Source organism: Acinetobacter sp. YH01019 (assembly GCF_013420285.1).
Classification (GTDB): Bacteria; Pseudomonadota; Gammaproteobacteria; order Pseudomonadales; family Moraxellaceae; genus Acinetobacter; species Acinetobacter gandensis.
In genome coordinates this window covers 1-42,815 of the sequence record NZ_VOYM01000025.1, presented here as the reverse complement: position 1 = coordinate 42,815, position 42,815 = coordinate 1, and the positions used below count along the sequence as shown (strand labels likewise).

General features: G+C 40.1%; 32 protein-coding genes and 2 pseudogenes. 14 read left to right on the top strand and 20 right to left on the bottom strand.

The annotated features are described in order from the left end of the window. From FTT84_RS08160 to FTT84_RS08115, 10 genes and pseudogenes are all read right to left on the bottom strand, one after another. Positions 1-192: pseudogene (locus FTT84_RS08160) on the bottom strand (IS1 family transposase); the annotation flags it as partial. 64 nt (positions 193-256) lie between these two features. Then, positions 257-883, bottom strand: coding sequence for an RdgB/HAM1 family non-canonical purine NTP pyrophosphatase (gene rdgB, locus FTT84_RS08155; protein ID WP_180057005.1), 627 nt, complete (start codon positions 881-883; stop codon positions 257-259). Positions 884-986: 103 nt separating this feature from the next. Next, positions 987-1,577 carry a tetratricopeptide repeat protein gene (locus FTT84_RS08150; protein ID WP_218949687.1) on the bottom strand — a complete coding sequence of 197 codons (591 nt, stop codon included), beginning with the start codon at positions 1,575-1,577 and terminating at the stop codon, positions 987-989. Continuing rightward, entirely contained in the window at positions 1,574-2,167 is a 594-nt protein-coding gene (metW, locus tag FTT84_RS08145; RefSeq protein ID WP_180057003.1) for a methionine biosynthesis protein MetW, read from the bottom strand. Before metW ends, FTT84_RS08150 begins: the two co-directional genes overlap by 4 nt. Next, positions 2,167-3,327, bottom strand: coding sequence for a homoserine O-acetyltransferase (locus tag FTT84_RS08140; protein WP_067763680.1), 1,161 nt, complete (start codon positions 3,325-3,327; stop codon positions 2,167-2,169). The genes metW and FTT84_RS08140 overlap by 1 nt, the downstream gene beginning before the upstream one ends. 100 nt (positions 3,328-3,427) lie before the next feature. Continuing rightward, positions 3,428-5,125, bottom strand: a complete 1,698-nt coding sequence (leuA, locus tag FTT84_RS08135; protein WP_067763677.1) for a 2-isopropylmalate synthase — start codon at positions 5,123-5,125, stop codon at positions 3,428-3,430. 268 nt (positions 5,126-5,393) lie between these two features. After that, positions 5,394-6,497, bottom strand: coding sequence for an alpha-hydroxy acid oxidase (locus FTT84_RS08130; protein WP_180080745.1), 1,104 nt, complete (start codon positions 6,495-6,497; stop codon positions 5,394-5,396). A 74-nt stretch (positions 6,498-6,571) separates the two neighbouring features. Beyond that, positions 6,572-7,255 carry a Fe2+-dependent dioxygenase gene (locus FTT84_RS08125; protein ID WP_067763671.1) on the bottom strand — a complete coding sequence of 228 codons (684 nt, stop codon included), beginning with the start codon at positions 7,253-7,255 and terminating at the stop codon, positions 6,572-6,574. 130 nt (positions 7,256-7,385) lie between these two features. Further along, on the bottom strand, positions 7,386-9,698 hold the full coding sequence (locus FTT84_RS08120) for a TonB-dependent siderophore receptor (RefSeq protein ID WP_180080747.1): 2,313 nt from the start codon (positions 9,696-9,698) through the stop codon (positions 7,386-7,388). A 312-nt stretch (positions 9,699-10,010) separates the two neighbouring features. Then, complete coding sequence (locus tag FTT84_RS08115) at positions 10,011-12,332, bottom strand: TonB-dependent receptor domain-containing protein (protein WP_180080749.1); 2,322 nt, start codon at positions 12,330-12,332, stop codon at positions 10,011-10,013. A gap of 267 nt (positions 12,333-12,599) precedes the next feature. Between FTT84_RS08115 and tig the strand changes: the two genes are divergently transcribed. The 4 genes from tig (at position 12,600) to FTT84_RS08095 (ending at position 16,950) form a co-directional block, all read left to right on the top strand. Beyond that, positions 12,600-13,931, top strand: a complete 1,332-nt coding sequence (gene tig / locus FTT84_RS08110) for a trigger factor (RefSeq protein WP_067763665.1) — start codon at positions 12,600-12,602, stop codon at positions 13,929-13,931. A gap of 195 nt (positions 13,932-14,126) precedes the next feature. After that, positions 14,127-14,732, top strand: coding sequence for an ATP-dependent Clp endopeptidase proteolytic subunit ClpP (gene clpP, locus FTT84_RS08105; RefSeq protein ID WP_067763662.1), 606 nt, complete (start codon positions 14,127-14,129; stop codon positions 14,730-14,732). 29 nt (positions 14,733-14,761) lie between these two features. Further along, positions 14,762-16,072: an ATP-dependent protease ATP-binding subunit ClpX gene (gene clpX / locus FTT84_RS08100; RefSeq protein ID WP_180080752.1), complete on the top strand. Its 1,311-nt coding sequence runs from the start codon at positions 14,762-14,764 to the stop codon at positions 16,070-16,072. Between the two features lie 161 nt (positions 16,073-16,233). Then, a complete protein-coding gene (locus FTT84_RS08095) occupies positions 16,234-16,950 on the top strand; it encodes a DUF2846 domain-containing protein (protein ID WP_180080754.1) in 717 nt (238 codons plus the stop codon). A 106-nt stretch (positions 16,951-17,056) separates the two neighbouring features. Here FTT84_RS08095 and FTT84_RS08090 read toward each other — a convergent pair whose 3' ends face one another. Continuing rightward, positions 17,057-18,583 carry a fumarate hydratase gene (locus tag FTT84_RS08090; RefSeq protein WP_180080757.1) on the bottom strand — a complete coding sequence of 509 codons (1,527 nt, stop codon included), beginning with the start codon at positions 18,581-18,583 and terminating at the stop codon, positions 17,057-17,059. Positions 18,584-19,263: 680 nt separating this feature from the next. Between FTT84_RS08090 and FTT84_RS08085 the strand changes: the two are divergent. After that, positions 19,264-19,873, top strand: a pseudogene (locus FTT84_RS08085) (LysE family translocator). A gap of 110 nt (positions 19,874-19,983) precedes the next feature. Here the strand turns inward: FTT84_RS08085 and pta are convergent. The 3 genes from pta to FTT84_RS08070 all read right to left on the bottom strand — a co-directional run bounded on the left by pta (position 19,984) and on the right by FTT84_RS08070 (position 25,255). Then, positions 19,984-22,125, bottom strand: a complete 2,142-nt coding sequence (gene pta / locus FTT84_RS08080; protein WP_180080758.1) for a phosphate acetyltransferase — start codon at positions 22,123-22,125, stop codon at positions 19,984-19,986. A 60-nt stretch (positions 22,126-22,185) separates the two neighbouring features. Further along, positions 22,186-23,400, bottom strand: a complete 1,215-nt coding sequence (locus FTT84_RS08075) for an acetate kinase (protein WP_180080760.1) — start codon at positions 23,398-23,400, stop codon at positions 22,186-22,188. Between the two features lie 589 nt (positions 23,401-23,989). After that, entirely contained in the window at positions 23,990-25,255 is a 1,266-nt protein-coding gene (locus tag FTT84_RS08070) for a glutamate-5-semialdehyde dehydrogenase (protein WP_067764134.1), read from the bottom strand. A 304-nt stretch (positions 25,256-25,559) separates the two neighbouring features. Here FTT84_RS08070 and FTT84_RS08065 point away from each other — a divergent pair, with 304 nt between their 5' ends. Next, a complete protein-coding gene (locus tag FTT84_RS08065) occupies positions 25,560-26,888 on the top strand; it encodes an alpha/beta fold hydrolase (protein ID WP_067763634.1) in 1,329 nt (442 codons plus the stop codon). 30 nt (positions 26,889-26,918) lie between these two features. On the opposite strand, the gene FTT84_RS08060 is transcribed toward FTT84_RS08065, so the two are convergent. After that, complete coding sequence (locus FTT84_RS08060) at positions 26,919-27,788, bottom strand: class I SAM-dependent methyltransferase (protein ID WP_067763631.1); 870 nt, start codon at positions 27,786-27,788, stop codon at positions 26,919-26,921. A 140-nt stretch (positions 27,789-27,928) separates the two neighbouring features. After that, positions 27,929-28,951 carry a beta-N-acetylhexosaminidase gene (gene nagZ / locus FTT84_RS08055; RefSeq protein ID WP_180080762.1) on the bottom strand — a complete coding sequence of 341 codons (1,023 nt, stop codon included), beginning with the start codon at positions 28,949-28,951 and terminating at the stop codon, positions 27,929-27,931. A 201-nt stretch (positions 28,952-29,152) separates the two neighbouring features. On the opposite strand from nagZ, the gene FTT84_RS08050 reads away from it, so the two are divergent. The 7 genes from FTT84_RS08050 (at position 29,153) to FTT84_RS08020 (ending at position 39,491) form a co-directional block, all read left to right on the top strand. After that, positions 29,153-31,360, top strand: coding sequence for a carboxy terminal-processing peptidase (locus tag FTT84_RS08050; RefSeq protein WP_180080764.1), 2,208 nt, complete (start codon positions 29,153-29,155; stop codon positions 31,358-31,360). Positions 31,361-31,805: 445 nt separating this feature from the next. Next, positions 31,806-33,872 carry an EAL domain-containing protein gene (locus tag FTT84_RS08045; RefSeq protein WP_180080766.1) on the top strand — a complete coding sequence of 689 codons (2,067 nt, stop codon included), beginning with the start codon at positions 31,806-31,808 and terminating at the stop codon, positions 33,870-33,872. 285 nt (positions 33,873-34,157) lie between these two features. Then, the gene (locus FTT84_RS08040; protein ID WP_067763619.1) at positions 34,158-35,750 is read left to right on the top strand and encodes a peptide chain release factor 3; all 1,593 of its coding nucleotides are present in this window, start codon (positions 34,158-34,160) and stop codon (positions 35,748-35,750) included. Positions 35,751-35,853: 103 nt separating this feature from the next. Continuing rightward, positions 35,854-36,681, top strand: a complete 828-nt coding sequence (locus tag FTT84_RS08035; RefSeq protein WP_180080768.1) for a hypothetical protein — start codon at positions 35,854-35,856, stop codon at positions 36,679-36,681. A gap of 78 nt (positions 36,682-36,759) precedes the next feature. Next, positions 36,760-37,713 (top strand): RsiV family protein, encoded by a 954-nt coding sequence (locus FTT84_RS08030; protein WP_180056979.1) that lies wholly within the window; start codon positions 36,760-36,762, stop codon positions 37,711-37,713. A gap of 6 nt (positions 37,714-37,719) precedes the next feature. Next, positions 37,720-38,541: a TatD family hydrolase gene (locus tag FTT84_RS08025; protein WP_180080770.1), complete on the top strand. Its 822-nt coding sequence runs from the start codon at positions 37,720-37,722 to the stop codon at positions 38,539-38,541. Between the two features lie 143 nt (positions 38,542-38,684). Continuing rightward, complete coding sequence (locus tag FTT84_RS08020; protein ID WP_067763606.1) at positions 38,685-39,491, top strand: enoyl-ACP reductase; 807 nt, start codon at positions 38,685-38,687, stop codon at positions 39,489-39,491. A 149-nt stretch (positions 39,492-39,640) separates the two neighbouring features. On the opposite strand, the gene secB is transcribed toward FTT84_RS08020, so the two are convergent. The 4 genes from secB to rsgA all read right to left on the bottom strand — a co-directional run bounded on the left by secB (position 39,641) and on the right by rsgA (position 41,977). Beyond that, positions 39,641-40,099, bottom strand: a complete 459-nt coding sequence (gene secB, locus FTT84_RS08015; RefSeq protein ID WP_067763603.1) for a protein-export chaperone SecB — start codon at positions 40,097-40,099, stop codon at positions 39,641-39,643. 40 nt (positions 40,100-40,139) lie between these two features. After that, positions 40,140-40,394, bottom strand: a complete 255-nt coding sequence (grxC, locus tag FTT84_RS08010; protein WP_067763600.1) for a glutaredoxin 3 — start codon at positions 40,392-40,394, stop codon at positions 40,140-40,142. Between the two features lie 22 nt (positions 40,395-40,416). Beyond that, positions 40,417-40,824, bottom strand: coding sequence for a rhodanese-like domain-containing protein (locus FTT84_RS08005; RefSeq protein ID WP_067763597.1), 408 nt, complete (start codon positions 40,822-40,824; stop codon positions 40,417-40,419). A 94-nt stretch (positions 40,825-40,918) separates the two neighbouring features. Further along, a complete protein-coding gene (gene rsgA, locus FTT84_RS08000) occupies positions 40,919-41,977 on the bottom strand; it encodes a ribosome small subunit-dependent GTPase A (protein ID WP_180080772.1) in 1,059 nt (352 codons plus the stop codon). Between the two features lie 124 nt (positions 41,978-42,101). On the opposite strand from rsgA, the gene orn reads away from it, so the two are divergent. After that, positions 42,102-42,659, top strand: coding sequence for an oligoribonuclease (gene orn / locus FTT84_RS07995; protein ID WP_067763591.1), 558 nt, complete (start codon positions 42,102-42,104; stop codon positions 42,657-42,659). The last annotated feature ends 156 nt before the right edge of the window (positions 42,660-42,815 follow it).

Genomic DNA, 42,815 nt, shown 5'->3' with positions numbered 1-42,815 from the left:
TCGCACCATGAGGTGTAATATTTTGGTTTTGATACCTGAGTGACAGCCTTGATAACTGAGAGCATGATCACCAATAAATTGACGTCTGCATATTTTACATTGGTAATTTTGCTTACCATCTACTTTTATGCCATTTTTCTTTATACTGTCACTTAGGCAGGCTGGACACTTGATTTCTAGAGTTATTCGCATTTCTCTATTTTATCAAAATCCAACCTGCTTTTTTTCAGCATACTTTTTGAAACACCACCAGTTTTTATTGTTCTAAACTGGCTTTAAACAGTTGCATCGCCTGACCACGATGGCTGATTTTATTTTTTTCTTCTTTACTCATTTCTGCACTTGAAAGCCCTAACTCGGGTAACAAGAACAGTGGATCATAACCAAAACCATTTTCCCCACGAGCAGCCTCTAGTACTTCACCTTTCCAAATGCCTTGGAAAATTTGTGGGAGTGGGTCTTCTGCATGTTGTACCAATGCTAAAACACAAACGAACATGCCTTCGATGACTTCGCTTTCTTTACGAAGTGGTTTGAGGTCTGCGAGTAATTTACTGTTATTGGCTGCATCATTGCCATGTTCACCTGCATAGCGTGCAGAGTATATGCCTGGTGCACCGCCCAATACTGGTACGCAAATCCCTGAATCATCAGCAATCGCAGGTTTACCCGAAATTTTAGAAGCATGACGGGCTTTAATAATGGCATTTTCGACAAAGCTTAAACCGTCTTCAATGGCATCTTCAATATTAAGTTTGCCTTGAGCAATCACTTCAACAGGTAAGTTGAGCTCTGCAAATAATTTTTCAAATTCCGCAATTTTACCTTTGTTATTGCTTGCGAGGACTAATGTGCCTTGAGATAACCAATCAGTTGATGCCATGTGAAGGATCCGTGCTTTAAAAATTATGCGGTTATTTTAACAAGTCCGACTCATGGATAGGCAATAAAAAAGCACCCGAAGGTGCTTTTTATAGATTCAAAACTTATTGAGCTTGAATCCATCTGTCGGCACGGTCACGTGCTTGACGAATTTGGTCTTGGCTTAAGTTGGCAGCCAAAGCGGTTTTCTTACCTTCCGATAAGCTAATTACTTTGTTGTCGAGCATGCCATCACGGGTAGATAGCTCATACCATTGGTACGCACCCATATAGTTTTTCTTTTGCTCTTCCATCATGGCTAAGTTGAAGCTCGCACGGTTATCACCACGGCTAGCAGCTTTTTCAAAGTATTGACGCGCCAAAGTTTCATCTTTTTTTGTGCCAATACCATCCGCCAACATACGGCCAACATTTAATTGAGCCGCAGAAAGGCCTTGGTCCGCAGCAGCTTTGTACCAAGCAAATGCTTGGCGCTCATCTTTGCTAACGTCTTTACCTTGTTGGTACTTGGTGCCTAAGTAAAACTGTGCACCTGCTTGGCCTGATTTCGCAGCTTTAGTTAGGCTATTGATATCCATAATTGAATATTGTGCAGCTTGGCTAGAAACTGAAGATGATGGAGCAACATAATCCGCATGGGCTTGTATGCTAAAAAGTCCAATCAGTAGTGTCGTGCTTAATAATAATTTTTTCATAGAGCGCTCACTCGATAAATTGCGACTTCACCAAATAGATTTGGGAGACGTTTACTCAGTAAACTGTCTTGTTGATCCCCATTCACGGCAAGTCGGTTAATAATCCGGATGTTATTTTCAGCACACAGCGCTTCAAAATCGCGGAAAGTACATAAATGAATGTTGGGCGTGTTATACCACATATAAGGTAACGCGTCCGAAACCGGCATCATTCCTTTCAAAGCAAGGAAAGATCGCGTCTTCCAATGCGCAAAGTTAGGAAAAGTAATGATCGCTTGTTTCCCCACACGCACCATATCACGTAAAAGAACGTCAGGTGCATCTACAGCTTGCAAGGCTTGTGCCATAACCACATAGTCGAAAGACTGGTCGGCAAAACGACTTAAACCTAAATTTAAGTCCTGCTGGATGATATTTAACCCGCGACTGACTGCAATTGCAATCTTTTCTTGATCAATTTCTAATCCATATGCACGAATATTGTGCTTTTTACTCATATGAGAAAGCAGTTCACCATCACCACAACCCAAGTCGAGGACGCTTGAATCCGGCTTAATCCAACGTTCAGCAAGTTGATGATCAATACGCATTAGTTGCTCTCCTTCGCAGTTGTTTTGAGATGTTCTTCACCGCCCAGGAAGGCACGTAAAGTTTTCACATACAAAGGAATAGGGAATAAGAAAGAGTCATGACCTTGTTCCGCTTCAATATCCACATAACTAACAGGTTTATGATTGCTAATTAATGCATCCACAATTTCTTGCGAACGTTGTGGGGTAAAACGCCAGTCTGTTGTAAATGACACCAAAAGGAATTTACATTTGGTATTGGCCATGGCCTTTTTCAAAGACTGTTCGTATTCACGAGATGGATCAAAGTAATCCAATGCTTTGGTCATAATGAGATAGGTATTGGCATCAAAGTTACGGCTAAATTGTTCACCTTGATAACGCAAATAGCTTTCAACTTGGAACTCAACATCGAAACCATACATAAATTTGCCCGACTTTAAGTCACGACCAAATTTTTGTTTCATCGCTTCTTCAGACAGGTAGGTGATATGACCGACCATACGTGCCAAAATCAACCCACGTTTTGGATAGCTATCATTTTCTAAATAGCGACCATCATGGAAATCTGGATCAGATAAAATTGACTGACGCGCCACTTCGTTGAAGGCAATGTTCTGTGCAGATAATTTTGGGGCACTGGCAATGATTACACATTTATGCAAGCGCTCTGGGTAGTCCACAGACCATTGTAACGCTTGCATGCCACCCAGTGAGCCACCAATAATCGAATACCAAACATCAATTCCTAAACGGTCAGACAACATGGCTTGGGTTTTGACCCAGTCACGAACTGTCACCAGTGGAAAATCAGGGCCATAAGGGCGGTTGTCATTTTCAGGGTTTGGTGATGTTGGACCTGTAGAACCGCTACAGCCACCAATATTATTTAGCGCAACCACAAAGAATTTTGAAGTATCAATGGCTTTGCCTGGGCCAATACATGAATCCCACCAACCTGGTTTTTTATCATCTTCATGATGATAACCTGCGGCATGGTGATGGCCTGAAAGCGCATGACAAATCAAAATCGCGTTGGATTTATCTGCATTGAGTTCGCCATAAGTTTCAACCATGAGTTCAAAACGCGGGAGAATGCGATCACATTCGAGCTCTAACGGCTCTTCGAAAATGAACTTTTGTGGGGTAACTAAGCCCACTGAGTCGTTTGGAAAAGACACAGGAAATATTCGCCTTAAATCTTTAGTATGAATAATAAAAGGATACCACTTGAGGGTATCCTTCTAAAGTCATTTTAGTGCTATTTATTATTGCTATTGCTTATACCGCAGCAGCCATCACTTGCTCAGTGCTCAAAACACCTTGCTCGATCAAACGGTTAGTACTAGCAATAATTGCTTCAATCGATGCAGTGACAATGTTGTCATGTACCCCAGCACCAAATGCTGATTTACCCGTGCCTTTCACTTGAATCTCAACCAATGCCAATGCTTTTGCATGTGCACCAGAGCTAATGCTACGTTCTTCATAGCTTAAAACATCAATTGGTAACTGAAGTGCATTTAAAATGGCAGAGATTGGGCCGTTGCCTTCACCGCGCAATTGTTGCGTTTCACCATTTACTTCAATATCAAGTTCAATGACTTGTTTGCCATTTTCATCGTGTAAACGATAATTTTTCGCTGCGTAATGTGAGTCTTTTGCAGCAACATAAGTTTCTTTGAATAAAGACCAAATTGCTTGCGCTGAAATCTCAGTACCTTGTTCATCCGTTTTTTGTTGCACAATTTGCGAGAATTCAATTTGAATACGGCGTGGCAACACAACGTTGTAATTCGATTCTAACAAATACGCAATACCACCTTTACCAGATTGTGAATTGACACGAATTACAGCGTCATAATCGCGGCCCAAGTCTTTAGGGTCGATTGGTAAGTAAGGCATATCCCACATTTCTTCGTTCTTTTGGAACTCGAAACCTTTTTTGATGGCATCTTGATGCGAACCAGAGAATGCGGTGAAGACCAAGTCACCAGCATATGGGTGGCGAGGGTGTACAGGCAAACCTGTGCATTCTTCAATTGTTGAGATAATTTCGTTAATGTTAGAAAAATCTAAGTTAGGTGCAACGCCTTGGGTATACATGTTTAATGCAATTGCTGCGACGTCTACGTTACCTGTACGCTCACCGTTACCGAAGACACAACCTTCAACACGGTCAGCACCTGCCATGATCGCCAATTCAGATGCTGCAATACCACAGCCTCGGTCATTATGACAGTGCACAGAAATAATTACCCCGTCACGACGTTGTAAATTACGGTGCATCCATTCGACTTGGTCGGCATAGACATTTGGACCTGACACTTCAACGGTTGCTGGTAAATTCAAGATCACTTTGTTCTCAGGAGATGCTTCCCAAATTTCAGTGACAGCATCACAGACATCTTTCGCAACTTCTAATTCTGTTGCAGTAAAACACTCTGGACTGTATTGGAATACAAATTCAGTTTCAGGCTGTTTTGCTGCATATTCTTTGACTTTAGTTGCAGCATTGATCGCCAATTGTTTAGCGCCCTCAACGTCCACATTCAACACTTTATTGCGGAATGTTGGCGAGTTTGAGTTATATATATGCACGATTGCACGTTTTGCACCTTGTAGCGATTCAAAAGTACGTTGAATCAAATGATCACGTGCTTGAACCAATACTTCGATGTAAACATCATCAGGAATATGACCACCTTCAATCAACAAACGGGTAAAATCGAAGTCGATTTGAGATGCAGAAGGGAAGCCGATTTCAATATGTTTGAAACCAATTTTCACAAGCATTTGGAACATTTTGAACTTTTGTTCAATGTTCATTGGCTCAAAGATCGCTTGATTACCGTCACGTAGGTCGGTACTCATCCAGATCGGCGCTTTATTGATTTCGTTGTTTGGCCATTGACGGTCTGGTAAGTCAACACGTTGGTACATGCGACGGTATTTTTTGCTTGGATCTGCCAACATCATGTGAAAACTCCTTAGATAGTACCGTGAGCAAAATGTCGTGGATAAACGGCAGGTATTACTTATATAGATTGTGTCTATTCTAGCAATTTACAAGTTTAATTTCGGAGTCATTAGTCGAAAGTCTGAAAAATCCTTTAGGATTCGCATGACTTAGCTTTACCGCAGAGCTTGTAAATGTATAACTAAATATTAGTCTATATATTCCGGAAATAATTTCCTAAATTTGCGTCAGTCACGCATAACGGGAAAATATTTTTCTATAAAAACACTATTTTTGAAAAATATAATCTTCATTGATCTCATCGATGGTAGCTGTTCCCATCAACGCCATGGTAATTTCAAGTTCTTCTTTTAATATTTTCAGCACATGCGCCACGCCTAAAGCACCGGCCGTAGCCAAACCGTAAATGCATGGGCGCCCCACCAATACTGCAGCTGCACCTAAAGCAATGGCTTTAAATACATCAGAACCACGGCGAATCCCGCCATCATATAAAACTGGAAAATCGGCAGGCACGACTTTCTTTATGAGTTGTAAGGCCGTGAGTGGAGCAACACAGCCATCTAAAACGCGACCACCATGATTCGACACAATAATCCCTTGCACGCCATGTTGTAGTGCTAACTTGGCATCGTGAGGACTAACAATGCCTTTTAAAATAATTGGTAATGAGGTGTTTTGACTGAGCCAAAGGATATCCGCCCATGTTGGTGCGATTTTCATCAAGCCATTAAAAACGGGATGATCACCGTCTTTTAATTCGGGTAGGGGAATATGGGCAGGCGTATGCGGATGCTGCATACCTTCAGGCAAATGGAAAAAAACGCGGCGTTCACGGTCGCGAATACCGGTATGTGGAGAGTCTACCGTCACCACGATGGCTTTAAACTGCTGAGCTTCAGCCATTTTAACGAGGACTAAGGATTTTTCACGTTCACCTTGCCAATACAACTGAAACCATTTGTACGGATTGTCTTGTTTTAAAGTCCGCATATCAGTATTGGTGAAAGTACTGAGAATCATATTGCTCCCCAAAACCTCTGCGGCGAGTGCAGTTGCTGCCTCTGCTTCCGGGTGGAATTGTTGCTGGTGTCCGATGGGTGCGACAAAAATTGGATGCGGAAACTGTTGCCCTAAAATTTCACACGCTGTATGGCCTTGGGTTAAGTCCTTAAGCATGCGCGGCAGTAGTTGAATGTGTTCAAATTGAGACAAATTTCCAAGCACACTATGTTCATCCATCGAACCGCCTTGCAAGTACTGCCACACCATGTTGGAAAGGTGTTTTTCAGCCTCGACTTCATAATCTGCAATAGTTTGCAAATGCGCTGGAATTTGAGTCAATGGAGCTAGAACGGTTTCAGTGTGCATAGTTTTTCTATTCTTAATAGCAAAATGTCTTAAAAGTTAAGAAGTCTTAAAGGTAAATTTATGAAAATGCTAATTTAAATTTCAGCCCATTTACGAAGTAGGTTGTGATACAGACTGGTTAGTTTGACCACTTCTGCATGTGCATCTCCCAACTCCATACGCAAATTTTGAATGCTTTGGTCAAGATTGAACAGCATATGGCGATCTGCATCATCTCGAATCATACTTTGTAGCCAAAAAAATGAAGCGATGCGGCAACCCGCAGTCACAGGTGTCACTTCATGCACACTGGTCGATGGATATAAAATCATATCGCCTGCAGGCAGTTTAACTTCGTGATAACCATAGGTATCCTCAACGACGAGTTCACCGCCTTCATATTCCTCAGGTTCACTTAAAAAAATCGTGCAAGATAGATCAGTGCGAATGCGTTTATTGCTGCCGTGTATCCAGCGAATTGCGTTATCGACATGAAAACCAAAAGTCTCGCCATTTTCATAACGATTAAAATAGGGAGATAAAATGTTTAAAGGGAGGGCCGCCGAAGTGAACAGGGCATGGTGTGATAGTTCATGCAAAATGATATCGCCCAAATGCTGGGTGAGCGGATGTTCAACATCGAGTTGCTGATTATTTTTTACATTTTTTGAGAGCGAACCGGTGGTATTTTGCCCATCAATCCATTCCACCTTTGCCATTTCAGTGCGGAAGTATGTGACTTGTTCTTTGCTCAATACATTTGGGATATGGTGAATCACAGCCTGACCTTTTGAAAATGTAATGTTTTTATGCTTTGATCATATACAAAAATAGCCTCTATGAAGAGGCTATTTAGGATAAATCCCATAAAATATTTATGGGATTTTATTTTAAAACCAGTATTTAAACTTAGTATTTAAAGTTTAAAGAAAGTACTGCACTACGGCCTTCAGCTTCTGCAGCATAGTGAGAAGAATATGCTTTGCTGAAATAACGTTTGTCAGAAAGGTTATTTACATTCAACTGTAAGTTAACATTTTTGTCGATTTCATAGCGAGCCATAGCATCATAGCGTACATAGCCGGGTACAAACTTAGTATTAGCAGTATTGCCATAGACTTTATCAGAAGCTATAGCGCCACCACCAATCGTCAACTGTGGTAATACTTTATAAGTAGTCCACAATGTCGCACTGTTTTTAGCCATTTGCGGTAACTTATTGCCTTTATCGCTGCTGTTGTAAGCAACTTCTGTTAACTCACTATCTAAATAGCTATAGCCTGCTGCTACAGCCCATTTATCCGTAATATTACCGTTTAAGCCCAATTCAAAACCATCAACTTTACTTTCACCGACATTGGCAGAAGTATTTGCATCAATTGCAACACGTGTATTTTGTTTTTCAGTACGGAAAATTGCCGCAGTCACATTTGCACGTTTATTAAAAATGTCCCATTTTGTGCCAATCTCATAAGTACGTGCTTTTTCTGGGTCTAGATCATTGATTGATGCTGAGTTACCAGAACCAATAGAATCATTACCGTCGCCATCGCCTGCATTGATCCCGACTGGGCTTGCTGAAGTCGCATAACTTGCATAAATTGCACCATTTTCAGTTGGTTTGAAGGTCAGACCTGCATTCCAACTCCAGAAATCGGTGTTGCTTTCATATTTAGTGCCTGCAGGAATTTTAACTGCAGAAGCACCACGGCCTGAGGTGCCTTCTTTATTATACAGTAGCTCAGTATCAAATTTATCCCAACGAGCGCCAAGATCTAATAACCATTGAGGGTTAATTTCAATGTTATCTATAAAGTAAATACCTGTAGTTTTTGTCGTTTGAGTCGTTTTTGCTTTATTCGCAGCAATTGAACCTAACCAAGCATCTTTAGAGTTTGGATTGTTGGTTGAAGTGCACCAGCCGTTTGGGTTGGTAATTGTACAAGCACCTGAAGCGATACTTCCGCCAATTTGTGCGGTATTCGGATCAGTTATATCATAGCCGCCAACATCTGTTTCTTGGTTGCTATATTCTGCACCTAAATTAAAACGATGACTCAAAGATCCAGTGTTGAATTTGCCTGCCAAGTACAGTTGATCGCCCCATGTATTACTATCGGTAATACGTGAGTTCGCACGACGCCAAATGCCTTTATCTTTCAGCTGACCAGTAGTTGTATCAATGAAGTTACCTTGAGAGTCATCTGGTTGAGTCCAGAGATAATCATTTTTAGATTTCGAATACGTCGTTACATTTGAAATTGTTAGATCATCAGTTAGATCATGCTCTAGTTTAATTGTACCAATTTGGTTTTCTTGCTTTTGAAAATCGCGGTCTTTCCAACCGTAATAAACACCTTGAGGTACATCAATTGGTTTTCCATTGCCATTTAAATTAAAGTTCGGATTAGTAGATCCAAATGGATTGTTATATGGAACACCTGAGTCAGGAAGATCATCAGTTTTTAAATAGTAATAGCTTAAAGTTGCACGTGTTGGTGTATCTAGGCCAAAAGTAATACTTGGTGCGATACCTGCACGCTTATATTCTGCGCCGTCATCACCTTGCCCAGCTTTATTGTTGTGGTGACCCATTACTGCAACGCGAGCAGCAATGCCATTACCAAAATCTTTATTTCCGTCTAAAGTAATACGTTGATAATCATCAGTACCTGCACCAACAGAACCTTCTAAAGAATCACCTTTTTTAGCGACTTTAGAGATCATGTTAATGCTACCACCAACTGAACCGCCACCGCCAAGAGTAGAAGCGGAACCTTTAGTGACTTCAACTTGTTCGATTGCAAACATTTCTCGGTTCTGTGATGTTCCACCACGTACGCCATCTACGTAAATAGAGTTTTCAGAGGTATAACCACGAATAAATGGACGGTCTCCATTTGGGTTGCCACCTTCACCAGCACCTAGGGTAATACCAGGTACATTACGTAAAGCATCGCTTAAAGTTGTAACTTGAGTATCTTCCATCAATTGCTTAGAAATAACAGAAACTGATTTTGGTGTATCAAGTAGAGGAGCAACAAATTTAGTATTCGCTGATTTATCAACTTTTAAGCTCGGTGCTTTTTCAGCGACAACTTCTTGGTTAATGGTTGGAAGTTGAGTTGTTTGTTCTTGTGCAATTGCATTTGCTGCAATTACAGATAAAGAAGATGCAATTGCTGAAGAAACAATTTTCTTACGTGTTTTAATGAAGGCCATTTCGAACCCAATTTCGAATAGTGAATTTGTATGCGAATAATAATGATTCTTATTTTGTCTTACATCTTTATGTAATTGTAAATCACGATAGATAATCATATTGTGATAGTCCTACTTAATGTAATGATATAACAAGTACATATTAAGGTTATGTTTTTATTTGATATTGATAAAATAATGATTGCGTTGCTTTTTTATTGAGATTTTAAATTTTCTAAAAAAAGCGCTACTTCGTGAATTAAATATGAATAATTTGTACTTTTACATATAAATAAAAAAACCTGCCGAAGCAGGTTTTTTACTTAATGAAAATTAAAACTTCGTGTTAATACTTAACCAGTAGCTGCGTGATTTGTACTTATTATTGTAGTCATCACGATAGCTAGGGGTGTAATCACCATTGGCATCCGCAGTAAATGTAGTTTTGTATGTGGTGAAGTCTTCGTCGAATAAGTTGTTTACACGAGCATTTACAGTAAACATATCATTGATTTTATATGAACCGCCTAAATGGAAAACTGTAGAATCTTTGAAATATAAAGCTTCATTTGTGTCAGCATTAACTTGGTCAAAACGGTCTGCACGGTATTCAGAGGTTAAGAATAGATTGAATGAATCTGTTGCTTTCCAATCGAGTGTTGCATTAACCATATGCTTGGCAGTATTGCCAAGAGGTAGGCCTTTTTCAGCACCACTTTTCTGTTCGCTATCTGTATAAGTGTAGTTTGCACGTAAAGAAATTTGATCAAGCAGCTGTAATTTTCCAGCCAGCTCTAGTCCTTGAATAACAACCTCATCAATATTGACAGTACGCGTAGTAGATGAATAGCCAAGATCTTGATATTCACCTGTATTTGCGCAGATTAAACCTGTCGTGCCGCCGCATGCCTGAGAGTCAATTTTATCTTCAAATTTATTATGGAAGACAGTCGCATTAAAGTTATGGCCTGCTGGATGTTGCCAATATGCGGCTAGCTCAGAACTAATACTTGTTTCAGGCTCTAAATCAGGGTTACCAAATTGTGGAGAGGTTCCTTGACCGCCAAAACCGACAATGCCGTCATAAAGTTGAGTCGTTTTAGGTGTTTTATAACCCGTACTTACACCGCCTTTAACAGTAAATGCATCGTTAAAGTTATATACGCCGTATAAGCGAGGACTGAATTGGTCACCAAAAACTTCATGATTGTCATAACGTAAACCAGTTGTTAGGGCGAAAGGCTGTGTGATTTGCCAGGTGTCTTCAGCAAATAATGACCACATATTATGATCTTGGACTTGTGCTGGCGTACCAGACTCCATACCAAAAACACCATCGGTTAATTCACCGCGGATAATTTGAGTACCAACAATCACATTATGTTCACCAGCTAGTTCAAATGGCATAGCTAAATTTGCATCTAATGTATATTGGGCACTTTCTAAAGTGCGTGATGGACGGGGTAAGAAAGTTTCTTCTGCAATCTTTTTACGTTCCGCTTCTGATAGCCCTGCATAATTGCCTGTGCCATTCAGCATTTCAAGCAGCTGTTTTCGCTCTGAAACAGTAAATGGCAATGTACGACCTTTGTTATTGGTTTCTACGTGTGCCAAAGAAACAAAGCTTTTACCAAAATTCCATTCGCCTTCATGAGTTAAAGACCATGTATCACGCGTAAACTTTTGCTCTTTATCATAGCCTGCTCGAGGGTCAGCACGGGTGCAAGGCTTGGCTATTGAACAATTTTGACGCCAAATAGAATCAATACTATCGACAGTACCTAACTGACCTTCTGAGTTATCATATTCTTGACGTGAAGTATCAATATCAGCCCAGATTGTTTGATTGTCTGAAATATTCCAAGATAATCGGGCACCTAATGACATATTTTCATTATTTACAGTACGTCCACCACCGCCAAAACCTAAGGTACGGTCATGCACGACACCGTTTGGATCTGTAGCAGGTGCATAAGTTGGATTAGATTCGTCCCGCTCATATAAGCTGCCACGTACAGTTAGTCCTAATTTATCTTTAATCAGCGGTCCCATAAGATTGAAATCAATGGTGCTGTCTGAACCAAAATCATCATTTTCTTCAAAAGTACGACTATGAGTAACAGACCCTGACCAACTATCTGATACTTTTTTTGTAATGATATTGATGACACCGCCCATTGCATCTGCACCGTAAAGAGTAGAGGCAGGCCCACGAATAACTTCAATGCGTTCAATTGAATCTAAAGGTGGGATATGGTTGAACTGGTTGCCACCAAAACTGTTTGGATAAATGTCGCCATGGTTATTTTGGCGCTTACCATCAATGAGAATAAGTGTGTAATCACCACCCATACCACGCATAGAAATAGAGCCTTGCCCTGTTTTATCGTTGGTCTCGCCAATATCTACACCTTCAAGCTCGCGTACGGCATCCAGTAATGTCATGTATGGTTTTTTTTCTAATTCAGCTTTGGATATGACAGAAATACTGGCAGGTGCATCCTTGATTTTTTGTTCAAAGCCAGCTGCAGAAACAACAATGGTTTCCATCTGTTGAGCTTGAGATTCAGTCGTTTCAGCATGTGCGAAACTCGTAGTAGTTACAATTGCCCCAAGTAAAGCCGCTGAAATAGGATTGAGATTAAAGTTACTCATAATAGAATTCCAAAAATGGACGAGATAAAAATATGAAAATGAATATAAATCAAACATCAAGAATAATAGTGAGAAAGTTTCTCATTTTCAATAATTAATCAAAAAAACATCAATATTATTCTTTAAAAAGCTATCAGACGTACGAAAAGAAGGGAGCGCATCGATAGGGTATATAGTGCTATAATCGATTTTTGTATATATTTAAATGTTGTCATATAATGTGGCACTTTTTTTTAAACTGTTAATTAACAAAATATCGAGGAAGCCATGCAAGTAACTTCTGAAGCGGTTTCGGGCGTTGCCCGTCGTTTAACTGTATCTGTACCGACGAGCCGTGTTAACGAGCAATTTGAAGCTCGCTTGAAACGCACTGCCAAAACTGTGAAGATCAACGGCTTCCGTCCAGGTAAAGTGCCTGTAAACGTTGTACGTCGTGAATACGGTGCTGGTATCTATCAAGAAGTTGTGAACGACGTTATTCGTGACACAGTTTTTGAAGCAATCCAACAAGAAAAAATCAACGCTGTTGGTATGCCAAACATCGACAAAACTGAAATGAAAGACGACGCTTTAGTTTTTGAAGCAACTGTTGAAGTTTATCCAGAAGTTGAAGTGAAATTCGAAGGTCTTGAAGTTGAACGTAAAGCAACTGACGTAAGCGACAAAGACGTTGACACAATGCTTGAAAATCTTCAAAAGCAACGTGCTTCATGGGCTGAAACTAAAGGCATGGCTAAGAAAGACATGCAAGTAACTTTCGACTTTGAAGGTACTGTTGATGGTGAGAAGTTTGAAGGCGGCGCTGCTGAAGACTTTAAACTTGTATTGGGTTCAGGTCGTATGATCCCTGGCTTCGAAGATGGCATCGTTGGTATGAAGAAAGGCGAAGAGAAAGTTATCGACGTAACTTTCCCAGAAGATTACCAAGCTGAAAATCTTGCTGGTAAAGCTGCTCAATTCAAAATCACTGTTAAGCTTGTTGAAAAACAAAAACTTCCAGAAATTGATGCTGAATTCCTTAAAATCTTCGGTTTAACTGAAGAAGAAGGCGTTGAAAAACTTAAAGCTGACGTTCGTAAAAACATGGAACGTGAAGTGAAAAATGGTCTTCGTAACCAAGTGAAAGGTGCAACTTTTGATGCACTTGTAGCTGCGAACGAAGTTGAAATTCCAGAATCTATGCTTGCTCAAGAAATTGACCGTCAACGTCAACAAATGATCCAGCAATTCACTCAACAGTTTGGTGCTCAAGGTGCGAAAGCATTTGACTCAAGCATGCTTCCAGATGAATTGTTCAAAGAACAAGCTGAAAAAGCAGTAAAACTTGGCGTATTAGTAAGCAAAGTATTGGCTGATGCTAAACTTGAAGTAGATGCTGCACGTGTTGATGCTTATATCGAAGATATGGCTTCTTCTTATGAAGATCCTAAAGAAGTAATCGAATACTTCAACAACGATAAACAGCAACGCGCTCAAATCGAATCAGTAATTTTAGAAGACCAAGTTGTAGATTACATCTTAGCTTCTGCTAAAGTAACTGACACTAAAGTTAGCTATGAAGACTTATTGAAAGAGCAACAAGCTCGTCAACAAGGCTAATTACTAGCTCTGTAAAAAAAGGCGCATTAAGCGCCTTTTTTTATCGCTGCAAGCCCTTAAATAAGTTGTCCTAATTTCACAATGCATATGAAAAAAATATCTGTTATTTAATTGGGAATCTTTTGCAATTTCGACAAATATCCCTCATATTGTGATTTATGGGTTGAGTCAGAAAAATTTAGGAATAAATAACGTATGTATGTTCCAACAATTGAAAACGCACTAGTGCCAATGGTAGTTGAGCAATCTTCTCGTGGTGAGCGTTCTTTTGATATTTACTCACGCCTTTTGCGTGAACGTGTGATTTTTTTAACCGGTGAAGTAGAAGATAACATGGCGAACTTAATTGTTGCGCAAATGTTGTTTTTAGAAGCTGAAAACCCAGACAAAGATATTCATTTATATATCAATTCACCAGGTGGTTCGGTGACTGCAGGTATGGCAATTTACGATACTATGCAATTTATTAAACCGGATGTTGTGACTTACTGTATGGGTCAAGCTGCATCAATGGGTGCTTTCCTGCTGAATGCTGGAACCAAAGGTAAGCGTTACTGTCTTGAAAATGCCCGTGTCATGATTCACCAACCGCTCGGTGGTTTCCGTGGTCAGGCATCGGATATTGAAATTCACGCACGTGAAATTCTATTTATTAAAGAACGTTTAAATCGTTTAATGGCTGAGCACAGTGGTCAAGACTATGAAACTGTTGCTCGCGATACTGACCGTGACAACTTTATGACAGCACAAGCTGCTAAAGAATATGGTCTAGTGGATGAAGTTTTATCTAAACGTCCATAAGTTTTAAAAAATTAATTATTGGAGTGAATATGTCCGAACATCCTCAAGGACAAAAACATTGTTCATTTTGCGGTAAAACGCAGTCTGAAGTCGGGAAACTGATTGCAGGTGAGGACGCGTACATCTGTAATGAGTGTGTGGACGTATGTCTTGACCTGGTTCAAACCAGTCAACAAGTTGAAACCAATGACTGGGCGACTCGACCGCTTCCAAAGCCGCATGAAATTCGTGCTGCGCTCGATCAATATGTGATTGGTCAAGATGTTGCGAAAAAGACTTTGTCTGTTGCGGTTTATAACCACTATAAACGTCTGAAAGTCGGTACAAGTGGCAAGAAACCTGAAGATGGTGTTGAGATTTCAAAAAGTAACATCATGTTGGTTGGACCGACAGGTTCAGGGAAGACATTACTTGCTCAAACGCTTGCGCGTCTACTTGATGTTCCATTTGCTATGGCAGATGCAACAACATTAACTGAAGCAGGTTATGTGGGGGAAGATGTTGAGAACATTGTTCAAAAGCTTCTCCAAAAAGCTGATTACGATGTAGAAAAAGCCCAAAAAGGCATCATCTATATCGATGAAATCGACAAAATTACCCGTAAGTCTGAAAACCCATCGATCACACGTGATGTGTCGGGTGAGGGCGTACAACAAGCATTGCTGAAAATGATTGAAGGCACGGTTGCCTCAATTCCTCCTCAAGGTGGTCGTAAGCATCCGCAGCAAGAATTCATTCAGATTGATACCTCGAACATCTTGTTTATTTGTGGTGGTGCATTCTCAGGTCTTGAGAAAATTGTGCAACAGCGTCAAGAAAAAGGTGGTATCGGCTTTACTGCTGAAGTGCGTAAAAAAGATGAAACGAAGAAGTTATCTGATTTGTTCCGTCAAGTTGAAGCGACTGACTTGGTAAAATTTGGTTTAATTCCAGAATTTATTGGTCGTTTGCCTGTCATTGCAACTTTGGATGAGTTAGATGAAGACGCATTGATGCAAATTCTAACAGAGCCAAAAAATGCTTTAACTCGTCAATATCAATACCTATTCGACATGGAAAATGTAGATTTGGTTTTTGAGGATTCAGCACTTCGTGCTGTGGCGAAAAAAGCATTGGATCGTAATACAGGTGCACGTGGTCTACGTTCTATCTTGGAAAATTCATTGCTTGAAACCATGTATGATTTACCAAGCCGTAGTGATGTGGGCACAGTAGTTGTTAATGAAGCGGTAATTAATGGTGAGGCTGCGCCTGAATTTAAAACAGAGCGTCAACCTAAGAAAACCGAAGAAGTAGCACCGAAGTCAGATTTAAAAGTTGTAAATACTAAATCGGCTTAATCGCTATTCGTCTGAAACGTGTGTAAATCTCAGATTTGCACACGTTTTTTATTTCCAAAAATAAAAGGGCAATGTTAATCTCAGCGAGAAGGCGTGGATGCCTGACAATCAAAATTTAAAACAAGATATGTAAAATAAAAAGCACGCAGTGAGGGATAATCATGCGTAGTGTAACCATTATTCTTTTAAGCAGCCTAGCTTTGTTAGGTTGTCATGGAAAATCTGCTGTAGAACAAAACACAGCTTTAGCCTCAACCCTTAAACCTGTAAATCCAGACCAAGCAATAGGCCATATTGAGCAATATCGTCTAGGGATGTTCACGATTGGCGGTTGGGTCAATCAGAAGCAAGGTAGACATTTTCAGGACGTAAAACCACAGCATGATCAAGCTGCGGTAGTATATTTGTACCGTCCAGATACGAAGTGGAATCGTCAAGAAATTGTCGCGACAAGCTTATTTCTAAATAGCGAACGCATTCCAAGTTTATTGAATAATCATTACTACTGGGTGGAATTGCCAGCAGGAAATTATCGACTGTCTTCAAGCCGTCCTTTAGGGATTAACCATTTTCAGAAACCTAAATATTTAGATTTTACAGTGGAAGCAGGGCAATCTTATTTTATTAAATACGATGAAGAAAATTTATCTTCAAAGCGAACGGTATCAGGCCCAATTTTATTAATGCCTGAAAAAGTTGGGCGTAATGAAATTGCTTATACCGAATTAAAATCAAACAGTTTTAACTTTGTGGCTGAAGATCAAAATTCAGGAAAAGTTCGCCGTAGTGTACAAAAAATTAAAGCACCTCATTATGATCCAGCGGAAGACGTACAGTTGACAAAGCCGTTTAAAATTTGGGATCCACGTACTTGGTAGTTCTGTGATTTTAAGTGATTAAGATCAATTCGTTTTAATTAGCATGAACTAAATCCTGAGCATAAAAAAAGCACCCATTGAGGGTGCTTTTTTTTATTTTGGCAAATTAGTTTGCAGCAGCATCAACTACCGGAATTTTACCAATTTTTGCTTGCCAGATTTTTGGTGCAGTCGCATGTACAGATGTACCATTTACGTCTACAGCAACAGATACAGGCATATCTTTCACGACAAATTTGTAGATTGCTTCCATACCTAGGTCAGCAAAAGCAACAACTTCAGCTTCACGAATTGCTTTAGATACTAAGTAAGCAGCACCGCCCACAGCCATTAAGTAAGTCGCTTTGTTGTCTTTAATTGCTTCAACAGCAGCAGGACCACGGTCAGCTTTACCGATCATGCCGTACAAGCCAGTTGCTTCAAGTACTTGACGTGTAAATTTATCCATACGTGTTGCAGTTGTTGGGCCTGCAGGACCAACTACTTCATCACCAACTGGATCTACAGGACCTACGTAGTAAATGAACTTGCCTTTCAAATCAACAGGAAGTTGTTCACCATTGTTGAGCATGTCAACCATGCGTTTGTGCGCAGCATCACGACCTGTATAGATTGTACCGTTAAGAAGCAATGTATCACCTGGTTGCCAAGCGTTCATTTCTTCTTGTGTGATGTTGTCTAGGTCAACACGTTTAGATGTTGATGAATCCCAAGTTACCGCAGGGTAGTCTTCAAGGCTTGGCGCTTGAATGTGCGCAACGCCTGAGCCATCTAATTGGAAGTGTGCGTGACGAGTCGCTGCACAGTTCGGGATCATACCCACTGGTTTACCCGCAGCATGACATGGGTAATCTTTGATTTTGATATCAAGAACAGTGGTTAAACCACCAAGACCTTGCGCACCAATACCTAAAGCATTAACTTTTTCGAAGATCTCAATACGGAGTTCTTCCATTTTGTTTTGTGGACCACGACGAAGGAGTTCGTCCATGTTGATTTCTTCCATTAATGCTTCTTTTGCAAGCATCATGGCTTTTTCAGCAGTACCACCAATACCAATACCGAGCATACCAGGAGGACACCAACCTGCACCCATTGTTGGAACAGTTTTAAGTACCCAATCTACGATCGAGTCAGATGGATTCAACATCGCAAGTTTAGACTTGTTTTCTGAACCACCACCCTTCGCAGCAACAGTTATATCAACTTTGTTACCCGGAACGAGTTTGTAGTGGATCACAGCTGGAGTGTTGTCTTTGGTATTTTTACGACCGAAAGCAGGATCAGCTAAAACTGATGCACGAAGAATGTTTGAGTTTTCAAGATAACCTTGACGTACACCTTCGTTGATAGCATCGTCTAGGCTCATGGTTAAATCAAATTTAACGTCTAAGCCCACTTCAAGAAATACGTTCACAATACCCGTATCTTGACAGATAGGACGGTGGCCTTCTGCACACATACGAGAGTTAATTAAAATTTGTGCAATTGCGTCTTTAGCGGCTTTGTTTTCTTCACGGTCATATGCACGGCTCATCGCTTGGATGAAGTCTTGCGGGTGATAGTAAGAAATAAACTGAAGCGCATCTTTTACCGATGTGATCAAGTCATCTTGCTTGATAATAGTTGTCATACAAATATCTCTTGAGCGGGCTGATAGCTAGCGGGCTAAATTATAAGACAAAAAGGCGCTTTTGTGGGTATTTCGCTTAATCTTTGGGCGAAAGTTTAATAGGTTACTTGCTAGATCTTATCAGTTGTCATAATTGAGCTAAAAATAGCCAATTTAATGTCATATTGAGTGAAATAATTGTCATAAAAAGGGCATAAGTGAATATAATATTTTTATAAATGATTGATTATTATTGGTATATCTAGATTTTGTAATATTTCACATTTGTCATATAACTGTCATAAAACTTTTACATAATGACCTCATCAAACTTAGAGTGTGAAATATATGGTTACTCCAGTGTTATCTGTTATTGGTTTTTCTCTGTTTATCGCAGCAACTTGGTTCTACGGTCAACAAGAAGATCAAGCCTAAAGCTTTATCTTCTTTTTTTTTGCTTTAAATTTTAAAAAAATAAATACAAACTGATCTTCAAATCTTCAAATCTTCAAATCTTCAAATCTTCAAATCTTCAAATCTTCAAATCTTCAAATCTTCAAATCTTCAAATCTTCAAATCTTCAAATCTTCAAATCTTCAAATCTTCAAATCTTCAAATCTTTTGCTCATTTTCTATTGAATTTAAATTTTGCATGAAACGTTATATGCTTTGATTCAAAATTTATGCAGATGTGATGCATGATGCTTGAGTTTCTTCTCCCATTTTTAATCGCCATCTTTCTATTAACCGTTACTCCTGGCCTTGATACAGCATTGGTCATTCGTACGGCTGCCGTACATAAAGTGAAAGGCTTTGCAAGCGGCGCTCGGAATCACCTTTGGTTGTTTTGCTTGGGGAGTTTTGGTGGCTTGTGGCGTGGGAGCATTGCTGGCAAGCTCAGAGTTAGTATTCAATATCATGAAATGGGTGGGCGCAATCTATTTGCTGTGGTTGGGCTTTGGATTGTTGTTTAAACCTCGTCAAGTGATGGATATTTCAGTAGATAGTCCTGCTCAAGAAAATGTATTTTTAAAAGGACTTTTAACGAATATTTTAAAGCCTAAATTTGGTATCTTTTATGTGTCCTTCCTGCCGCAATTTGTTCTAAGTAGTGAGCATACAACGATGTGGTTATTTGGAATGGTCTTGGTACATGTTGTCTTAGGGTTATTGTGGTCGTTGTGTTTGATTCGCTTGATGAAACCTATTTTGAAATTGATTTTACAACCTAAAAACTTAGCGAAGATTTATCAGGTTGCAGGTGTAGTTTTTATTATATTTGCACTGAAACTCGCAGTAACACCTCGATAGTGATACTTGAATACATTTTTGAAAACTAAAAAAAGAAAATTTATAAACCTCATAAAAAAACCACCCTATCTTACGAAAGGGTGGTTTTTTTTTAAGGCTAATCTGAAAAGTTAAGCACTTTGTTGTTCAGATTGAATTGCCGTTAATGCAATGGTAAACACGATGTCATCGACCAAAGCACCACGTGACAAGTCATTGACTGGTTTATTTAAACCTTGCAGCATTGGGCCAACGCTCACCACATTCGCAGAACGTTGAACGGCTTTATAGGTAGTATTACCTGTATTTAAGTCAGGGAAAATGAACACATTGGCACGGCCAGCCACTTTAGAGTCGGGTGCTTTTGAACGTCCAACACTTTCAACCGATGCAGCATCGTATTGAAGTGGGCCATCAATTAATAAGTCAGGACGACGTTCTTTGGCAATACGTGTTGCTTCAGCGACTTTTTCCACTTCTGCACCTGCACCTGATGTTCCTGTGGAGTAGGAAATCATGGCGATGCGTGGATCAATACCAAAAGCTTTGGCTGAGTCTGCGGATTGAATTGCAATTTCAGCGAGTTGTTCTGCATCTGGATCTGGGTTAATTGCACAGTCTCCATAGACATATACTTCATCAGGTAACAACATGAAGAATACTGAAGATACCAACGAATAATCTGGTGCAGTTTTAATCAGCTGGAAAGCAGGGCGAACCGTATTGGCTGTGGTATGAACAGCACCGGACACCAAACCATCCACTTGATCCAGCGCTAACATCATGGTGCCGAGTACGACGGTATCTTGTAGTTGATCCTTTGCTTGAAGTTCGTTTAACTTACCTTTACGCAGCTCAACCATTTTCTCAACATAATTGTCGCGAATTAAATCTGGATCAATAATTTCTAAATCATGTGGCAATTCAATGTTACGTGCTTTAGCAACTTCAACGACAACTTCTGGTTTTGCCAAAAGAATACAATGCGCAATACCACGTGATTGGCAAATTGCAGCCGCTTGAATGGTACGTGGCTCATCACCTTCAGGCAGTACAATGCGCTTTTTCGCTGCAATCGATTTTTGTACCAATTCATGGCGGAATGCAGATGGAGAAAGACGAGGTTGATAAGAACCATTGAGTATTTCAGTAATCCAATCTGCATTGATGTGGCTTGAAACAAAACGTGTGACTTGCTCGCCACGTTCAACATCATCCACTGGAATTTCATTGCCTAAGTTTGAAAGCTGCTGCGCCGTTTCAAAGGTACTTAAAGGCGTATGTAAAATTGGCAGCCCTTGTTTGATTGCTGTTTGGCAGAAGTCCAAAACTTGTGGATTTGGTTGATGATGTTCAGTTAACACTAAACCAGCCAAAGGAATACCGTTGCTGCTTGCTAAGCTAGACGCCAACAATACATCAATACGATCAGATGCACTGATGATGAGCTCACCTGCGACGAATTTATGTAATTCATGTTCAATATTTGATGCAATCAGGCTGCTATGTAATACACGACGGTGAGCCGCATCGCCTTGATTAATCCAATCTGCTTGAATATGTACAGCCAAATCAGACATGCGTGGCACGCTCAGCGTATTACTGAACGGAACTAAACCAATTATAGGTAATTGTGTGCTACCAATTTGTGGATGTGTGCTTTGAATTGACGCAACAAATTTTTCTGTATCACTGATTAAACGTAAACTTGGATCAATGGTAACAGGAATCTGTGCAGAGTCTTCTGGTAGGCCACGAGTACGCATAAACAATACACCAGCGGTACGTTCAGATGCAGCACCACCAAATTGACGGACTAAGTTATCAATTTTATCGGCTGTTTTTGCAGGATTATTAATGTCTGCTGTACCAACAATAATCACTTTGGCATCGAGAGCTTTAGCGAGTGTTGCATTTAACTCTGAAGCGAAAGTATCACGGCTGCTTGGCAATAAACCTTCAACAATGATCAGGTCGTGCTTTTTGGCAATTTCACGGTGTAATCGAACAGCTTCTTCAAGCAACTCATCACTTTCACCTAAATTGAGCTGTTGAACAACAGTCGCATGATGTATTGGTTCAACCGTTTCACTGTTAAAAAGATGACGATACAGGGCAGTGGTACGATCGAGTGAGCCTGAATCGCTTTCTTGTGAAAATGGTTTGAGAAAGCCAGCTTTGACACCTTGGCATTCCAATGCATAAATTAAGCCTAAGCATGCAGATGTTAAACCTACACCTTCCCCAGTTGGCACGAGTAAAATTGTTTTCATACAGTGTCTAAATCAAATCTAAAAATGAAATATTTAAGGCATTAGGGCTGATGCGATTGCTTATGCAATCGCAGCGTCAGCATCAGACTTTTTTGCAGCGGCTTTTACCTCGTCTACAACGTGCTCAGTTTCTTTTGCGATACGACCTTCTTCATCAGTCGGTACAACCCAAATTTGTGGACCTGTACCGTGGTCGATACGACCTTCAGTACCACGTTTTAAGTTGTTGTTGAGGTCTTTACTTAAATTAAAGCCAAAATGCGGTAAGTAAGAAACCGTTTTTTCACGAATGTAAGCTGAGTTTTCGCCGATACCACCAGTGAAGAATAGACCATCAATACGTGGTAGACCACAGCTTAAACCTGCTAAAGATTTTGCTAAACGGTAGCAGAAAACTTCAATTGAAAGCGCTGCATCTTCATTGCCTTGTTCAGAGGCTTCAATCAACGTACGCATGTCATTAGACAAGTCAGATAAACCAAGTAGGCCTGATTGGCTGTTGAGCATTTTGTCGATTTTGTAGATATCCCAACCTAAGTTTGAAGCAAGGAAACTATGGATACTTGGGTCAACATCACCACTACGTGTACCCATCACGACACCTTCAAGTGGAGTTAAACCCATTGATGTATCTACAGATTGACCATTCCAAATAGCACAAGTCGAACTACCGTTACCAAGATGTGCTGTTAACCAACCACCTTGTTTGAAGCTGCCTGCCAACATTGAGCCACGTTCAGATACATAAGCATGGCTTGTACCATGGAAACCGTAACGGCGAACGTTGTGGTGTGTATATAAGAATTTTGGTAATGCATAGCGGTATGCGTGAGATGGCATAGTTTGGTGGAATGCCGTATCAAATACAGCCACTTGTGGAAGTTCTGGGAACAAACGCATTGTTGCGTCGATACCTACCAAGTGTGCTGGGTTGTGAAGCGGTGCAAGAGGGGTTGCTTCACGAATACGTTCAATAATTTCAGGTGTTAATAATTCGGCTTTAGTCAAAGTACCGCCGTGTACAACACGGTGACCAATTGCTTGAGGGTTATGGTGAGATAAACGCTCAAGAATAGTTTCAAGGGCTTTTTCATGGTCAGCATGTGGAATTGAAAGCTCAAGTGCTTCACCACCGGTAGTGACTCCTTTAATACGTGCATCAGCAGAGCCCAGATTTTCGGCAAGACCAAAAATACGATCTTCACGGCGCTCAGAAACTAACGCATATTTGATAGAAGAAGATCCGCAGTTAATTACTAATACTGATGTAGACACGATTAAATACCCGATTCTAATTGAAATACTTATCCATAATTTTGATCTGAATGCAGTGTTTTATATTGGTGCAATTTAGATCTGTGATGATGTTTTAACATGGGTTTTTTTATCGTCCTAGATAGACTTTAGGAGATTAGACTTAAGCACTATCGACCATGAAACCAATAATAATTAAAATTTATCAGTTCATAGTTTTCATTTATTAATAAAATAGTACTTAAAACGCATATCCTTTATTTCCATTCTTTTGAACATAACATGTCCAATCTATCTTGTATTGACTAATTTGTAGCTAAATTTCTAATTTTTCACTTAATTGTAGATAAATCGGTAAGGGCTTTCTACTCACCGAGCTTTTAACGGTTACTGAATCGTTTATATTTTTTATTTGAGTCCTATTGAATTTTTATCGCTATGACTTGTGAACGCAGAGTCTAGTTATTTTTAATAGCCGTTCTATATTGTTTGAACGGCTTAAATGAATGGATCCATCCCCCCCAAAAAAAAAGCTGTGCTATTTAAGTCATAGCACAGCTTTAATTTGAAGTTTAATTTGAACGTATGAATAGTTCAAGCTAGCCAAGTTTTATTGACGAATTTGACCATCACCGAAAACCACCCATTTTTGAGAGGTCAAGCCTTCAAGTCCAACTGGGCCGCGGGCATGAATTTTATCGGTTGAAATTCCAATTTCCGCACCTAGACCATATTCAAAACCATCAGCAAAACGAGTCGATGCATTAATCATAACTGAGCTTGAATCTACGCGTGCTAAGAACTGACGTGCAAGGCTGAAGTTTTCGGTAATAATGGAGTCAGTATGATGTGAACCATATTTGTTGATATGTTCAATGGCTTCATCTAGACCAGACACGACTTTCACAGCCAAAATTGGACCTAAATACTCGGTGTACCAATCTTCTTCAGTTGCAGCAATCACAGATGAACCCAAAATGCGTTGCGTTACTGCACAGCCACGTAATTCCACTTTTTTCTCTGCATAGAGTTCTGCGATGCGCGGTAAGAACTCTTCCGCGACATTGTCGTCAACCAATAAGGTTTCCATGGCATTACATACGCCATAACGATGGGTTTTCGCATTTAGTGCAATCGGTAATGCTTTTTGTAGATCTGCTTGTGCTTCAACAAAAACATGGCAATTACCATCTAAATGTTTAATCACAGGAACGCGTGCATCATTGGTAATACGTTCAATCAGGCCTTTACCACCACGCGGAACGATCACATCGACATATTCAGACATGGTAATTAACTGACCGACAGCTGCACGATCAGCCGTATTAATCACTTGTACAGCATGTTCTGGTACACCAGCAGCTTTTAAACCATGTTGAATCGCTTCAGCAATTGCTTGATTCGATTCCAAGGCTTCAGAACCGCCACGCAAAATAATCGCATTGCCTGATTTTAATGCCAACGATGCAGCTTCAAGCGTTACGTTTGGACGTGATTCGTAAATCATGCCCACGACACCTAAAGGAACACGCATTTTGCCCAGTTGAATGCCAGAAGGGCGGAATGCCATATCGGTAATTTCACCAATCGGGTCAGTGAGACCAATGACATCTTTTAGGCCTTGTAACATACCTTTAAAACGTGTGGGGGTAAGTTCTAAGCGATCAAGTAGAGCACTATCCAAGTTATTGTTATGCGCTTTTGTCATATCCACTTGGTTAGCGGCCAAAATCGCAGTCTCACTGTTCTGTAACGCAGTGTAGATTGCTGATAAGGCATTGTTTTTGGTCTGGGTAGAAGCGCCAGCAAGCACACGAGATGCTTTGCGTGCTTGTAGTCCTACCGTTTGCATATATTGTTCAATCGACTCTTGCATAGCGGTTTGATCACTTAGAAATTTCATCTTGATATTAACAGCCTGCGCCTGAACAATGAAGCACCAATACTGAGTTTAAGTAATTGATCACAGCGCGAATTAACATTTTGAAATTGTTTTATAGTTAAAAGTAGATAAGCGGCATGGATATTGGTTGCTTGTAAAATGAACCTCTGTATAGAATGAAACAATAGCGACATTGAAGTCGTACAAATAATGATTAAAGAGCAGGATGCTGAGTCGAGCAGAGTTCTCTGAATGAATTCCTGACAATAAAAATAAGGCAGGAATGGAGGAAAGGAATATGAATTCCATTATCCAAATGGATCCAGAAGTACAGGAAAGTACGCATTACAGTTTTTTTGATCTTTATGACAAACAAAGCTTTAAGCAGCCAGCCAGAACAACATGGATTGATGGCTGGAAAGTTGAATATATGGCAATCGCACAGCCTGAAACCATTCATCGTACGCCGATTGTTATTATTGGTGGTGCATTTCAAAACTTTAATTCCTACAAATATTGTGTTGAACAACTCTTTGCAGCTGGGCCGATCATTCTCATTGATATGCCATCGATGGGTTCAAATCAGCAGATTACCAATGTCGATAGTGGTATTTCAGCGGGTACATTGGAACTCGGTGATTTAGCCAAAATGCTTGGTGTGTGGATGGATATTGTTGGCCTAGAAAAAGTCTCTGTGATGGGAATGTCGCTCGGTTCTGTCGTGGCAGCGGGTTTGGCCGATCAACGTCCTGAACTGATCGATCGTATGATTTTAATGGGTGTAATGCAGAAAACCCGTAAAAGCTGGCGTATGTTACTTGAAGAGTCTCTGCATTTGATGAAAGAGCAGCGCATGGATGAGTTTGGCCAAGCGGTGATTTTGTACTTGGTTAATCATGCCAAATTGGATGTAACGCGTATGTCACCGACAGCAAAGCGTTTATTCTTTAGGCAAATGGCTGAATTTACCAATACTGAACAAGAGCGTTACGACATTAACTGTAATCGCTTACTCCGTTTGCAAGATGTGCCCATTCCACAATGTGATGTTTTAGTGTCCTGTGGGCAGTATGACAGCTTTACTTTGCCACATGAAAATGCCGGGTTTGCGTTGCAATGCCCAAATATGCAATTTGCCATGATTGCCAATGCTGATCATTTACCTCAATTACAACGTCGTAAAGAAACCATGAACTTATTTGCGACTTATCTCAGAGGTGAGTCCATTCAGCACTTAGATGGCATCATTCCAATGAGCCGTGAGCAAATGCAAAAAATTGAGCGCCGTGGTGAGGAGCGTATACAGGTTCATCAACCATTTACGCATCTATCGTATCGACACTCAGAATTGTGTATGGAGGTCGGTATTGTAGATTTGAATTACTTTGGTGTACTGCTCGATATTTCTGAGGGGATGGCTGACGTAGCAGCACAGTACCCGCGTGATTTAGCCTTGCATTTAGAGGATGATGAAGGCGAATTTAAAATTGAATGCCTCATCTTTGAAATTGAAAATCAACAAATTCGCGCGCTGTTTAAGCATGGCAGTTTTGATATTGCAGAACGTTTATTGCGTTTTGTCGCACGTCAAAAAGAAGAGATGATGTTGTTAGAAGCAGTAGGATAAAGCTTTGAATATTTGAAAAAAAACAGCGTATTAACGCTGTTTTTTTATGCTTGTATGCACCATCCAAACCAAATCCCCCAAATGCTCATCTGCATTCTGAAAGGGGATCACTTGTTCGGCGGTTTCTTGTGAAAAATAGAAGGTAGGTTGAATGACATCGACTGCGCTAAATCCAGCCTTGCTAAAAAACTGCTGCAATTCTTCTGGGTTTTGAAAGTGGAAGGTAAATGCACTACGTGACATGACTTTAAGCAGTTTGCTGCTGCCCCAAATAAAGCGTGCAAGACGATTTTTAACCGGTTCAGGATAGATGTCTGTTAGGTAATGTAGTTCTTGAAATGAAGCACCATATTTGCAAATTCCTTCAAGTAATTGGTTTAATAAGTTTTGATCAAAATAATTAATGAGACCTTCACTTATGACTACCAATGGACGCTCGGGATCAAAAACATTAAAGGCGCGTTCAAAGTCTTGACTAAAAATATCTGCTGTTAAAACTTCAGGCGATTGTTGATCAATTTTCTGTAAGGCTTGGGTCTTAATTTTTGCCATATCAGGCAAATCAAGTTCACGATAATCAATTTGTGGATGTTTACTACGGAAATTCCAGCCTCGTGGCGATAGTCCACAGGCTATTTCAAGTACTTGTAAATTTGGAAATTTTGCAATGAGTTGATCAAGATGTTGATCAATCATGGCATGACGCTGTTTTAAGGTGGAACGCATGCTGCCGCCAACATTTTTTTCTGCCCAACTTTCGAGTGGGTGTACCATGCGTGCTAAAAATTTACCTTTGCTGGTGGCAAAGACTGGATGTGAAATGCCCATGCTATACCAAATATATCCAGTGTAATGGGCGGTAAATGAAATATGGCGATGTTCCGATAAACTGTCTGTCATGTCATCCTGACCTAATTTTGTTTTAATTGTTTAGGCTTAACCGAATTGATAGCGGCAAGCTGTATTTGTTTGTTTTTATCATATAAAAAAAGGAACACCTTGTCGTGTTCCTTTTGTGATCGATTGATTCAGCTTAAACCTTAGCAATATTGATTTTTAAAATCGACAATGCGGTTTCGAACAGTCTGCCAATCAGTGCCAAGTTCTATAGCTTGCCCCATCGCAATTTGAGGGATTTTACCGCGCATGCGTTCCAAACGCTCTTGGTTTGGCAAGGCTAGATTTTGAATGCCATCGAGTGCAACACATGCAGATTCACGGCTATTGCAAACTAAGCCCATGTCACAGCCTGCATTTAAAGCGGCTTGAATACGAGCGTCAGCGCCACCAGCCACGCATGCGGCTTGCATACTTAAATCGTCAGAAAATAACACGCCATCAAATTGTAATTGCTCACGTAACACTTTTTGAATCCAATACGGTGAAAAACCGGCAGGATTTGGATCGACTTGTTCATAAATCACATGCGCGGGCATTAAGGCATCAAGTTGTGGTTGCAGTTGAATAAAACTTTGCATGTCTTTTTGGTAGATTTCATCATAGCTGCGATGGTCAATTGCAGCTGCGACATGAGAATCCGCTTTCACCGAACCGTGGCCTGGGAAATGCTTTCCGGTCGAGGCCATTCCAGCACGTTTCATGCCTTTTAAGAAGGCACTTGCTAATGGGATAATGTCTTGCATATTTTTCGCAAAGCCACGATCACCAATGACATCGCTAACATCATTAAGATCCAATACCGGTGCGAAACTAAAATCAATACCCACCGCAAGCACTTCCGTCGCCATTAACCAGCCACATTGATCGGCAAGTTCTAAGGCTTTTTCAGGTTCACTTAAGTATAGTTCTCCAAACTTACCCATCGCAGGGAGGAGGGTGAAGCCTTGTTTCAGGCGTTGTACACGACCACCTTCCTGATCGACAGCGATTAATATATCAGGACGAATCTGACGCATATGATCGGTTAAAGCACGAACTTGTTCAGGAGATTCAATGTTGCGGCCAAATAAAATCATGCCGCCGACTTGCGGAGCCTTTAATAGTTCAATATCTTCTTGAGTGAGTTCTGTGCTAGCAATGTCGAGCATTAATGCGCCAATCATATTCGGGGGTCCGTGTTGGAATTTTTAAGGAAAAACAATACCTGAATTCTGCAATGATTTGCTACACTTTGTCAGCAGAGATTATGATAAAACTACACGACATAAACATATTAAGTTGTTTAAGATTTTGAATATATTCAATTCAAGTCGAAAACCAACACGGTGATATTGGTCTAAATACCAAGGAAGTACGAATTATTTATGAAACTTCAAACAATAGCTTGTGCCGTTGCGATTGCGACAGGTGGATTCTTTTTTACCCATGTAGTAAATGATGCAATTGCTGCCAATAATACTGAAGCAGTTGCAGCTACCAGCATTCAACCCACTCAAGAGCAGGCATTAGTCTCGCGTCAACTCGCGACTTTGGTAGACCGTCAACACTATTTAAATCAACGTTTAGACGCCAATACCTCTAATCGTATTTTAGATTTTTATATCGATAGTATTGATCCGGAACATACATTGTTTTTGGCACCAGACATTGAAAGCTATAAAAAGCGCTTTGGTTCGACTTTTGGTGCAAACTTAAAAGCTGGTAATTTAGCAGGCCCATATGAGATTCACGCTCAATATCGTGATCGTTTAAAACAGTTCTATACCTATATGTTGGAAGAACTGAAAAAGCCGCAAAATTTAAATCAACCGAATACTTATATTGAAACTGATCGTGAAAAAGCGGCCTTCTTTAAAACGACTGATGAACAACGCGCGCATTGGAATAAAATGTTGGTTTCACAGTTAATCAACTTAACCATCAGTAAAGAAGAAGAAAAAGCCAAACAGAAAGCGTTAAAAGATAATCCTGAGTTAGCCAATGGCCAGGATTTAACTGGCCCTGAAGATCTAACTCCAGCGCAGACTTTGACTAAACGTTATACGCGTCAACTTGAACGTATTAGCCGTTTGAAAAGTGATGATGTACTTGATAAAACCCTTAATGCGATGATGTTAACCTATGATCCGCATAGTAACTATTTCCCACCTGTAGATGCGATGGAGTTGAACCGTCAAACCACACTACAGCTGGAAGGTATTGGGGTATCGATTCGTCCAGAACGCGGAAATGAAGATTACACCAAAATTGAAACCATCGTAGAAGGTGGCCCAGCCAGTAAGTCTGGCCAAGTCAAATCAGGTGATCGCATTATTGCTGTGGCACAAGATGGCGACAAAATGGTGGATGTCATTGGTTGGCCGAGCAATGAAATTGTAGGGCTGATTCGTGGTAAACGTGGCACCAAAGTGACTTTACGCCTATTAGGCGCGGGTGCTGCGATGAACCAAGCGCGTAATGTGACGATTGTTCGAGATGTGATTCAAGAAGAAGATGCTGGTGTGCGATCACGCACGGTTGAAATCGAACGTGATGGCAAAAAGCATAAATTTGGTGTGATTGAAATTCCATCATTCTACTTAAACTATCGTGCACGCCGTGCAGGTACTGAATATCGCTCTGTTTCAGAAGATACCAATAAAGCATTGAAAGCCTTAGATGCTCAAAAGGTCGAAGGGATCATCATTGATTTACGTAACAATCCAGGTGGCTCTCTGGAAGAAGTCGCGCGTATGTTGGGTCAAGTGATCAAATCGGGTCCTGTTGTTCAAATTCGTGATGGTAATGGTAATGTGAGCGTATTTGAAGATGACGATGGTGGTGCACAAAGCTATGCAGGCCCGTTAGCTGTACTGATTAATTTAGCGTCAGCTTCAGCAAGTGAAATTTACTCTGCTGCAATCCAAGACTATGAACGTGGTGTGGTGATTGGTAGCACGACGACAGGTAAGGGTACAGCTCAAGTTCAATTGGATACCTTGGCTTATGGTCAGGCAACCTTGACCCAACGTAAGTTTTACCGTGTGACTGGCGGCAGTACCCAAAATAAAGGTGTTGTGCCTGATATTAAACTGGTTGATATCTACAACGAAGAATTCGGTGAACGCAAATCCAAAAATGCATTACAGTGGGATACGATTCCAACAGCACCCTTTAAACGTGAAGGCTCGATCCAAGCTTATGTGCCTGATTTGATTAAGTCATCACAACAACGTGTCAGCATTGATCCGCAATTTAAGTACTTGGAACAACGTACAGCTATTGCGAAGAAAACCGATGAACAAAAGCGTATCGTGCTTGATTTAAACAAACGCAAAGCAGAACTGTTAGCTCTAGAGCAAAAATCTTTAGATGCTGAAAATCAACGCCGCAAAGTGGTTGGTCAGAAACCATATGCGAATTGGGAAAGTTATCAAGCATCGATGGATGCTTTGGTAGAAGCTCGTGCGAAAATGAAAGCTAACCAACGTCCAGCTTTACCTGAAGAAGAAGTATTTGTTTCTGAAGCGGCAAATGTATTATTGGACTATGCAAAACTGCAAGGAACAGCAGCAAAGCCAACCACTAAATAATGCTAAATTAATTGTGCTCAGTGACTAAATGCCGAGTTTTTAGATTTATGGTTGAAAAAAGCAGCGAATTTCGATTTGCTGCTTTTTTTTTTGCGATTTTTTTTTGTTATTCATGAAACTAGGTTGATATTGAAAAGGGTCAGATAGCTAGAAAATAAAGATATGATTGTTTTGACCATATAATTTGTAAAGTTAAGTGTTTAAGATAGGTTGTACTTTTTCAGCATAATTTTTTAATTTAGTGATTGAAGTCAAAGATTTTTTTTAAATTTTACCAGTTAACTGAAAACTTGAAAGAAACACTTGACCGAAACTCTATAGTATTGGATTCTAAGCAAATAACGACTGAAATAGCCGATTTTCAAAAGCTAACAAGTTGTAAGAAAAGAGAAAAATATTGACGATAGTGGTTAAATGAGCAACGGGAACCTAAGCGGAACGCTATATGACCCATATACATTATGATTACAGTCTGGTCGCCGGTTCTATCGTAGTTGCGTTACTGAGCTGCTACTTTGCAGTTTCATTGGAGCAAATGCTGTTTCGTGGAACTCGGCCTAGATATGAAAATATCATATTAATTATTAGTGGTGCGATTTTAGGTGCTGCGATTTGGTGCATGCATTTTGTAGGTATGATGGGGAGTCATTTACCTGCAAATCATAGTTTTGATGCCGGTTTAACTTTTACTTCTTATTTAATTGCGTTCATTGCTTCAACTTTTGCCGTGTGGTTGACCACACGTCCAACGCTTCCATTGCCGCGTTTAATCCTTGGTTCTGTGCTCATGGGCCTGGGTATTTCTGGCATGCATTACACCGGTATGCTCGGGTTAATGGTCGAAGGTTATGAGCAACGTTATTCTCCACTCATTGTGATTTGTTCTGTGCTGGTTGCTGTCAGTGGGGCGGGTTTAGCCTTTTGGCTGACATTTAAAAGTAAATATGCAGGCCGTAAACGCCAAGCGATGAACATATTTGTAGCTTTGATGCTGACATTTAGCATCGTAGGTATGCATTATATGGCGATGGCAGGTGTCAATTTCTATCCATTAAATTCGATGGATGCAGTTGTCGCTGCACATTTGAGCCAGAACTTATTATTGTTCACTGTACTGTTTGTCACTTGCTTGGTGCTTATTGCTGCTTTTAGTGTTGCAGTGCTTGAACAGCGTTTGGAACAGCGAAATATTCAGCTCATGCGCGCCAATCGTGAATTGGCAAATCAAGCTGTTCAAGACAATTTAACTCGACTGCCAAACCGATTGTTTTTAGCTGAGTATGCTCACTTTTTATTTACCGAGCACCGAGTTCACCAACAAGAAATCGCCTTTTTATATATAGATATTGACCGTTTTAAAGCGGTGAATGATGTTTTTGGTCACCACGTTGGAGATCAATTGCTGATTCAGATGGCGACCAAAATTCACCGACTTTTAGATGAAAAATCTAAATTATTACGCATTGGTGGCGATGAATTTTTGATAGTATTAGAGTCAGCTACAGTCGAAACCGCTGCTGAAATGTCTGAAAAAATTTTAGAGCTGATGCAAGAGAGTTTCTTGATTGCGGGCAAAGAAATAAATATTTCAGGCAGTATTGGTATTGCGATGTATCCTGAGCATGGCTCAAATCTACAAGACTTGCTGATTAATGCAGATGCAGCCATGCTCACATCAAAGTATCAAGGACGAAATACTTACTCGGTGTTTAGTTATACCGTCGATCAGCATGAAGAAAAGAGTCAAACTAAACTGATCAACGATCTGTATAAAGCCGTAGAAGAACATCAGTTTGTCTTATTTTATCAACCCAAATTTAATGCCAAAGACCGTGAAATTTGTGGCGTTGAAGCGTTAATACGCTGGAAGCACCCAACTCTGGGTATGTTGACACCTAACATGTTTATTAATGGTGCTGAAAAAACCGGTTTGATTATTCCAATGGGTTATTGGGCGTTGGAAGAAGCATGTAAACAAATTCAACTGTGGGAAAAGTTGGGTATGCCGCTTTACCCGATAGCGGTTAATCTATCTGCGGTTCAGTTTGAGCATAAGCATTTATTTAATACTTTAGAAATGCTATTTGATCGTTATGAAATTAGTCCTGCGCATTTAATTATTGAAATTACAGAATCCACGGCAATGCATCATATTGATGCCAGTATTGCAACCTTCGAACGCTTACGTAAAATGGGCATTAAAGTTGCCATTGATGATTTTGGTACAGGGCATTCGAGTTTCTTATATCTGAAAAATTTACCTGTCGATGAATTAAAAATTGACCGTGAATTTATTCATGATTTAACACCAAATTCGAAAGAAGAAATGATTTTAGAAAGTATTATTCAATTGGCAGTGAAGTTAGGATTAAACGTCACAGCGGAAGGAATTGAAACACCATTACAAGCCGATATTTTAACGCGTTTAGGCTGCCAACAACTTCAAGGTTATTTGTTAGGGTTACCCATGGAAGTGGCACGACTTGAAGAAAGTATGAGTCTTAAATCTTAGTCACGAAAGCAAAGCACCAGCAATTTGAAACTCATAAAATTTTGAATTTGTCAGATTAGATATTTTATGTAGAAAACAAAAGATCCGCTTAGATATATTGATTCATCAGCACATTTTTAGAGAAGTTTGCTCCAATGTAATTGTATAAAACAAGAAAAGTTTAACATTTTACTTCTACCCACTGTGGTTGATTATTTTTAATGGTCAATCTGATACAATATCGCCAATTTCCCGTATTGATCAGATCTGATCTTTTGCACTGCGAGTTTGCAGTAGGTGCCCTTCATGAGTTTTAAAGAAGAATTAGCGGCGCAGGTCGCTCAGCGACGTACATTCGCGATTATTTCCCACCCCGATGCTGGTAAGACAACAATGACAGAAAAACTGTTGTTGTGGGGGCAAGCAATTCAGGTTGCTGGTATGGTGAAAAGCCGTAAATCTGACCGTGCAGCAACATCAGACTGGATGGAAATGGAAAAAGAACGTGGTATCTCAATTACCACGTCAGTGATGCAGTTCCCGTTCAAAGACAAAATGATCAACTTACTCGATACCCCAGGACATGAGGATTTCTCGGAAGATACCTATCGCACTTTAACCGCAGTGGACTCTGCTTTAATGGTGATTGATGGGGCAAAAGGTGTCGAAGATCGTACGATTAAATTGATGGAAGTGTGTCGTATGCGTGACACACCGATTATTTCTTTCGTCAACAAAATGGACCGTGAAATTCGCGAGCCACTTGAACTACTCGATGAAATTGAGAACGTCCTTAAGATTAAATGTGTCCCTTTAACTTGGCCTTTAGGTACAGGTCGTGACTTCGCGGGTGTGTTCAATCTGATCGAAGAAAAATTCTATGTCTATAAAGCAGGTTTTGGTTCAACCATTACAGATATCGAAATTCGTGACGGTTATGACCATGCTGACCTTCGTGAAAAAGTCGGTGAGTTGGCTTGGGCAGCTTTTGAAGAATCATTAGAACTGGTGCAAATGGCAAATGAGCCATTAGACCGTGAGGAATTCTTGGCGGGTCGTCAAACCCCTGTATTGTTTGGTACAGCTTTGGGTAACTTTGGTGTAGACCATGTATTAGACGCATTTAGTAATTATGCACCTGAACCAAAAGCCCATCCAACAGCGGTACGTAATGTTGAAGCGACCGAAGAAGGGTTTACTGGTTTTGTATTTAAAATTCAGGCCAATATGGATCCAAAACACCGTGACCGTATCGCATTCATGCGTATCTGTTCAGGGAAGTATGAAAAAGGTCTGAAAATGAAACATGTGCGTATTGGTAAAGACGTACGTATTTCAGATGCTCTAACGTTCTTAGCAGGCGACCGTCAACATTTAGAAGAAGCATGGCCTGGTGATATTATTGGTTTACATAACCACGGTACAATTCAAATTGGTGATACCTTTACTTCAGGTGAAAACTTACAGTTCACAGGTATTCCACACTTCGCACCGGAAATGTTCCGTCGTGTACGTCTCAAAGATCCTTTGAAATCTAAACAGTTACAAAAAGGTTTAAAAGAGCTTTCAGAAGAAGGTGCGACACAGGTATTTATGCCACAAAACAGCAATGATTTAATTGTTGGTGCTGTGGGTGTACTTCAGTTCGAAGTAGTAGCGTATCGCTTAAAAGAAGAATACAAAGTGGATTGTATTTACGAGCCAGTCAGCATTAATACTGTACGCTGGGTTTCATGTGATGATGAACGTAAATTCAATGAATTTAAGAAAAAAGCCCATGACCAATTATCAGTAGATGGTGGTGGTCACTTAACTTATCTAGCACCAAGCCGTGTTAATTTACAGTTAATGCAAGAGCGTTATCCAGACATCGTATTCCGTAATACACGTGAACACTAAGTCTTTCTTTTACAGAAATAAAACAGCTTCCTCGTGAAGCTGTTTTATTTTGTGATAGAGTTTTTAATTAACTTTTATTTGACATGTTGATGTCTAGGACAGCATGAATATTTTTAAGGACGCTGCGGCGATTGCCCTCATGGGGAGTGTATTATTTTTAAGTGCATGTGATTCGGGAAAAGAAAAAAAATCAGCTGATCAGCAAAGCGATACAGCATCAGAAGCTGTGGTGACAAACCCTGATGTTTTGCCTTATTTAAATATTCAGGAACAAGATGCCAAAGTGGCACTGCCATTTTGTGAAAATAAGAGTTGTATCGATATCAATATACAGACCATCCATACTGTCGATACTTGGTTGAATGTATGGATTGAAAAAAATCAGGCCACAGTGATTCAAGATCAAATCGGCTCCAAACAAAATATGAGTTTGCAGCAAGCGGTTGCAGCTTATGTAAAAAAATCAGATGCTTGGCAAGCAGAAATAAAAAGCAATAAACCCTATGAACTGGCACTATATACCCGTGTGCCATATCAACGGAATCAATATGTATTGTTACAAGTGGGTGTAGATACCAAGCAAGAAAATATTACGGTGAAAGAGCGTTATTACTTTTTTGTAGCAGATCGACGCAATCAGAAAAATATCACGCCACTAGATATAGTAGATGCCAAGCAGCAGCAAAATATGAATCAATTTGTGCAAAATGCCTATGCCAAATGGTTAGATGAGCAAACGGCAGAAGTAAAAAAGGCCGCGCCAAAAAAATTATACTGGGGGCAAGCCGATTGGTTCTTTGATCAAGAAGGTGTAGGTTTACACTACAGAACCGATGAAATCGTGAAAGATGGTAAACAACTGGATATTTATTTAACCAAAGCACAGACACAACAAGTCTTGAAAGCTGATGTTTATCAGCATATGTTTTAATAATATCTAGATGGTTAACTTTAGTTGACAAAGTTGACGTACTACAGTGAATAAATTGAAAAAATACAGGTTATCGCGATGTTGCAACAGAAAAGTATATGGATCAGTTCAGTTCTTGCGGTGTCTATTGGTTTGACTGCATGTCAGCCACAACAAGCTGAACCTGAAAAAAAACCAGAAACCCAAAAGAATGAACAAGCGGATTTAAGCCTTAAACTTATTGGTGATTCTGAGAAATTACAACTGAATTTACCTGAATGTGATGGCAATGGCTGTCCAGAAATTTCAGTGGAAAGGCTAAATAGTAATCAGGTATTTATTGATCAATTTATTGATGCGGAAATACTCAAACAGTTGGGCCAAATTTTGTCTGTATCACCTGTAGAGGAAAAAGATATCGCAGCAGAAGGTGCTGCAAGTGAGCCAGCGGCATCTGACGTAAAATCTGCTTTAGCCAATGTTGAAACGCCTAAATTAAAATTGGAAAAAGCCACTCAACCCTATATGCAGGCTTTTTTAAATTTAGATAAAGAGCTTAAAGAATTAAGTGCTAATCAACAAATTAGTTTGATGATCAAACCTAAAATATTAAATGCTGATAAGCCTTTGGCAACAGTGGTATTAAATACCAGTTCATATTTGGGCGGTGCACATGGTGCGTCTTCACAGCAGTATTACAATTTTGATTTGAGCACACAAAAACAAGTGCAATTGAATGACATATTGCTACCTAAGCAAAAAGCTCAACTTGAAAAACACGCGCATGAAGTTTTTAAAACTTGGGTTAAAGATTCAAAACTTGCAAATAGTGTTGAAGAATATGAACAAGCATGGAAATTTAGCTTGTCTGAGAATTTTTATCTCAGTCAGCAAGGTTTAATTTTGCAATATGCCGAATATGAAATTGGGCCTTATGTGGTGGGTCTACCACGTTTAACTGTGCCATATGACCAGTTAAAAACAGTCCTGAAAAAACAGTATTTACCTGTGCCTGAACCTGTTGCGACGTCAGAAGCAGCAACTTCGAAATAAGTATTTATGAGCTATTCACTGTTTGATACGCATACGCATTTTGATGTTCCCGAGTTTGATCCAGATCGGGAGCAACTGGCTTATGCTGCAAAGCAAGCTGGGGTGGAACGCTTGATTTTGATTGGTTTTGTGCAAAAGCGTTTTGCTGACTTATTGAAAAAACAGCATATGTTGAATCAGTTACAAGATGCGCCGCACAGTTATTTTGCACCAGGCTTACATCCATTTTATATCGAGCAGCATTGTTTAGAACATCTGAGTGATTTAGAGCACTTACTTCGTACAGAGGATTGTGTTGCGATTGGGGAAATAGGTTTAGATACTTTTTTAAAGCAGCATAAGCAGCCAGCAATTGTTCAAAAGCAGCAGGAGTATTTTTCTGTGCAAATTGCGTTTGCACAGCAATTTGATAAGCCGGTTCTTTTACATATTCGCAAGTCACATGCTGAGGTTTTAGCTTTGTTGAAGAAACATCAATTTAAGCAAGGTGGCATTGCCCATGCTTTTAGTGGTGGGGTAGAGGAAGCCAAAACATTTGTGAAACTGGGTTTTAAAATAGGGGTTACAGGTCAAATCACCAATCCAAATGCCAAAAAGCTGCATCAAGTGGTTCAGGCTATCGGTGCTGAACATTTGGTCTTAGAAACAGATTGTCCTGATATGACGCCACTCTGTTGCCAGCTGTCTACACAGCATAGAACCCGCAATACGCCAGTCAATTTACCTTATGTATTACAAGGTTTAGCACAGAGTTTGCAAATGCCTGAATCAAAATTGGCTGCTATACTTTGGCAAAATTCTTTACAGGCCTTACATTTAGCAAATTAAATTAAAGCGCGCCCTATTCAGTATGTGTATTGCTGCCTAAGCGAAGCCGAATAAGGCATTTTCTAAAAAAAGATGCATTATGCAATTTCTAAAATGCTTTAGACTTGGCATTATGCTGTTAAATTATTTTGAGTGAGACTCACATGGCACAAGGACTATTGGCAGGCAAACGCTTTTTAATCGCGGGTATTGCAAGTAAATTATCTATTGCATTTGGTATTGCTCAAGCACTTCATCGCGAAGGTGCAGAGTTAGCATTTACTTATCCGAATGAAAAACTAAAAAAACGCGTTGATGATTTTGCTGAACAATTTGGTTCTACATTGGTTCTTCCATGTGATGTTGCCGTAGATGCTGAAATTGAAAATACATTTGTGGAATTGGCAAAACACTGGGACGGTTTAGACGGTGTTGTACATTCAATTGGTTTTGCACCTGCTCACACTTTAGATGGTGACTTCACAGAAGTAACAGATCGTGAAGGCTTTAATATTGCTCACGATATCAGTGCATACAGCTTTATTGCGATGGCACGTGCAGCGAAGCCTTTATTGCAAGCTCGCCAAGGTTGCTTACTAACATTGACTTATCAAGGCTCTGAGCGTGTGATGCCGAACTACAACGTAATGGGCATGGCTAAAGCTTCTCTTGAAGCGGGTGTACGTTATTTAGCGTCTAGCTTAGGCGCTGAAGGTATCCGTGTAAATGCAATTTCTGCAGGTCCAATTCGTACTTTAGCTGCTTCAGGGATCAAATCTTTCCGTAAAATGTTGGATTTGAATGAGAAAGTAGCGCCATTGAAACGTAATGTGACTATTGAAGATGTAGGTAATGCTGCTTTATTCCTATGCTCTCCTTGGGCAAATGGTATTACTGGCGAAATCATGTATGTTGATGCCGGCTTCAATACGGTTGGTATGAGCGCTGATCTAATGGCAGACGCTGAGTAATTTGCTCTTCCCTTTTTAAAAGGGAGAGTGGGAGGGATTTTGTTAAGTAGAAGCAAATCCCCCTCATTCCCCCTTTTAGTAAAGGGGGAAGCTAAAAGGCAATAAAAAAGACCGCAAAAGCGGTCTTTTTTATATCTAAGGTGAAGCGATTAAGCTTGACCTTCAGCTGCAGCGGCTTGAGCACGTTGCAAATTTGCTTCGAATTCAGCATCGAAGTTAATTGGTGTAAGCAACAATTGAGGGAAGCTGCCTTTAGTTACCATGTCGTTCACCGCTTCACGAAGGAATGGGAACAAAATGTTCGGGCAGTAAGCGCCAAGAATGTACGGTAGGCGTTCTTCTTCAACGCTATCAATCAGGAAAATACCTGCTTGAGTTACGTCAACGATAAATGCTGTATCGCCACCGTTGTTTGCTTGTACCACAACTTTTAAAGCAACTTCAAAGTGTGTTGGATCAACTTTTTCTGCAGAAGAAGAAAGGTTGATATTTAGCTCAGGTTGCCATTCTTTAGTAAATACTTGAGCCCCAGGTACTTCGAAAGAAATATCTTTAGTATAAATACGCTCTAATGCCAATTGTGGTTGAGCTTGTTGTTCTTCACTCATTGTTTATTCCTTAATATGAGGTGACGATTTATGTTTTTAATTAAGCCAGCATATCGTCGAGTTTACCTTCACGCTCTAAAGCATAAAGTTGGTCAAAACCGCCAATAAACTGATCTTTAATAAAAATTTGTGGAACTGTACGGTGGTTGGTGCGTTGCATCAATTCAACTCGTACTTCAGGCGCTTCATTTGATAAATTAATTTCTTTATAAGCCACGCCTTTACGCTCTAGGAGCTGTTTAGCACGAATGCAGTAAGGACATACAGTTGTTGAATAAATCGTAACTTCAGCCATGTTAATCTCCTAAGAAGCGTTATTATTTGCTTTTAACCAATGGAAGGCCTTGAGCTTTCCAGTTGCTAATACCACCGTCAAGACGGTAAGCGTCAGCATGACCGACTTGTTGAAGTGCAGTACCTGCAACTTGACCTAAGTTACAAATGAACACCAATGGACGGTCAGAAGTCTTTAACTCTTCAATATTTTTTGTAATTTGGCTATATGGAATATTACGGCTACCGCTAATATGACCTTCGCGGAAATCTTTCGCATCACGCAAGTCAATCAATTGTGCATTTTTAGCTTTAACTAAAATACCCAAAGACTGTGGTGAAATTTTGCGACCATTACGCTGGCCTTCCAGAATAAAGAACAATACGACCAAGACAGCCAATGTTCCAAATAAGAAGGGGTGATTCCCCATAAACTCGAACCAACGTTCCACAATTCACCTAATTACAATTTAAAAATTGCCAAGAGTATAGCTCATAAATATGGTGATCAAAATCACCCCTTCAAGGGCTATAGCAGAATAAAAATTAATTTTTTTGCTGCGCTTCAGTGATTTCGTCAATTAGACGTAAATAACTTTCTAAACGACGCGGCAAAATTTCACCATTTTGTGCAGCAATACGAAGCGCACATTGTTTTTCATGTTTATGTGTACAGTTACGGAACTGACAATAGCCCAAATGCGATTCAATTTCTGGAAAACCCTGTTGAACCTTGTCGAGTTCTAAATGCCATAAGCCAAACTCACGGATTCCTGGAGAGTCAATTAAGGCAGACCCTTCTCCAAATGCAATCAAACGGGTTGATGTAGTGGTGTGTTGACCCAGGGCTGAGTTTTCAGAAATGATATTGGTCTTTTGTGCAGCTTCAGGCACGATGGCATTGATCAGGGTACTTTTACCGACACCGGATTGACCAACAAAAGCCACAGTTTCGCCAGAAAGACGATTTGATAGTTCCGTCAAATCACCATCGGAACGTGTTTGAATCACTTCATAACCCAAATTTTTATATTCATCTAAGAGGGTTAAAATTGGATCATTATCTTTTAGTAGATCTGATTTATTCATGACTAACAGTGCAGGAATATCTGCATCTGCACATGCCACTAAGTAGCGGTCAATTAAACCTGGCGCAGGTTCAGGCAATGGCGCAAAGACAATTACAATTAAACTGACATTGGCCGCCACAGGTTTTACTTTGTGGTAACGGTCAGGGCGAGTGAGTAAAGATTGACGCGGATGAATTGCGGTAATAATACCTAAACCAGTAATAGGATCGGCTTGCCATTTCACACGGTCACCTGTGACCAATAATTCCAGATTGGTACGAGTATGACAGCGCCAGATGCTGCCTAATTCGATTGGTTTCCAATGTGGTTCAGGTTCACCAGCTTGTACCACAGGTTTTTCAGGATGAATTTCAGGTGTAGACAAGGCTTGGACTTCGAGTTGTCGTCCATAATGTTGTACGACTAAACCTTCCAAATCGGAAGACGTGTCAATTTCTTCTTGACGGGATTTATGCTGTTTCTGAATGCGTCGTTGCTGTTGTTCAGTCAGTCGACGCTTACGAATTAAAGCCATTCATATCCTAAAAAACCACGAAAACTAGATGGCAAAAATAGCATGAAGCGGGGTCTAATTACAGCGCAACCCCAATAAATTTGCTACTATGTTCACTTTTATAGCCTAATAAGATTGCACATTTATGAGCAGCACACCTGATACTCGCCTGATTTGGATTGACCTTGAAATGACAGGTCTCGATACAGATAACGACCAGATTATTGAAGTTGCTACAATTGTGACGGACGATAACCTGAATATTCTGGCGGAAGGGCCTGTGTTAGCCGTTCATCAATCAGATCGCGTGCTCAATGCAATGGATGAGTGGAATACTCGTCAACATGGTCAATCTGGCTTAATTGAGCGTGTTCGTCGCAGTAAATTGACGGCACAAGATGCTGAACAACAAACTTTAGAATTCCTAAAAAAATGGGTAAATCCAAAATCTTCACCAATGTGTGGTAACTCGATTTGCCAAGACCGCCGCTTCTTACATCGTTTAATGCCTGAAATGGAACAATACTTCCACTACCGTAACCTTGATGTGTCGTCAGTGAAAGAATTGGCGAAACGCTGGCGCCCAGAGATCATGGGTGGCTTAAAGAAAAATGCGTCGCATTTGGCGATGGATGATATTCGTGACTCGATTGCAGAACTCAAATACTATCGTGAGTATTTCTTTATTATGAATAAAGACTAAGGTTGTGACATAAAAAAAGAGGCGAAAGCCCACTGCTGTCCCATAGTTTGCTTTAAATAAAAAAACCTGAGTCCTAACAGTTAAAATATGAGTGCAAACAAACACTTTAACGACTAGGATTCAGGTTTTGTCACATCAGAATACCGTATTTCATGA

Bases quoted from the DNA above. Each gene is read 5' to 3' on its own strand.
- rsgA (WP_180080772.1), bottom strand. From the start codon at position 41,977: ATGGCTTTAATTCGTAAGCGTCGACTGACTGAACAACAGCAACGACGC.
- orn (WP_067763591.1), top strand. From the start codon at position 42,102: ATGAGCAGCACACCTGATACTCGCCTGATTTGGATTGACCTTGAAATG.
- FTT84_RS08045 (WP_180080766.1), top strand. From the start codon at position 31,806: ATGACCCATATACATTATGATTACAGTCTGGTCGCCGGTTCTATCGTA.
- FTT84_RS08095 (WP_180080754.1), top strand. From the start codon at position 16,234: ATGCGTAGTGTAACCATTATTCTTTTAAGCAGCCTAGCTTTGTTAGGT.
- pta (WP_180080758.1), bottom strand. From the start codon at position 22,125: ATGAAAACAATTTTACTCGTGCCAACTGGGGAAGGTGTAGGTTTAACA.
- clpP (WP_067763662.1), top strand. From the start codon at position 14,127: ATGTATGTTCCAACAATTGAAAACGCACTAGTGCCAATGGTAGTTGAG.
- metW (WP_180057003.1), bottom strand. From the start codon at position 2,167: ATGCGTATTGATCATCAACTTGCTGAACGTTGGATTAAGCCGGATTCA.
- tig (WP_067763665.1), top strand. From the start codon at position 12,600: ATGCAAGTAACTTCTGAAGCGGTTTCGGGCGTTGCCCGTCGTTTAACT.
- secB (WP_067763603.1), bottom strand. From the start codon at position 40,099: ATGAGTGAAGAACAACAAGCTCAACCACAATTGGCATTAGAGCGTATT.
- FTT84_RS08040 (WP_067763619.1), top strand. From the start codon at position 34,158: ATGAGTTTTAAAGAAGAATTAGCGGCGCAGGTCGCTCAGCGACGTACA.
- FTT84_RS08070 (WP_067764134.1), bottom strand. From the start codon at position 25,255: ATGCAAGAGTCGATTGAACAATATATGCAAACGGTAGGACTACAAGCA.
- FTT84_RS08035 (WP_180080768.1), top strand. From the start codon at position 35,854: ATGAATATTTTTAAGGACGCTGCGGCGATTGCCCTCATGGGGAGTGTA.
- FTT84_RS08025 (WP_180080770.1), top strand. From the start codon at position 37,720: ATGAGCTATTCACTGTTTGATACGCATACGCATTTTGATGTTCCCGAG.
- FTT84_RS08020 (WP_067763606.1), top strand. From the start codon at position 38,685: ATGGCACAAGGACTATTGGCAGGCAAACGCTTTTTAATCGCGGGTATT.
- FTT84_RS08120 (WP_180080747.1), bottom strand. From the start codon at position 9,698: ATGGCCTTCATTAAAACACGTAAGAAAATTGTTTCTTCAGCAATTGCA.
- FTT84_RS08115 (WP_180080749.1), bottom strand. From the start codon at position 12,332: ATGAGTAACTTTAATCTCAATCCTATTTCAGCGGCTTTACTTGGGGCA.
- FTT84_RS08150 (WP_218949687.1), bottom strand. From the start codon at position 1,577: ATGAAAAAATTATTATTAAGCACGACACTACTGATTGGACTTTTTAGC.
- grxC (WP_067763600.1), bottom strand. From the start codon at position 40,394: ATGGCTGAAGTTACGATTTATTCAACAACTGTATGTCCTTACTGCATT.
- rdgB (WP_180057005.1), bottom strand. From the start codon at position 883: ATGGCATCAACTGATTGGTTATCTCAAGGCACATTAGTCCTCGCAAGC.
- FTT84_RS08065 (WP_067763634.1), top strand. From the start codon at position 25,560: ATGAATTCCATTATCCAAATGGATCCAGAAGTACAGGAAAGTACGCAT.
- leuA (WP_067763677.1), bottom strand. From the start codon at position 5,125: ATGATGTTGGCAGATCCAAGCAAAAAATACCGTCGCATGTACCAACGT.
- FTT84_RS08060 (WP_067763631.1), bottom strand. From the start codon at position 27,788: ATGACAGACAGTTTATCGGAACATCGCCATATTTCATTTACCGCCCAT.
- FTT84_RS08050 (WP_180080764.1), top strand. From the start codon at position 29,153: ATGAAACTTCAAACAATAGCTTGTGCCGTTGCGATTGCGACAGGTGGA.
- FTT84_RS08130 (WP_180080745.1), bottom strand. From the start codon at position 6,497: ATGCACACTGAAACCGTTCTAGCTCCATTGACTCAAATTCCAGCGCAT.
- FTT84_RS08030 (WP_180056979.1), top strand. From the start codon at position 36,760: ATGTTGCAACAGAAAAGTATATGGATCAGTTCAGTTCTTGCGGTGTCT.
- nagZ (WP_180080762.1), bottom strand. From the start codon at position 28,951: ATGATTGGCGCATTAATGCTCGACATTGCTAGCACAGAACTCACTCAA.
- clpX (WP_180080752.1), top strand. From the start codon at position 14,762: ATGTCCGAACATCCTCAAGGACAAAAACATTGTTCATTTTGCGGTAAA.
- FTT84_RS08090 (WP_180080757.1), bottom strand. From the start codon at position 18,583: ATGACAACTATTATCAAGCAAGATGACTTGATCACATCGGTAAAAGAT.